This is a genomic window from Parasphingomonas halimpatiens, from assembly GCF_036663795.1.
Lineage (GTDB): Bacteria > Pseudomonadota > Alphaproteobacteria > Sphingomonadales > Sphingomonadaceae > Sphingomonas.
Genome location: NZ_JAXOJP010000016.1, coordinates 1 through 57,478 on the forward strand (window position 1 = coordinate 1; position 57,478 = coordinate 57,478).

Annotated in this window: 54 protein-coding genes and 1 pseudogene (1 of these 55 cut by a window edge); 15 read left to right on the forward strand and 40 right to left on the reverse strand. The window is 65.9% G+C overall.

The window, feature by feature from the left end; all coding sequences use genetic code 11:
* Positions 1–218: 218 nt before the first annotated feature.
* The 11 genes from U1839_RS15905 to U1839_RS15955 form a co-directional block, all read right to left on the reverse strand.
* Complete coding sequence (locus tag U1839_RS15905; protein ID WP_332804581.1) at positions 219–1,478, reverse strand: DUF3422 domain-containing protein; 1,260 nt, start codon at positions 1,476–1,478, stop codon at positions 219–221.
* An 89-nt stretch (positions 1,479–1,567) separates the two neighbouring features.
* Positions 1,568–2,707 (reverse strand): photosynthetic reaction center cytochrome PufC, encoded by a 1,140-nt coding sequence (pufC, locus tag U1839_RS15910; protein ID WP_332804582.1) that lies wholly within the window; start codon positions 2,705–2,707, stop codon positions 1,568–1,570.
* The gene (pufM, locus tag U1839_RS15915; protein ID WP_332804583.1) at positions 2,704–3,678 is read right to left on the reverse strand and encodes a photosynthetic reaction center subunit M; all 975 of its coding nucleotides are present in this window, start codon (positions 3,676–3,678) and stop codon (positions 2,704–2,706) included. The genes pufC and pufM overlap by 4 nt, the downstream gene beginning before the upstream one ends.
* A gap of 16 nt (positions 3,679–3,694) precedes the next feature.
* Positions 3,695–4,519: a photosynthetic reaction center subunit L gene (gene pufL / locus U1839_RS15920; RefSeq protein ID WP_332804584.1), complete on the reverse strand. Its 825-nt coding sequence runs from the start codon at positions 4,517–4,519 to the stop codon at positions 3,695–3,697.
* Positions 4,520–4,657: 138 nt separating this feature from the next.
* A complete protein-coding gene (gene pufA, locus U1839_RS15925) occupies positions 4,658–4,837 on the reverse strand; it encodes a light-harvesting antenna LH1, alpha subunit (RefSeq protein WP_281129217.1) in 180 nt (59 codons plus the stop codon).
* 51 nt (positions 4,838–4,888) lie between these two features.
* Positions 4,889–5,038: a light-harvesting antenna LH1, beta subunit gene (pufB, locus tag U1839_RS15930; protein WP_281129218.1), complete on the reverse strand. Its 150-nt coding sequence runs from the start codon at positions 5,036–5,038 to the stop codon at positions 4,889–4,891.
* Positions 5,039–5,165: 127 nt separating this feature from the next.
* The gene (bchZ, locus tag U1839_RS15935; RefSeq protein ID WP_332804585.1) at positions 5,166–6,611 is read right to left on the reverse strand and encodes a chlorophyllide a reductase subunit Z; all 1,446 of its coding nucleotides are present in this window, start codon (positions 6,609–6,611) and stop codon (positions 5,166–5,168) included.
* Positions 6,608–8,128: a chlorophyllide a reductase subunit Y gene (gene bchY / locus U1839_RS15940; RefSeq protein WP_332804586.1), complete on the reverse strand. Its 1,521-nt coding sequence runs from the start codon at positions 8,126–8,128 to the stop codon at positions 6,608–6,610. Before bchY ends, bchZ begins: the two co-directional genes overlap by 4 nt.
* Positions 8,129–8,132: 4 nt before the next feature.
* On the reverse strand, positions 8,133–9,116 hold the full coding sequence (locus U1839_RS15945; RefSeq protein ID WP_332804587.1) for a chlorophyllide a reductase iron protein subunit X: 984 nt from the start codon (positions 9,114–9,116) through the stop codon (positions 8,133–8,135).
* Positions 9,113–10,039 (reverse strand): chlorophyll synthesis pathway protein BchC, encoded by a 927-nt coding sequence (gene bchC, locus U1839_RS15950; protein ID WP_332804588.1) that lies wholly within the window; start codon positions 10,037–10,039, stop codon positions 9,113–9,115. Before bchC ends, U1839_RS15945 begins: the two co-directional genes overlap by 4 nt.
* A 105-nt stretch (positions 10,040–10,144) precedes the next feature.
* Complete coding sequence (locus U1839_RS15955; protein ID WP_332804589.1) at positions 10,145–11,263, reverse strand: methyltransferase; 1,119 nt, start codon at positions 11,261–11,263, stop codon at positions 10,145–10,147.
* 66 nt (positions 11,264–11,329) lie between these two features.
* On the opposite strand from U1839_RS15955, the gene crtD reads away from it, so the two are divergent.
* Both crtD and U1839_RS15965 read left to right on the forward strand, forming a co-directional pair.
* Positions 11,330–12,886, forward strand: coding sequence for a 1-hydroxycarotenoid 3,4-desaturase CrtD (crtD, locus tag U1839_RS15960; protein WP_332804590.1), 1,557 nt, complete (start codon positions 11,330–11,332; stop codon positions 12,884–12,886).
* Positions 12,817–13,719: a carotenoid 1,2-hydratase family protein gene (locus U1839_RS15965; RefSeq protein WP_332804591.1), complete on the forward strand. Its 903-nt coding sequence runs from the start codon at positions 12,817–12,819 to the stop codon at positions 13,717–13,719. The genes crtD and U1839_RS15965 overlap by 70 nt, the downstream gene beginning before the upstream one ends.
* Here the strand turns inward: U1839_RS15965 and U1839_RS15970 are convergent.
* Genes U1839_RS15970 through bchI form a run of 4 tightly spaced genes read right to left on the reverse strand, consistent with a single transcriptional unit; the run spans position 13,666 to position 17,439 of the window.
* Entirely contained in the window at positions 13,666–13,836 is a 171-nt protein-coding gene (locus U1839_RS15970; RefSeq protein WP_332804592.1) for a hypothetical protein, read from the reverse strand. The genes U1839_RS15965 and U1839_RS15970 overlap by 54 nt on opposite strands.
* Complete coding sequence (bchO, locus tag U1839_RS15975) at positions 13,812–14,732, reverse strand: alpha/beta fold hydrolase BchO (protein ID WP_332804593.1); 921 nt, start codon at positions 14,730–14,732, stop codon at positions 13,812–13,814. Before bchO ends, U1839_RS15970 begins: the two co-directional genes overlap by 25 nt.
* Positions 14,729–16,435, reverse strand: a complete 1,707-nt coding sequence (locus U1839_RS15980; RefSeq protein WP_332804594.1) for a magnesium chelatase subunit D — start codon at positions 16,433–16,435, stop codon at positions 14,729–14,731. Before U1839_RS15980 ends, bchO begins: the two co-directional genes overlap by 4 nt.
* Positions 16,432–17,439, reverse strand: a complete 1,008-nt coding sequence (bchI, locus tag U1839_RS15985; protein WP_332804595.1) for a magnesium chelatase ATPase subunit I — start codon at positions 17,437–17,439, stop codon at positions 16,432–16,434. Before bchI ends, U1839_RS15980 begins: the two co-directional genes overlap by 4 nt.
* 234 nt (positions 17,440–17,673) lie before the next feature.
* Between bchI and U1839_RS15990 the strand changes: the two genes are divergently transcribed.
* Positions 17,674–18,432 (forward strand): SapC family protein, encoded by a 759-nt coding sequence (locus U1839_RS15990; protein WP_332804596.1) that lies wholly within the window; start codon positions 17,674–17,676, stop codon positions 18,430–18,432.
* Positions 18,433–18,657: 225 nt separating this feature from the next.
* Here the strand turns inward: U1839_RS15990 and U1839_RS15995 are convergent.
* Positions 18,658–20,046, reverse strand: a pseudogene (locus U1839_RS15995) (TonB-dependent receptor); the annotation flags it as partial.
* Between the two features lie 766 nt (positions 20,047–20,812).
* On the opposite strand from U1839_RS15995, the gene U1839_RS16000 reads away from it, so the two are divergent.
* Positions 20,813–21,448 carry an NRAMP family divalent metal transporter gene (locus U1839_RS16000; protein ID WP_332804597.1) on the forward strand — a complete coding sequence of 212 codons (636 nt, stop codon included), beginning with the start codon at positions 20,813–20,815 and terminating at the stop codon, positions 21,446–21,448.
* A 134-nt stretch (positions 21,449–21,582) separates the two neighbouring features.
* On the opposite strand, the gene U1839_RS16005 is transcribed toward U1839_RS16000, so the two are convergent.
* A complete protein-coding gene (locus tag U1839_RS16005) occupies positions 21,583–22,632 on the reverse strand; it encodes a hypothetical protein (RefSeq protein ID WP_332804598.1) in 1,050 nt (349 codons plus the stop codon).
* Between the two features lie 860 nt (positions 22,633–23,492).
* The gene (locus U1839_RS16010; RefSeq protein WP_332804599.1) at positions 23,493–23,939 is read right to left on the reverse strand and encodes a hypothetical protein; all 447 of its coding nucleotides are present in this window, start codon (positions 23,937–23,939) and stop codon (positions 23,493–23,495) included.
* 644 nt (positions 23,940–24,583) lie between these two features.
* On the opposite strand from U1839_RS16010, the gene U1839_RS16015 reads away from it, so the two are divergent.
* Both U1839_RS16015 and U1839_RS16020 read left to right on the forward strand, forming a co-directional pair.
* Complete coding sequence (locus tag U1839_RS16015) at positions 24,584–25,300, forward strand: superoxide dismutase (RefSeq protein ID WP_332804600.1); 717 nt, start codon at positions 24,584–24,586, stop codon at positions 25,298–25,300.
* The gene (locus tag U1839_RS16020) at positions 25,297–26,301 is read left to right on the forward strand and encodes a YncE family protein (RefSeq protein ID WP_332804601.1); all 1,005 of its coding nucleotides are present in this window, start codon (positions 25,297–25,299) and stop codon (positions 26,299–26,301) included. The genes U1839_RS16015 and U1839_RS16020 overlap by 4 nt, the downstream gene beginning before the upstream one ends.
* 74 nt (positions 26,302–26,375) lie before the next feature.
* On the opposite strand, the gene U1839_RS16025 is transcribed toward U1839_RS16020, so the two are convergent.
* From U1839_RS16025 to U1839_RS16035, 3 genes are all read right to left on the reverse strand, one after another.
* Complete coding sequence (locus U1839_RS16025; RefSeq protein WP_443030630.1) at positions 26,376–28,325, reverse strand: FTR1 family protein; 1,950 nt, start codon at positions 28,323–28,325, stop codon at positions 26,376–26,378.
* A 174-nt stretch (positions 28,326–28,499) separates the two neighbouring features.
* Positions 28,500–29,186 (reverse strand): ZIP family metal transporter, encoded by a 687-nt coding sequence (locus U1839_RS16030; RefSeq protein WP_332804670.1) that lies wholly within the window; start codon positions 29,184–29,186, stop codon positions 28,500–28,502.
* A 92-nt stretch (positions 29,187–29,278) separates the two neighbouring features.
* Complete coding sequence (locus U1839_RS16035) at positions 29,279–29,944, reverse strand: cation efflux transmembrane domain-containing protein (RefSeq protein WP_332804602.1); 666 nt, start codon at positions 29,942–29,944, stop codon at positions 29,279–29,281.
* Positions 29,945–30,011: 67 nt separating this feature from the next.
* Between U1839_RS16035 and U1839_RS16040 the strand changes: the two genes are divergently transcribed.
* A complete protein-coding gene (locus U1839_RS16040; RefSeq protein WP_332804603.1) occupies positions 30,012–30,416 on the forward strand; it encodes a MerR family transcriptional regulator in 405 nt (134 codons plus the stop codon).
* A 314-nt stretch (positions 30,417–30,730) separates the two neighbouring features.
* Positions 30,731–31,378, forward strand: coding sequence for a class I SAM-dependent methyltransferase (locus U1839_RS16045; RefSeq protein WP_332804604.1), 648 nt, complete (start codon positions 30,731–30,733; stop codon positions 31,376–31,378).
* A gap of 153 nt (positions 31,379–31,531) precedes the next feature.
* Here U1839_RS16045 and U1839_RS16050 read toward each other — a convergent pair whose 3' ends face one another.
* The 7 genes from U1839_RS16050 to U1839_RS16080 form a co-directional block, all read right to left on the reverse strand.
* Entirely contained in the window at positions 31,532–31,900 is a 369-nt protein-coding gene (locus U1839_RS16050) for a copper-binding protein (protein ID WP_332804605.1), read from the reverse strand.
* Entirely contained in the window at positions 31,897–35,049 is a 3,153-nt protein-coding gene (locus tag U1839_RS16055) for an efflux RND transporter permease subunit (RefSeq protein ID WP_332804606.1), read from the reverse strand. Before U1839_RS16055 ends, U1839_RS16050 begins: the two co-directional genes overlap by 4 nt.
* Positions 35,046–36,293 carry an efflux RND transporter periplasmic adaptor subunit gene (locus tag U1839_RS16060; RefSeq protein WP_332804607.1) on the reverse strand — a complete coding sequence of 416 codons (1,248 nt, stop codon included), beginning with the start codon at positions 36,291–36,293 and terminating at the stop codon, positions 35,046–35,048. The genes U1839_RS16055 and U1839_RS16060 overlap by 4 nt, the downstream gene beginning before the upstream one ends.
* The gene (locus U1839_RS16065) at positions 36,293–37,528 is read right to left on the reverse strand and encodes a TolC family protein (protein ID WP_332804608.1); all 1,236 of its coding nucleotides are present in this window, start codon (positions 37,526–37,528) and stop codon (positions 36,293–36,295) included. Before U1839_RS16065 ends, U1839_RS16060 begins: the two co-directional genes overlap by 1 nt.
* 407 nt (positions 37,529–37,935) lie before the next feature.
* Positions 37,936–38,295 carry a hypothetical protein gene (locus U1839_RS16070; RefSeq protein WP_332804609.1) on the reverse strand — a complete coding sequence of 120 codons (360 nt, stop codon included), beginning with the start codon at positions 38,293–38,295 and terminating at the stop codon, positions 37,936–37,938.
* A gap of 136 nt (positions 38,296–38,431) precedes the next feature.
* Entirely contained in the window at positions 38,432–39,577 is a 1,146-nt protein-coding gene (locus U1839_RS16075; RefSeq protein WP_332804610.1) for a nickel/cobalt efflux transporter, read from the reverse strand.
* A gap of 11 nt (positions 39,578–39,588) precedes the next feature.
* Entirely contained in the window at positions 39,589–39,855 is a 267-nt protein-coding gene (locus U1839_RS16080; RefSeq protein ID WP_332804611.1) for a metal-sensing transcriptional repressor, read from the reverse strand.
* Between the two features lie 309 nt (positions 39,856–40,164).
* Here U1839_RS16080 and U1839_RS16085 point away from each other — a divergent pair, with 309 nt between their 5' ends.
* A complete protein-coding gene (locus tag U1839_RS16085; protein ID WP_332804612.1) occupies positions 40,165–40,413 on the forward strand; it encodes a hypothetical protein in 249 nt (82 codons plus the stop codon).
* A 240-nt stretch (positions 40,414–40,653) separates the two neighbouring features.
* Here the strand turns inward: U1839_RS16085 and U1839_RS16090 are convergent, their stop codons facing one another.
* The 11 genes from U1839_RS16090 to U1839_RS16140 form a co-directional block, all read right to left on the reverse strand.
* Positions 40,654–42,045, reverse strand: coding sequence for an ATP-grasp domain-containing protein (locus U1839_RS16090; RefSeq protein WP_332804613.1), 1,392 nt, complete (start codon positions 42,043–42,045; stop codon positions 40,654–40,656).
* A 98-nt stretch (positions 42,046–42,143) separates the two neighbouring features.
* Positions 42,144–42,914, reverse strand: coding sequence for a polyphosphate kinase 2 (gene ppk2 / locus U1839_RS16095; protein ID WP_332804614.1), 771 nt, complete (start codon positions 42,912–42,914; stop codon positions 42,144–42,146).
* Between the two features lie 93 nt (positions 42,915–43,007).
* Positions 43,008–44,246, reverse strand: a complete 1,239-nt coding sequence (locus U1839_RS16100; RefSeq protein ID WP_332804615.1) for an MFS transporter — start codon at positions 44,244–44,246, stop codon at positions 43,008–43,010.
* An 8-nt stretch (positions 44,247–44,254) separates the two neighbouring features.
* Positions 44,255–46,663, reverse strand: coding sequence for a heavy metal translocating P-type ATPase (locus U1839_RS16105; RefSeq protein ID WP_332804616.1), 2,409 nt, complete (start codon positions 46,661–46,663; stop codon positions 44,255–44,257).
* Between the two features lie 202 nt (positions 46,664–46,865).
* Complete coding sequence (locus tag U1839_RS16110) at positions 46,866–48,167, reverse strand: glycoside hydrolase family 130 protein (RefSeq protein ID WP_332804671.1); 1,302 nt, start codon at positions 48,165–48,167, stop codon at positions 46,866–46,868.
* A gap of 76 nt (positions 48,168–48,243) precedes the next feature.
* The gene (locus U1839_RS16115) at positions 48,244–48,513 is read right to left on the reverse strand and encodes an oleate hydratase (RefSeq protein WP_503653550.1); all 270 of its coding nucleotides are present in this window, start codon (positions 48,511–48,513) and stop codon (positions 48,244–48,246) included.
* Between the two features lie 53 nt (positions 48,514–48,566).
* Positions 48,567–49,229: a methyltransferase family protein gene (locus U1839_RS16120; protein WP_332804672.1), complete on the reverse strand. Its 663-nt coding sequence runs from the start codon at positions 49,227–49,229 to the stop codon at positions 48,567–48,569.
* A gap of 8 nt (positions 49,230–49,237) precedes the next feature.
* Positions 49,238–49,570, reverse strand: coding sequence for a DUF2933 domain-containing protein (locus tag U1839_RS26810; RefSeq protein ID WP_443030628.1), 333 nt, complete (start codon positions 49,568–49,570; stop codon positions 49,238–49,240).
* Positions 49,563–49,964, reverse strand: a complete 402-nt coding sequence (locus U1839_RS16130; protein WP_332804617.1) for a hypothetical protein — start codon at positions 49,962–49,964, stop codon at positions 49,563–49,565. Before U1839_RS16130 ends, U1839_RS26810 begins: the two co-directional genes overlap by 8 nt.
* 202 nt (positions 49,965–50,166) lie before the next feature.
* Positions 50,167–50,421 carry a hypothetical protein gene (locus U1839_RS16135; protein ID WP_332804618.1) on the reverse strand — a complete coding sequence of 85 codons (255 nt, stop codon included), beginning with the start codon at positions 50,419–50,421 and terminating at the stop codon, positions 50,167–50,169.
* Positions 50,422–50,658: 237 nt separating this feature from the next.
* Positions 50,659–51,267: a c-type cytochrome gene (locus tag U1839_RS16140; RefSeq protein WP_332804619.1), complete on the reverse strand. Its 609-nt coding sequence runs from the start codon at positions 51,265–51,267 to the stop codon at positions 50,659–50,661.
* 264 nt (positions 51,268–51,531) lie between these two features.
* Between U1839_RS16140 and U1839_RS16145 the strand changes: the two genes are divergently transcribed.
* The 6 genes from U1839_RS16145 (at position 51,532) to U1839_RS16170 (ending at position 56,481) form a co-directional block, all read left to right on the forward strand.
* Positions 51,532–51,810 (forward strand): hypothetical protein, encoded by a 279-nt coding sequence (locus U1839_RS16145; protein WP_281126578.1) that lies wholly within the window; start codon positions 51,532–51,534, stop codon positions 51,808–51,810.
* Positions 51,807–52,247: a periplasmic heavy metal sensor gene (locus tag U1839_RS16150; RefSeq protein ID WP_332804620.1), complete on the forward strand. Its 441-nt coding sequence runs from the start codon at positions 51,807–51,809 to the stop codon at positions 52,245–52,247. The genes U1839_RS16145 and U1839_RS16150 overlap by 4 nt, the downstream gene beginning before the upstream one ends.
* Positions 52,244–52,825 (forward strand): RNA polymerase sigma factor, encoded by a 582-nt coding sequence (locus tag U1839_RS16155; RefSeq protein ID WP_281126576.1) that lies wholly within the window; start codon positions 52,244–52,246, stop codon positions 52,823–52,825. The genes U1839_RS16150 and U1839_RS16155 overlap by 4 nt, the downstream gene beginning before the upstream one ends.
* A gap of 120 nt (positions 52,826–52,945) precedes the next feature.
* Entirely contained in the window at positions 52,946–54,799 is a 1,854-nt protein-coding gene (locus U1839_RS16160) for a copper resistance system multicopper oxidase (protein WP_332804621.1), read from the forward strand.
* Positions 54,796–55,968 (forward strand): copper resistance protein B, encoded by a 1,173-nt coding sequence (locus U1839_RS16165; protein WP_332804622.1) that lies wholly within the window; start codon positions 54,796–54,798, stop codon positions 55,966–55,968. The genes U1839_RS16160 and U1839_RS16165 overlap by 4 nt, the downstream gene beginning before the upstream one ends.
* 75 nt (positions 55,969–56,043) lie before the next feature.
* Positions 56,044–56,481, forward strand: a complete 438-nt coding sequence (locus U1839_RS16170; RefSeq protein ID WP_332804623.1) for a DUF411 domain-containing protein — start codon at positions 56,044–56,046, stop codon at positions 56,479–56,481.
* Positions 56,482–56,497: 16 nt separating this feature from the next.
* Here the strand turns inward: U1839_RS16170 and U1839_RS16175 are convergent, their stop codons facing one another.
* Positions 56,498–57,478 carry the 3' portion of a multicopper oxidase family protein gene (locus U1839_RS16175; RefSeq protein WP_332804624.1) on the reverse strand. The gene runs 516 nt beyond the window's last position, so only the last 981 of its 1,497 coding nucleotides appear in the window; its start codon lies off the right edge, out of view — the gene reads right to left on this strand; it ends in the stop codon at positions 56,498–56,500.

The following is a 57,478-nucleotide window of genomic DNA, read 5'->3' on the forward strand; positions in this document are numbered from 1 at the left end:
CGCCAACAAACGACCCAGGAGAAAGGCCCCCCTTTTTCCAGGCGCCGATCTCCAAATCGGCCCAGCGTCTGCTCCATCATGTCCTCCCGCTCTCAAGGACATCGAATCAGACCAAAAACCACATGGCAACCACGATGTGTGAATGCTGTAGCCCTAAAGGGGAGGGGCTTGAGACAGTCATACTCACTGGGATTTGGTATGACCCGGGCGGCAGGCGCCTATTCCTTCACCCCGCGCTTTATCCGCCACACCACGAACGCCACCGCTGCAATCACGACCGGCACGGCGGCTGCCATCGCGATTTCGTGTCGCAAGCCCGGTACCGCGCCGAGCACGTCGCCGATCAGCGCGACGAGATAATAGCTGATCGCGACGACCGAGAATCCCTCGACCGCTTGTTGCAGGCGTAGTTGCAGCTTGGTGCGCCGGTCCATCGAGGCAAGCAGATCGCGATTCTGCCGCGCCAGCGCGATGTCGATGCGCGTGCGCAGCAATTCGCTGGTCCAGGCGGCGCGCTGCGACAGGTCCTCGAGCCGCGCAGCGAAGGAATCGCAGGTGCGCACCGCCGGAACCAGGCGCCGCTCGGTAAAATCGCCGAGCGACTGGTAACCACGCACCGCGCTGATGCCGAGGCTGGTGAGCCGCTCGATGCTGAGCTGGGCATAGGCGCGCGTCGCGCTCATCCGGTAGCGCGTCTGCGCCATTAGTCGGGCGAGTTCGGCGGACACATAGGTCAGCTCGTCGAGCATCGCTTCGTCATCGCTGGCCCGCTCCGACACCTTGTGCGTCAGCGTCGACAACTGGCGCTCGAGGCCCGAGACCTCCGGGGTCAATTGCTGCGCAAGCGGCAGGCCGAGCAGCGCCATGTTGCGGTAATTGCCCAGCTCCTGCAGCCGCACGATCAGTTGTGCGGTCTCATCCCCCTCCAGACCCTTGTCGAGCACCAGCAGCCGGCCGAAGCCGTCGGCATGGAGCGTGAAATCCGACATGACGCGGGCACGCCCCTCGGCCACGTCGCAGGCGATCAGCGCCGATGCCTCGAACAACGCTTCGAGCGTCGCGCGACTGGGTTCGCGCGTGCGGCGGCGCTGGACCGCGATCTGCGTCGCGCGGATCAGCTCGCCGGGGAGCGCGGCAACGATCGCCGCGCAGGAGTCGAACGTCGCCGGATCGAACGGCGCGCCGAACGATCCTTCCCGGATGAAGGTGTAGCTGGCGAATTCGGTGTGCCCCTCCCAGACGAGCGCGACCCCGTCGAGCGGGAGCACGGCGTAGCGCGCGCCGGGTGGCAGCGCGACACCGCACCCGATCGCCAGCAGCTCGACATGCGCCCGGCTGGCCTGGGCGCCGCCTTCGCCGAGCAACGTCACAAGTTGCATCAGGCGGCACGGACTGGAGAAGCGCGGCAGGCGGCGGACATGCATTTCCGCCGAAAGCGAGGCGCGCAGCGCGTGGCTGCGGCCGGTGAGATCGATCATCGCGCCATTCCGATCGGCGAAAAAAGAAGCGCGCGACCCGGGGATCGCGCGCTTGAGAGCAGGCTGACCGCCTGCGGCGACACCGTGGACTACGGTGTCTTCGGCGTCGGCGATGCCGCCGGCGCCGGGGGTTTATCAGCAGCGGCAGCGGGCGCGGCGAGCTGGGACTGAACGGTGGCCGTGGCCGCCGCCTGCGCCGCGGTCGGCGCGACGACGGCAATCGGCTTGAGCGCGGGATTGTCCTTCAGCATGCTGACCCCGCCGAGCGGCTTGTTGAGCCCCTGGTGGCAGGTCAGGCAGTTCACCTTGTAGGGATCGCCCTGCGGCCCCTTGCGATAGGCGGGGAAAACGCCGGCAAGCGAGGTGATATACTCGTCGTTGATATCGCGCACCATGCGGATGCCGTAATAGGCCGTCACCCGCTGCGGCCGGCTTTCCGCCCAGGCACCCAGCGACTGGGTATTGTGGCAGAAGGTACAATTGACCCCGAGCGCCTTGGACAGATGCATCATCAGGCCATAGGTCGCCTCGGCATCCTTGATCGACGCGCCCGCCACGCCGGGCTGGTGCAGCGCGGTCTTGCCGGCGATGCGGATCTGCGCCGTGCCGCGCAGATAGGAGTCGAACGGATCATAAGGCAGTGAGGCGTAGGCGACGGTTTCGTTCGGGCTGTTCTGCCCGCGATGGTTGCCGACGATCGAATGCGGGTCGGGCGTCCCCTGGTCGAGCGCCCATTTATATTGCGGCACCGCATTGCCGCGATGGCAGGTGTAACAGGTGACGCCGGTCTGCTGGACGTGGCTGGCCCATTTGCCGTTGATGTTGAGCGTCATCTGCAACATCCGCCGCGCGACGACCTTGGTATATTTTTCGTCCGAGGCCATGTTCTCGGGGTTGTGGCAATAGTTGCACCCCTCGGCCGGCGGGGCGACCCACTGGCTGATCTGCGCCATGACGTGATCGAAGCGATCCTTGCTGACCCCGCCGAGCACCTTGACGTTCTGGTAGCTGGCGGCCGCGGTCGGCCCGCCATCGGCCGGCAATTCATAGGCCGGGGCCGGGATCGCCGCCTGTTTCGCCACATGGCTCAGATCGACGATCTGCTCCATGCCGGTGCCGCGATAGCCAGTCTGGGTCGACTGCTTCTTGCCGACCTCGCAGCCGCCGAGCGACAGCGCGGCAAGCCCGCCGATCATGGCGAGGGTGGTGTTTCTGGCCAAGCCGCTCATTTCACGCCTCCCGGCAGGGTGGAAGGATCGACCACGCCGGTGCCCGGATAACCGGGCGCATAGCCGTGCTGCACCGCCCACAGATACCAGTTGTCGACCACGGTGCCGGTCAGCAGGATGCCGATGCCACCGGTCAGCGGCGTCAGCACCGCGAACCACCATGCCCAGCGATGGATCGATTCCATCGTCGCGTTGAACCCCATCGTCCAGCGCCAGAACAGCGCCGCGCGCTCCGAGGCGGTGCCGCGATCGGTGATCTGCTCGAGCTCGCGCTCGCCGCCATACCGCCCGACCGCGAGGATCGTCGCGCCGTGCATCGCGAACAGGAGCGTCGATCCGTAAAGGAAGGCGATAGAGAGGCAGTGGAACGGGTTGTAGAACAGGTTGCCGTAGCGGATCGAAAAAGCCGCGGTCCAGTCGAGGTGCGGGAAGATGCCGAGCGGCACGCTTTCCGCCCAGCTGCCCATCAGCATCGGCCGGATGAAGCCGAGCACCACCATCAGCCAGATCGCCGAGGCGAACGCCCAGGAAACATGCGTCCCCATGCCGAGCGCGCGGGCGCGGGCATAGGTGCGTGCCCACCACAACAGCACCGAGGTCGTCATGCAGAAACCGGCGATCTGCCACCAACCGCCTTCGGCGAGCGGCACGAACAGCGTGAAGCCCCATTGCGGCCCTGGCGGCTCGAGCGCGAGCCAGGGCAATTGGCGAACGAGCTGGATGGGACTCCAGTTGACGCTGGCCAGCATGTTGAGGCCGGTGATCTCGAACGCGAGAAAGCCGAACAGGATCGACGCGATGCCGAGCCGGCCGAGATAGATCGGCCCCAGCTGGGCATTGCCGATCTTGCCCATCCAGTAGGAGAAGCTGCCCCGACCGATGCGCGGGAAGGTCCCGGGCTTCAGCGGTGGGCCCATTTCAGGTATCGCGCGAAGCTGTACCTGGGTGAAGATATTCTGATAGCCTGCCATGTTCGCCCCCTCTCGCTCAGTGCCAGATCGGCAGGTTGAGCCACCAGGTCCACCATTCCGGCCAGCCGCGTGTCCACAGCGGACCCGAGATGACGATGCACACCGCGCTCCAGAAGCCGGCGCTCAGCGCGAGGAACAGGCCCAGCCGGTGGATGCCGAGCGTGCCGATCGAATAACCGATCGTGTCGCGGAAAAAGGCGTCCTCATATTCCGGCGTCTTGACCTCGCCGCCATTGGGCGGGTTGACCGCCGAGAGGATAAGACCGCCGTGCAACGCCAGCGCGAGCGTCGTGGTGAAGAAGAAGCTCACCGCGATCATGTGCGCCGGGTTGTAGTGGAAGTGGAGATATTGGTAGCCGGTGTTCGACACCCAATCGAGATGGCTGAAGATCCCGTAGGGGAAACCGAACCCCCAGGCGCCGAGCAGCATCGGCCTGACCACGACCAGCGTGACATAGGCGAGGATCGCAAAGCCATAGGCGAAGGGGACGTGGTAGCCCATGCCGAGCTTGCGGCAGATCTCGACCTCGCGCAGCGCCCAGGACACGAACGCCCCGATCGCGCAGATGGTGATGATCTGCCAGAAGCCGCCTTCACGCAGCGGCGCCAGACCCAGCCCGTAGCTTATGTCGGGCGGCGCAATCGATATCAGCCAGGGATTCCATGTCGGGCCCAGCGAGGCGGCATAGAAGATCAGCGCGGTGCCGAGCGCCGCGCACAGCGCGGTCGTCACCCCGAAAAAGCCCACATAAAAGGGGCCGACCCAGAAATCGAAGAGATCGCCGCCGATCAGCGTGCCCCCACGGACTCGGTATTTTCTTTCGAAGCTCAGCAGCGCCATCGCATCTCTCCGTTCCCCGGGGCATCCCCGAAGATCGTTGCCGTTGGATCGGTATCGGGGAACGAGGCCGGACCGATCGTCCGGCCTCGTCCGCCCGAGTGCGCACGGATAATGCCCCGTGCGGCGGCATCGGCCCGGTCAGGGCGTCGTTGCAGCCGGAGCCGTAACGGCGGCAGGGGCCTTTCTCGGGCCATCGAGCCAATTGAACTTGTCAGTGCTCAGCAGGATGAAGTGAATCAGCAGTGCCAGCACGAACAGGAAGATGAAGAGGGCGACCAGCGCACGGCGCGGGTCGAAGATCATCCATATTCTCCACATGATGTGGTTCCTTCTCGTTATCGTATCGTCAGATGTCGGCGGTGACCCGCGTCAGAGCCAGGGACGCCAGAACCAGACGAGCACATGGGCGACCACGGCGACGGCCGTGAACCCCAGGAAGCTCGACATGAAGATCTTGTGGAATTCCTTGGCTTCCGCCTCGGTCAGGTAGGTACCGATACTTTCTCGATTGTCGCTCATCGTTCCTTCTCCAATTTGCCCGGAAGAAAAAGGGAGAGCGGCGAGCGCGCCCCCGGGCGGCATCCTGCGGGTATCGTCCCCCACGAGGATTTGTGTGGCCCCGTGCGGGGCGAAAGGTTGGTCGCGGTCATCCGCCGCGGCTCTCGGCAATGGCGAGCGCTAGGCGCTCGCGGCTGATCGAGTCCTCGCCGGCGCGGCGCGCGGCACGCTCAGCGGCGTCGCGGATGCGCTTGGCGGCGGAGATGCGCACGAGCACCGGCTCGCGCTCGATCACCGCGTCGAATTCGTCCTTCGCTGCATCGTCCCAGGCAAGCGCACGCTCATGCCGCGCCGGCGTCGGCTCGACCTTGTCGAGCTGACCGGCGAGCGGGAGGATGTGGAACAGCGCATCGAACAGCGCGTTGCACACTTCCTGGACGAGATAGGTCGCGCCGGCATAACCCATGAACGGCGTGCCGGTGTGGCGACGGATGACGGCGCCGGGGAAACTGGCCGGGATGTACATGCCGCGCGCGCCGCTCTCGGCCATGTACATGCGCTCGTTGAAGCTGCCGAACATCACCAGTGGCGGGTTGTCGCGGATCGCGGCCTGCACGGCGTCATTGTCGGGCTTGATGCCGGCCGAACGCTGGAAGGCGAAGGCGCAGGGGAGCCCGAGATCGCCCTCGAGGAAGTTGCGGATGCCGCGCGTATAGGTCTCGGTCGCGACGATCGCGAAGCTGGCGGTGCCGAAGAAATCCTGCGTCACCGAACGCCACAGATCCCAGAGCGGCTTGATCGTGGTGTGCTTCTCGCGCTCGATGAACGGCTCGGGGTCGAGCCCGGTCAGTTCGCCGAGCTTGCGCAGGAACAGCGTGGTGCTTTCGAGGCCGATCGGCGCCTGGAGATAAGGCCGCTCGAGCGTCTCGCACAGCCCGCGGCCGAACTCGCGATACAGGCAAACATTGACGGAGGCATCGGCGAGCTTGCGGACATCGGCGAGATGGCTGCCGAGCGGAAAGGCCATGTTGACCTCGGCGCCGATGCCTTCGATCAGCCGGCGGATCTCGGCGAGGTCCGACGGCATGTTGAAGGTGCCGTACATCGGCCCGATGATGTTGACCTTCGGCTTCTGCCCGTCCTTGAGCGGGCGCGGCGCGGGCACCTTTTTCGGGCCGAACTGCGTCCACAGCCAGGTCAGCGCGCGATCCGCCGCCTGCCACTGATCCTCGTCGATCGTGCGCGGTAGGAAGCGCTGGATATTGGTGCCTTCGGGCGTCACGCCGCCACCGATCATCTCGGCGATCGAGCCAGTGACGACGACGGCGGGCAGATCGGGGTCGAGCGTGCGCCACGCGCGCTTCATGGCGCCCTCGGTGCCGTCGCGACCCAGTTCCTGCTCACCCAGCCCGGTGACGACGATCGGCAATTCGTGCGGCGGCAGCGCATCGGTATAATGAAGCACCGAGGTAACCGGCAGATTCTCGCACCCGACCGGCCCGTCGATGATGACCTGCAGGCCCTTGATCGCGGTAAAGGCGTAGACCGCCCCCCAATAGCCCCCGGCGCGATCGTGATCGAGGATCAGCGTCATACCCCCACCGCCTCCTCGGCCTTGGCGGCGGCGATGCGCTTGGCGGCGAACTTGGCCTTGAATTCGGGCCGATCGACAGGCGTCTCTTCCCACACGCCGGCGGTGGCGTCCTTGCCGACGCCGTCGAAAAAGGCGGACATGCGGTCGAAGCGATCCTTGTTGGCCATGGCAGCGTTGACCACCATCGCCAGCGAGCCTGCACCGGCCGGGCCCATCAGCGGGCGCGCCGAGATGAGGTTGGTGAAATAGAGCGCGGGCAGCGCCTTGGCCTTGGCATGCTGCACGACGGGCGTGGTGCCGATGGCGAGATCGGGGCCGAATTCCTCGACCGCGGCGATGTCCTGTTCGAGGCTGGCGCGATATTGCACGCGGCAGCCCTTGGCCTCGAGCCATGCGCGATCGGCATCGGACCAGCGCGTGCGCGGGCAGGCGGTGCCGACATAGGGCACGTCGGCGCCACTCTCGATCAACAGCCGCGCGACGAGCAGTTCCGAGCCTTCATAGCCCGACACGGTGATCCGTCCCTTGATCGGCCGCGCGGCGAGCGCGCCGCGGATCGCCGGGATGAAGCGGTTCTTCGAGGCGTCGACCTTGTCCTGCGCGATGCCGCACGCCGCACCGATCGCGTCGAGCCAGGCGGCGGTGCCGTCGGCACCGACCGGTGCCGACCCGACCACGCCGCGCCCGGCGGCTTCGAATTCGCGCACGCTGGCGGTGTAGAAGGGGTGGATCGCGCCGACCACGGCACAGTCGAGCGCGGCATAAAGCTCGCGCCATTCACGGGTCGGAACGACCGGGCCGGCGGCAAGGCCGAGCGGCTCGAGCATCAAGCCGATACCGGGTGGATCGGCGGGGAACATTTCACCGAGCAGCGTGACGGTCGGCCGGTCGGCGCGATCCTTCGGCGCCGCAACGGGTCCGGCCTCGGCCTCGCGCCGGGCATAAGCGAGCATCGCGCCGGCCAGCACATCCTTGGCCTCGGCATGCGTCGGGACGCCGAAGCCCGGCACGTCGATGCCGATGACGCGCACGCCGTTGATCTGATCGGGCAGCAGTTGCAGCGGCACGCCCGACGCGGTCGGCACGCACAGATTGGTTACGACGATGGTGTCGTAGAGCGCCGGATCGGCCAGCCCCTCGACCGCTTCCTTGATGTCCTCGAACAACTTGCCGGTGACCAACGTCTCCGAACTGAACGGGACATAGCCGACGGTGCGGCGTGCGCCGTAGAAATGCGAGGTGAAGGTCAGCCCGTAGACGCAACAGGCCGACCCCGACAAAACCGTGGCGGTGCGCCGCATCCGCAAGCCCACGCGCAACGACCCGAAGGCCGGGCACATCGATTGCGGCTGATCGTGCGGGCCCTGCGGATAATCCGCGGCGTAGCGCGCCAGCACCTCGCTCTTGCCGGCCTTGTCCGCCGCGTCGCGCATCGTGTCCTTCGACGCACAGCCCCCCTCGACGGGCGTGGCGAGATCGATCCGATCGGCGTGACGCGGTGGGGTTTGGAGGTCCATCCGCTCAGACCGCGTCGTAGACGATTTCGAGGCTGGGCTTGGGCACGAAGGCCGCACCGCGCATGTCGGCCTGGCTGGCCGGTTTCAGCGTATAGTCGGCGCCGGTCACATCGGCGCTGAACAGGCCGAGCAGGCCATCCTGGTCGAGCGGGGTCGGGCGCAGCGGCGGTGCCTCGGCGACGTTGATCGCGAGTTCCTCGAACAGCGACGCCCATTGCCCGCCGGGTTTGCCGATGATCTGGTAATTGGCGGATTTCTTGCGAATGTCCTCATTGGCCGGGATCGCGCAGAGCGTCGGAATGCCGACCGCCTTGGCGAATGCCGCAGCCTCGCCGCTGCCGTCGTCCTTGTTGATGATCATGCCCGCAACGCCGACATTGCCGCCCATCTTGCGGAAATACTCGACCGCCTTGCAGACATTATTGGCGACGTAGAGCGACTGCAGGTCGTTCGAGCCGACGACGATGACCTTCTGGCACATGTCGCGCGCGATCGGCAGGCCGAAGCCGCCGCACACCACGTCGCCGAGGAAATCGAGCAGGACGTAGTCGAAGCCCCATTCATGGAAGCCGAGCTTTTCGAGCGTCTCGAAACCATGGATGATGCCGCGCCCGCCGCAACCGCGGCCGACCTCGGGCCCGCCCAGCTCCATCGCGAACACGCCGTCGCGCTGGAAGCAGACATCCTCGATGCCGATCTCCTCGCCGGCGAGCTTCTTGCGCGACGAGGTCTCGATGATCGTCGGGGTCGATTTGCCGCCGAACAACAGGCTGGTGGTGTCGGACTTGGGATCGCAGCCGATCAGCAGCACGCGCTTGCCCTGTTGCGCCATCATATAGCTGAGATTGGCGAGCGCGAACGACTTGCCCGAACCGCCCTTGCCGTAGATCGCGATGATCTGCGTTTCCTTGGTCACCGGACCGCTCGGCACGGGATCAGGCTCGTGGCTGGCTTCCTCGCGCAGCGGGCCTGGGTCGAGCATGCTCATAGGTTTCTCCAGTCGAGGACCATTTTCAGGCACGCGGGATCGGTAAAGGCCTGCGGATAGGCTTCGGTCGCTTCGGCGGCCGGGCGCGCGTGGCTGATCAGCCCGTCGAGCCGCAGCGTACCCGTGTCGATCAGCGCGATGGTTGCTGCGGTATCGGCCGGCGTGAACTCGGCCGAGATGCGCAGCCGCGCCTCGCGCATGAAGGCGGGCGGGAAAGCAAAGGACAGGCGATCGTAGAAGCCGGCCAGCACCAGCTCGCCACCCTTGGCGAGACACGGCATGACGGCGTCGATGATGTCGGCCGCGCCGCTGGCGTCGCAGATCGTGCGATAATCGCGTCGTGCGTCGCTCGCCGGATCGATGACGGCATAGCCGCTGGCGTCGCGTCGCGCGGCATTGGTTTCCCACACCGTCGGCGCCGGGGCGCCGCAGGCGATGGTCAGGCGCGCCAGCAGCCGGCCGAGAATGCCATGGCCGACGATCAGGTCGGGTGCAGCCCCGCCGACAATGGCATGATAAGCGGTGGCCGCGAGCGCGGTGAGAATCGAATCGCGCCCGAGCCGTTCGGGCACCGGTACCGCCCGCGCCGCGGGCAGGACGACCCGGCGTGCCGTGCCGCCAAACAAGCCGCGCGCGCCCTGGTAGCAATTGGCGCCGGGAACGAAGACCCATTCGCCGATCCGCGCGCGCGCGTCGATGCCGGCGTCGATCACGCGCCCGACCGATTCATAGCCCGGCACGAGCGGATAGCCCATGCCGGGAAAGTTCGGCATGCGGCCGGTCCACAGCAATTTCTCGGTGCCGGAAGAGATGCCGCTCCAGTCGATCTCGACGAGCACATCACCATCGGTGAGCGGGTTGAGGGCGAGCGCGCGCAACGACAGGCTTTCAGGTGCCTGTAATGTTACCGCGACCGCGTCCATTGCCGCGCTCCCCTGCTGCGAGAGGCCCGTCTTGGGTCTCTTCTTCGCATGTGTCACATTATCTAGACATTATTACATGTCAACCAGTCTAGACACTCGCCACTGTCAACGCGACGCGACAATCGCTTTGGTCGTCAGCGGCAGTGCGGTTCGGACATGTCGGGAAGTCGAGAATCCCGCCGCTTTCAGCATGTCGCGAATCTCGCGCGGGGTGCGTGGTCGGCCCGATCCCATCGCCCAGAGGTACATGCCGAAATAGCCGTCGCCGGCGGCTTCCGCGCCACGCGTGCCGGCCATCGGCTCGGCGATCAACAGCTTGCCACCGGCCGGCAATGCGGCGCGAATGCTGCGCAGCAAAGTCATGGCCGGCGCGTCGTCATGGTCGTGCAGCACGCGGATCAGGGTGATGAGGTCGTGACCTCCGGGCAGCGCGTCGGCGAGGAAATTGCCCCCGAAGATCGTCATTCGCGCGCCATGGCCGGCGGCGTCGAGTCGCGCCCGCGCACGTTCACCTACCGCCGGCAGATCGAACAGCGACAAAGCGAGATTCGGTGCACGCGCCGCCACCGCCGCCAGGAACGCGCCCTCGCCGCCGCCGATATCGAGCATGCGCCGGTGGCGATGGAACGGATAGGCATGGATCACCTGCCCCGCGATCAACGGCTGCGACGCCGCCATCAACTGCGAATAGGGCGCGACCTGCTCGGCATCGCCGCTGCCGCTGTCTTCGGCATAGTTCCAGTATCGCGACAAAGCGCCCCCCCCGCCACCGCCGCGCAGCAGCGCCACCGGATCGGCGAGATCGGCGTAAAGCGCACGGTGGTGCGCCACCATCGCGGTGATGCCGCGATTGCCGAGCAATGCCGCGCCGTCCTGCCCGAGCATCCAGCGCCCATCGCCGAGCGAATCGACGAGGCGCAGCGCAACGGCCGCCTTGAGCAATCGCTCCGCCCCGTCATGTGGCAGCGCGATTCGCGTCGCGATGTCGTCGAGCGACGCGGCACCGTCCGCCAGCGACTCCAGCAAGCGCGTCTCGACGCAAGCGGCCAGCACCTGTGAATAGGTGAAACCGGCGACCAGATCGAACAGCCGCTTCGCACGGACGCGCGCCACCGGGCGGGTCAGCACGAAGCTTGCGGCGAAGCGCTGAAAGCCAGGCGCGGCGAGCACATGGTTGCGCCAGCCGCGCCAGCGCTCGGCCCATCGCGACCTGTCTCGATTCATTGACAAACCATATGTCCAATTACTTGGACAGATGATAGCATCGCGTCAATCGAAACGAGGAAGCGCATGAGCGACACGCGCGTGGTGGTGATAGGAGCAGGCGTGGGCGGCCTTGTCGCTGCGGCGTTGCTCGCCGCGCGCGGCTGCGACGTGACGGTGGTCGAGGCGGCGGGTGGCCCGGGCGGGAAGCTACGCGCGCTCGATGTCGATGGCGCCGCGATCGACGCCGGGCCGACGGTGTTCACGCTGCGCGGGATTTTCGAGGAAATCTTCGCCGCGTGTGGCGACTCGCTCGATCGGCACCTGGTTGCCCGACCGGCCGCGACGCTGGCGCGTCACGCCTGGGGCGAGGCGCGACTCGACCTGTTCGCCGATCCGGCGGCGAGCGAGGCGGCGATCGGCGCCTTTGCCGGCGCGGCCGACGCGCGGGGTTATCGCGCGTTTCGCCAGGAGGCGGCGCGGATCTTCAACGCGCTCGACCGGCCTTTCCTGCGCGACACGCGCATCAACCCGCTCGGGCTGGGTTGGCGCATGGGCCTGGCCGGACTGCGCGATTATGCCACGCTGCGTCCCTATTCCTCGCTGTGGCGGGCGCTTGGCGGCTATTTTCGCGACCCGCGACTCCGGCAATTGTTCGGCCGCTATGCGACCTATTGCGGATCGTCGCCGTTCCGCGCGCCGGCCACGCTGATGCTGATCGCGCATGTCGAGGCTTCGGGCGTGTGGCTGATCGACGGCGGCATGCACACGCTCGCCCGCGCGCTCGAGACGCTCGCGCTGCGCCAGGGCGTGCGTTTCCGTTACGGCGCGGCGGCTAGCGAGATCGTCGTCACGCAAGGCCGTGCCGCCGGCGTAATTCTCGCATCGGGCGAGCACATCGTCGCCGACGCCGTGCTGTGCAATGCCGATCCGACGGCGATCGGTGCCGGCCGCTTCGGCGCGGCGGCGGCGCGGGCGCTGCGCGCCGTGCCGCTGCCACGCCGCTCGCTTGGCGCCATGGTGTGGCTCGCCACGAGCGCGACGCGCGGCTTCCCGCTGCTGCGCCACAATGTCTTTTTCGCGGGCGACTACGCCGCCGAATTCGCCGCGCTTGGCGCGGGCCGGCTGGCGGATTCGCCCAGCGTCTATCTCTGTGCGCAGGACCGCGGCGACACCGAAACCGCGCATGAAGGCGCCGAGCGTTTCCAGATCATCGTCAACGCCCCCGCCACCGGCGACGGCGCCCCCCTTTCAGCCATGGAGATCGACCGATGCACTCAGGCGATGCGCGCCACGCTTTCGCGGGCGGGACTTTCGATCGACCTGCCGCCGGCATCGACCCGGCTGCTCACGCCGCGCGACTTCGAGCGGCTGTGCCCGTCGACGGGTGGAGCCCTTTATGGACCGGCCTCGCACGGGTGGGCGGCCTCCTTCCGGCGCCAAGCCAGCCGGACGCGGATCCCTGGGCTTTATTGCGCGGGCGGGAGTACCCACCCCGGCGCCGGCCTGCCGATGGCCGCGCTCAGCGGACGGCTGGCCGTCGACTGCCTGCTCAGGGACCGCGCTTCGACGTCATGGTGGCACCGAACGGCTATGCCTGGTGGTATATCGACGCCTTCAGCGACGACCGCCGCTACGACCTGACGATCATCGCCTTTATCGGCAGCGTCTTCTCGCCTTATTACAAGCTGAGCGGGCGGCGCGACCCGGACAATCACTGCGCGATAAACGTCGCGATCAACGGCCCGCGCAGCAATGCCTGGGCGATGACCGAGCGCGGGCGCGGCGCGGTGTCGCGCGGCGCGGACCATTTCGCGGTCGGGCGCAGCGCACTGCATTATGACGGGGATTGCCTGATGATCGACCTCGACGAGATTTCCGCCCCACTGCCCTATCGCGTCCGCGGCACGGTGCGGGTGTGGCCGGAGATGATCGGCACCACCGCCTTCCAGCTCGACCCGGGCGGGCGGCACCGCTGGCATCCGGTGGCACCGCGCGCGCGCGTCGAGGTCGAGATGCGCGCGCCCGATGTGCGCTGGTCGGGCGACGGCTATTTTGATTCGAACTTCGGCGAGGAATCGCTCGAGGCGGGGTTTGCCGACTGGCACTGGTCGCGCGCGCATCTGCGCGACGACGTCGCGGTGCTGTACGAAGGGGTGCGGCGTGACGGTACGCCGTTCGATCTGGCGCTCAAATTCGATCGTCAGGGCCGCTGGCACGACGTGCCCGCGCCGCCCTCGTTCAAGCTGCCGCGCACCGGTTGGCTGATCGACCGCCGCACGCGCGCCGACGCCGGCAGCGCGGCGCAGGTCGCGCGGACATGGATCGATGCGCCCTTTTACGCGCGCTCGGCGATCGATACCCGACTGTTCGGCGAGGATGTCCGCGCGGTGCATGAAAGCCTGTCGCTGACGCGCTTCCGCTCACCGGTCATCCAGTCGATGCTCCCCTACCGGATGCCGCGCGCGATCTTCTGAATCGCGCTTGTCGCGGCCGATCTCGCGGTTGACCGAGACGAGCTGCCAGACGATGAAGGCGAGCACCACCGCGCCGGTGAAGCTCAGCTCGATCAGGCTGTAATATTTTTCGGGCATGGTTCGTCCTTTCCGATGATCCCCCGGTCACGCGCGAAATCCGCGATGATCGCGGCGACGTCGTGCGGCTGTTCCTCATGGGCGAGATGGCCGAGACCGGGCAATTCGACCACGCGCGCGCCATCGATCATCGTTGCCGCCTCATGCGCGTTGCTCACCGCCACCGCCGTGTCGCCCGCGCCATGTACGAGCAGCATCGGTACGCGGACGCGCGGCAGATCGCGTTTCAGGCCTTCAAGGTCCCAGTCGGCCATCATCGTGATCGCGCCGGAACATTGCGCGGGGGTGGCGAACAATCGACCGTACAGGTCGATCCCGAGCGCATCGATCCGCGAGCCGGTGCTGCGCGGCAGAAAACGACCGACTTCGCCGGGCGTGCGCGCGATGCGCGAGAAGATCAGCGGCGCGAACGGATTGACGAACAGCATCCGCGCCAGTGTCGGGAACAGTCGGGAAGCGAGGCCGGGAAAGGGCAGCAGCGCGGCGCCCAGGCCAACCACCGCGCGCGGCGCGGCAATGCCGTCGAGCACCATGCGCAACGCGATCGCCGCCCCGGCGGAATGACCGACGATGATGGCGGGGTGCAGGTCGAGCGTCCGCAGCAGTTCACCCAGCGCACGCGCCATCGCCGACATCGACAGCCCGCCGGCCGGACGCCCCGTGGTGAAGCCATGGCCGGGCAGATCGGGCATCACCAGCGTGAAATGCGCTGCGAGTAACGGCGCCAGATCGCGCCAGCTATGCGTCGCGGCACCGGTGCCGTGGATCAGCAGCAACACCGGCCCGCTCCCCATCATCTGGACGTGCCAGCGGATCCGCGCCGTTTCGACAAAGCGGCTCGCGGCACGGTTGGGCCAGTCATGGCCCTCGCTCTCCCAATGTGGACGCTCGCTCATGCTGTGCGCGCGGCGCTGACGGCGGCATGCATCGCGGCGGCGTCGGCGCGCGGCAGCGGCAGATAATGCGCGCCCATTGCCGCCGCGATCCGCGCGCCCTCGGGGCGCGGCCGTGCCGAAATGTCGACGAACGCCGCGGCGATGCCGGCGCGGCGCAAAGCCCGTGCCGCCTCATCCGCGTCTTCCTCGGCCGAAGTCCGCACGGCACCACCATCGAGCGCGATATTGGCGCGCCCGTCGGTCAGCACGACGACGAACGGCGTGCGACCGCGCGCGGCGGCGCCCTCGGCGAGCTCGCGCGCCGCGACCAGCCCGGCGGCGAGCGGCGTCCCCCCGCCGCCGGGCAGCTCGGCCAGCGAACGCCGCGCGCGCGTCAGCGAGCGCGTCGGCGGCAGCAGGATCTCGGCCGTCGTGCCGCGAAACGCGATCAGCGCGACCTGCGCGCGCTTCACATAGGCCTCGGCGAGCAGCAGCTCGACCGCGCCCTTGGCCTCGGCGAGCCGTGCCACCGCCGACGAACCCGATGCATCGACGACGAAGATCGTCACCGCCTCGGCGCGGGTCTCGAAGCGGCGGATGCGAAGGTCGTCGCGGCGCACGCGCACCCGCGCGCCGTCGCGCCCGCGCAGCCTTTGCCATGGCGCCGCCGCGCGGAGCGTATCGATGAGGCTGAGCCGCAACCCGCCGCGCGGCACCCCAGCGCGCACGCCGACCGGGCGTCCGCGCGTTGGGGAGCGCCGTCGCTCGCCCGCGCCGCGTCCGCGCGTGACCGGACCGCGCCGGGCTAGACCGGACGCAATCCGGTCGAGCACGTCGCGCGGCAGCGCTGCGAGCGCGGCGGCGAGGACGACGTCGTCCAGCGCCTTGGTCTCGCCCTGCTCCTGATCGCGACTGTCACCTTCCTGCGGCTCGGGCGGGGGTGGCGGTGCTTCCTCTTCCGGCGCGTCCTGCTCGCTCGCGGGATAGCGCGTCGCGCGCGGGGCGAGCACCAAGCGCGCGGCCAGCATGACGTCGGCCTCTTCGATGGTGGCGCGACCGGCGAACCGCGCCGAGGCGCGCGCGGCGCGCAGCGCAAACAGCGTCGCGCGGGCTGAATCGATGCCGAGCGCCAGGGCAGTCGCCGCGAGCGCTTCGAGGACGGTAACGTCGACCTCGCCGCTCCCGTCGACCGCGCCCTCGACAAGCGCTGGCGCTAGTGGCGCGGTGGCCCCCGGAACGGATCCGGGGTGACGGACGGCCTGTAGATCGATCCAGAAGGCCAGCCGTTCGGCGAGCGCGACCGGCGCGCGCTCTTCCGGCTCCAGACCGTCATCGAGCGCCACCGTCACGAAGCGCGCGCCGCCGTCGATCGCCGCTGCGATGCGCGCCGCGGTGCCGTCGGCCATGCGCTCGGCCATCGGCACGACGATCACGCCGCCCTCGGCTTCGGTCAGCAGGCCCGTGCTCTTCACGACGCGACCGGATGATAGCGTCGCGCCGAGATCGAGCCCGCCAAGCAAGCGTTCGTCGTCGACATGGACCGGAACCCGGCGCAGCGGCGCATCCTGCGGGAGCGCGGCCTTCATTGCGTCGATCACCGCATCGCGCATCTCGCCGCCGCCGCGTAGGATCAGCCCACCAAGGCCAGGATCGAGCGCGCACAATCGCGCGGCGAGCACTGCATCGTCAAAGGCATCGGGCGTGGCGTCGCCCGGCGCGCTCATGCGGCGAACAATTCGTCCATCGCCCGCTCGATCCGCGCGGTCGAGCCGGTTTCGTCGAGCACATTGCGACGCAGCCGGTGGCGGAGCGCCAGCGGGGCGACGCGCACGAGATGCGCCTCGCCGACCACCGCCTTGCCGTCGAGCGCGGCGAGCGCCCGCGCCGCGCGCATCAAGGTCAGTTCACCGCGCAGGCCATCGGCGCCCACCGCCAGGCATAGTTCGGAGGCACGGGTAAGCACCGCGTCGGGCATTTCGACATCGCCGAGATGGTCGCGACCACGCGCGATCTTCTTCAAGGTTTTGCGCTCGACCTTGTCCCATTGTTCGGCGAACGCGGCCGGATCGCGTTCGAACGCATCGCAGCGCCGCAATATCTCGACGCGCTGCGCCAGATCCCGCGGCGTGCGGACCTCGACCGACAGGCCGAAGCGATCGAGCAATTGCGGGCGCAATTCGCCCTCTTCCGGATTGCCACTGCCGACCAGCACGAAGCGCGCGGCATGGCGCACGCTCAGCCCCTCGCGCTCGACGACATTCTCCCCCGAGGCGGCGACGTCGAGCAGCAGGTCGACGATATGATCCTCGAGCAGATTGATCTCGTCGATATAGAGAAAGCCGCGATGCGCACGGGCGAGCAGGCCGGGTTCGAAGGCCTTTTCGCCGGCGCCCAGCGCGCGCTCCAGATCGAGCGCACCGAGCACGCGATCCTCGGTGGCGCCGAGCGGAAGATCGACGAACGGCACCGATATGCTCGCCTTGCCGGCGCGGTGGAGTTCGGGTGACGGACAGGACGCCGCACCCGGCAGGCAATGATAGCGACACCCCGCGACGACCGGGATCGGCGGCAACAATCCTGCCAACGCGCGAACGGCCGTCGACTTGCCCGTTCCGCGATCGCCGAACACCATCACGCCGCCGATCCGCGCATCGACCGCGGCAAGCAACAGGGCGAGCTTCATTTCGTCCTGGCCGACGATCGCGGAGAAGGGAAAAGGGAGCGACATTGGCCATGTGTAACATGGCTTGGACACGCCGCAAGGTGGCGCAAGGTTGACAGCTCGATGCACCATTTGCGGCCCCGAGCGGGGGAGAGCCTTGCGGAGACCGGCCGCGTCCATTTCGAATGCGCGGTTCTTCCGCTCTTGCGGCGCACAAGGTAGGTGGCGTTCCCTCCCGAGGTCGCTATTCGTCTGGCGTTACTCTTGCGGATGCAAGGGTGTGCGGGAGGGACAAATCGAATGAAACAAGGTGCAGTAGGCCCATCCGTAAAGGGAACGCTGCCACTTTATCGCTCGCTCGCACCATTGTCTGTCGAGGAACACGGGCAGCTTGCGCTGCGCAGGTCGGGCAACGCCTACGGCTTTGCGCGCAAGGCGTCGCTGGTCCCGATTACCATCGATGAGTTCGAACATGCGATGCTCGCATATCCGATCGTCCTGCTCGGACCGGACAGGCAAGCCGCGATCGTCGTCGGGCTGGAACCGGAGCGAAATCTGTTCGTGTCGGAGCAGGGCAGCTATGCGCCCGGCATTTACGTGCCGGCGTATCTCCGGTGCCATCCATTTGCATTGGCCCAGAGCGAAACCGGCGAGGCTCTCGTTTGCATTGACGAAAGTTCGGACCGCCTGGTGCCACTTGGCAGCGATCAATCCGACCCCCTGTTCGTCGATGGTCAACCGAGCGAAACGGCGCAAGCCGCCATCGCCCTTTGCCGCGCCTATGGTGAAGCCGAGCGGCGCACCGCGACGTTTGTCCAGTTGACCGAGCGCTATGGGCTGCTCGAGCAACACAAGGCGCATTTCACACGGCCCCGGGCGGACGGAACACCGGGAGTGCCCGAGTTGCTCCTTGATTACGCCACCGTTTCGCGGGAGCGGCTGCACGAACTGGCGCCATCCGGGCTAGCTGCAATCCGCGATGCGGGTGCGCTCGCCCCCGCTTACGCGCAGATATTTTCAGCGGTTAATTGGGACGTGCTGACGCTTTGGGCAGTCTGATCAGTTCGACAACGGCGTGTCGGGCGACACAACGTGTGTCCGGTTCTCGCGAGCTGTTGACGTGACCCCCAACGTTCATCCAGCCAAAACTAGAGTCCGTTCGTGGTTGTCGCGCGAGAGCGCGGGTGAAGCAATGGCCTGCACGCGTGCAGGCCATTGCTTTTCGATGCCGGCGGCGAATGCCGCCGGGGTGGCGTAACCGAGCGACGAGTGCGGCCGCTCGTCGCGCGTGTAGCGCAAGCCGAGCGTCAGCCGCGTGCCCGGGGTGAGCGAATAGGTACCCTCGGCATAGGCCGCATAGGACCGGGTCTTGGGCAGGCCGGTGGTCAGCGTCGGCACCGGTGAGGCAACGCAGGTGCCCGCGACGCACATCGGCGTGACGCCATTTCCGACCAGCGTGTTGTCGTGCAGGTAATAGAGGCCGGCGATCCAGCTGAACGGGGAACCGCTCGCCCCCTTGGAGCTGAGCTGGAATTCCTGGCTGAAGGTAGCGCTATGCCCGGTCAGCACGGAATAGGTTGCCGCCTGTCCGGACACCAGGGTGCCGGGGTCGCCGGTGAGGTTGGGGCTGGATGTCGCCTCGCTGTGGATATAGCCGGTCATGCTGACGAAATTGGCGAAGCCGAGATCCTGCTCGATCTTCATGCCGAGCAGATACAGCGTCGAGATCGAATTCCCGTCCCGCCGGTCCGCATTGCGGTAGCGGCCGAGATAGGGCGTGCCGTCCGTGCCCAGCGCACCCGGCGGAATCGCATCCACCAGACCCTGGTCGCTGCTGATATGGGTGAACATGCCCTCGAAGGTGATCTTCGTCCCGGCCGACGGGGTCCACTTGATCTTGCCCTGCAGCCCGGTTTCCTCGAACTTCATGTTCTCGTTGCCGGTGACGGTGTTCAACCCCCAGCCGTCGCTCTGCTTGGTGTGGGTGACCGCGATACCCGCCGAGACCGTGTCGCCGAGCGGGGTGGCCGCATAAAGGTTCAGCGAGAGGGTGTTGTAATTGGCATAACCGACCGACGCATCGACACGCGACTGTTGCGACGGATCGCGGGTGATGACGTTGACGAGACCGCCAGTGGCGTTGCGACCGTACAGCGTGCCCTGCGGCCCCTTGAGGACCTCGACCCGCTCGATATTGTTGAACGAGAACAGCGTCGATGCCGTGTTCGGCATGTAGAAGCCGTCGATATAGGTCGCGATCGGCGCCTCGGTGTTGAACCCGGAGCTGGAGGTGCCGATGCCACGCAGATAGATGTTCGTGCTCGCGCTGCCGCGCGTCGTCGACAGACCCGGCACGAGCCGCGGAAGATCGGCGACGGTTTTCAGGCCCTGGGTCGTGAGCGAATCGGCCTGAATTGCGGTGACAGACAAAGGCACCGTCTGCAAATTGGCCGAGCGTCGGGTCGCGGTGACGATGACGTCCTGCACGCCGCTTTGGGTGGTGTCGTTGGCGTCATTGGCCTGCGGGCTCGCTGGTGACGGCGCATTGACGGAGGGGCTCGGCGCCTGCCCGCCGTTGCCCGCCGACGACACGCCCGACTGTGCGAGTGCGGCAGCCGGCAAAACGATGAGCGACGTCGTCGTCAGCAACCCGGCGATCCTTGAACAGCGCATTACATCCCCTCCATATTATATTTTTCAATGGGTTACCGAGGAGATTTGGCCTCCCGCCACCTTATGGCAATCGTCTAACACCTCCTTTCGCGGGGCGAAGATATCAAGTTTGTCGGGGTGATAACGGGACGGGGGCGAAGGCCTGGATATCAGGAAATAGAATACAGGTTCCAAAGTCAGACTGGGCCAAGCGAGGCACGTCAAGCGACAGAGATCCTCCGCATTGACCCTGTTCTGCGCCGCGATGATGTTCGGCCTGTAGATCGCCGGTTAGTCTTCGGAGCAGGCGCAGGCGTTTGATGACTCGCTCCGGAAAACACGAATGCTGAACGCGCCGAATCAGCTCGGTGCTAGGTCACGCGAACTTCGACAATTTCGGCGCGGTGCGTGAGCAGTCCGTGATGGAGGTTGATACCGCCGAGCGGCGCGGGCAGCTATCCGCAACGCCATCGCCCGGTACGATAGGTCAAGGAAGTAAGCGACAATGCACGCGACGCGGCCTGGACGCGAGTTACGGCGGCGGCGAGAAGCAAGGCGTGGAGGTCACGGAGAAAAGCTGGCGCGAGCTCGGCAAAGGCTGAGGGTCGCGACCACGCGCAAAGGCGGCGGACGTCCGGCGCGCCGGAACCAGCTGCACCCACCCTCGTTACGGCCCTGAACCAACGCCGGGAGAGCGAGGATGGGAACAGGTGCGTGTTTTAGCTGCGTTGCGTGCCGATCATGGTGATCATAGTCCTCGATCTCCTCTCCAATCAATGGACGGACGGTGCCGGTGGGGCTGGAGGGACTGGGCCCCTGTGATTGGCGCGAGGCCCGGCCGATGAGTATCGGCGAAAGGGCGCGCAGGGCCGGGCTGATAGAGCAGCTGGGTCCAGGCCTCGTCACCGGCGCGGCCGATGACGACCCAAGCGGCATCGCCACCTATTCCCAGGCCGGCGCGCAGTTCGGCAACGGCTTGCTGTGGACCATGGTCCTGACCTATCCGCTGATGTGCGCGGTCCAGCTGGTCAGCGCCCATATCGGCCGCGTCACGGGCCAGGGCCTGGCGCGCAACATGGGCAAGATCCTGCTGCGCTGGATCGTCACCATCATTGTCGCGTTGCTGTTCGCCGCCAATACGATCAATATCGGCGCCGATCTCGCCGCGATGGGCGATGCGGCCGAGCTCGTGATCGGCACCGGCGCGCACGTCTTCACGTTTGGCTTTGCCGTCATCTCGCTGCTGCTCCAGATGTTCATTCCCCACAGGCGCTACTCGAACATCCTCAAATGGCTGACGCTGGTGCTGCTGTCCTATGTCGCACTGCTGTTCATGGTGAAGGTCGACTGGTCGGCGGCCGGCGGCGTCATTCTCCCAGTCCGGCATTCAAGTTTCGATTCCGTTGGCCTCCATCGACCTTAAGCTGCAGGATAGCCGATCTGCTCGACGGCCGCGCCAAGACGATCCGATCGGTTACGCAATCCCTGGCGGCATAAGACAGAGGCGAGCCCTTGATGCATCCGCGGCACCCGGCGCGCCCCAGGCGCATGAGATGCTCACATGACGTGGCCCTCGTTTGTCGTGAACTTGACGCGCACGAAGAGTTTAAACCCTCCTGGGTCGGAGCCATATTCGGGCTTGAATGCCAGCGGTATGAAGTCTCTGGTGTATGAGCCCCCAACGCGCAACGAGAGGCCATGCTGATCAAGCAGGGTCCGCTCGTATCCAAGGGTAAGTGCCTTCACCCATCTGGGATCCGTCTGACCGCCAATCGTCCCGGCCTCAAGCTGCTGAGGCGTGATCTGCAAGATCTCGGCCCTGCCGAAAAATGCGTTCATTCCTCGCTGATAGACTGCTTCTGCAAGAAGGCTGGTTTGCGAGACGCTGTTGCCATCTCGCCCTCTTGCCCAGACAAGTGAAGATCGCAACGTGCCCTGTCCGATCCTGTACGACGTTGCCAGCCACGCTGATATGAACTGGCTGTGTTTTTCAACTCCCGCATCATCCGGCGAAAGCACGTCACCGTAGGACGCTCCGACCTTGACGTGATCGTCAATGTCCTGGGTGAGGCGGAAGGCGAAGGAATCCGGGCCGTGCAGAGGCAGCGGCCAGCTCACCGCGGCACCGCTGAACGCCGTCGCCTCAATTGTGGTTCGCGCAAAATGATATCCGACGCCAAGCACGGTCGAAGCGTCATGGAACCCATCCTGCAGCCCGTGGCCCAGCGGCGCATCTGGGTTTCCCTCTGCGGACTGACGATGCATGAACGGGACGGGGCCAATCGCAGCAGCCCCGCGGGGAGCAAACAGAAAAGTCAGTTGCTGGTCGCCGCCTGAACCAAGCGCGATAACATCCCGGACCTCCAGAGCCATGAGCGTGTCATGGGCATGCATATTATCGATATTTTCGGTTTGCAGGAGTTGCGGCGTCCCCCTGTCGCCGACCGTCAATTGCTCGGGCGACCCCATCAAGCTGACGCTCAAGTGATTATCCGGTGTCAGGTCGTGGTCGTACATCAGCATCCAGCTGCCAGGGCCAGTCAGGCGTGACTGACCGCGCGCGCCAGTTGTGTGCGAATAGACCGCAAATTGATTGACCTGCAGCATGAACGAGGATGCGGGCTTTCCCCGATCAGTCATGTCCATGCCTGCGCTGGACATTGGTGGACGATCGGCAGCGCGCGGTGACGACCCGGCCGCGGGGCTTGCGTCTGGAGCCGTTGTCGGTCCTTGATTGGGCTGTGGATCGCCGACAATGGTTCCCGGAGCTGCCTGCCTGTTGGGCATGCACATCTTCATATCGGGATTCCAGCGTTCGCTCGGCGAACACTTCGACTGAGCGGCGTTGGAAGGGGTACCCAACAGGATCGTTGCTGCAAAAAAGCCCAGAGCCAGGGGCCGCGCAAGAGATACCCTTGCCACCCCCGCAAGAGGCGTCAAAGTCAGGGCATCGTGCATATGGAATTCTCAATGATCAGAGGGGACCGCGATGAAATCAAAACCCTCGACTCTGGCGCGAAGATTCACAGTCAATAATTCGGCGCTCGGCGTAATGTTTCACATGGCTGAGATGCAAAGCAGGCTAGACCTGTTCTAGGGGCGGCTTCGCTTCGTTGACGCCATTTTCAGTCCTTTCGTTCGGACATCAAATATTTGATCAATGCGGCGATCCCCAGAACCGCCAAGATCAGCACCACCCAGCCGACCCCGCCCATTCCCCATCCCATGCCATACATCATGTCGGCCTCCTCCCGTGAACGTCAGAAAAACAATCACTTCATCGGCACATGCTGGCACTTCAGCCGGCTCCTCCGCGGCGCTGCGGGCAGGCGGCCCGTTTCGCCATGTTGACCCATTGTTCGCGACAACCGGATCCCAACGAACTGGTCTGCGGATGCCGCGAACGCGGAAGTGAACAACGACAGTGCGACGGCAACAGAGACAACCCCGGTTAATAGGCGCCGATGTTACTGGTTTGGGTGATGAACTGAGTGATCTTCAGGTGCGGGAGACGGCGCAACCGACGGTGTGCTGCCCTCGCTCGGTCCACCCTGCATCATCGCGCCACCCATCATGCCGCCCATTTTCTGCATGTTGGCCATCATCCCGGCCATCTGACCATGCATCTTTTGCATTCGCGCTTTCATCGACGGATCGCTGGTGCTGTTCATCATGGCGCTCATATCCGTCATCATCGCGCTCATATCCCTCTGCATGCCGCCCATGCTCCGCGCGCGGCCGGCGCACGGCGCAGCCGTTGCCGAGTGCCGATGGACATGGCTTGGCTTCGCATGCGTTGAGTGCCGGTGCGCTGACCGCCCGCCCGAGTGGTGATCCGGTGCGGGCTGGGCGATTGCGGCGGAGGCGGCCACCAGGGAAACGGCGGTCAGTGCGGCGACGATGGTCGTCTTCATTGCTTCACTCCTCTGAGGTATCGCAACCTATACGCGGCTGTCGCCTTCACCCCTCGAAACCAGTCGCGAAGGCCAAAATAACGGGCATTCGAACGTGTCTCTGCCGCCCATGAGGTCGGCATGGGTGGCCGCGGGGAGGAGCGTTTCACCGGCCGCGACATGATCGCTACCGGATAGCGGCTCGAGGGCGCGATTTTGCGATGCCGAGCGGTGAGGACCGGCGCTGAAAAGAGTCCCGCCCCGACAACGCCTGCCGAATTGATCTGTAAATCCAAAACATTGAGACGAGGAAGGGGGCCCATCGATCGACGGTCCTCGCCCGGGCCGGTACCGCCGGACTGCTTGGAACAGGTATCCGTATTGGACTCTGCGCCGCGAGCGGGTTCCTCGCGGCCGGCGCCTTCTGATGAGCATTCGCCCGGTACCACGTCTGGATCCGGCCCGCGTGTTCGCGTCATAGCGACGAGATCGATTCAAGCGACCGCCATGCGGAAGCGCCATCGGTCAACCCGGCCTGCACCGATCCTCATGCAGGGCTTCGCGCTCGTCGCGCTGCTGCTATTGTGCGCTCCTCCCGGCTTGGGAGCCGCGAGGCGCTAACATGTCGATCGCGGAGAATTGCCGGGGCCTTAAGGAGACAGAAGATGAGCGATAACGGAATTGATCGCAGAAGCTTGCTGGCCACCGGCGCCACCATTGGCGCAGCGGCGATTACTGGTCTGGCTGGCGGAGGGGCATCCGCAAACACGGCGCCGCCTGCGCTTGCTCCAGGCTTCGCGCCGCAACCGCTTCCCTTTGATCCGGCGTCGATCACCGGCCTGTCGGCCAAGCTGCTGACCAGCCACCACGACAATAACTATGTCGGTGCGGTGAAGCGGCTCGGCGCGATCACGACCGAGTTCGGAAAGCTCGATCCCGCCACCGCGCCCGGCTTCGTCCTCAATGGCTTGAAGCGCGAGGAACTGATCGCCTGGAACTCGATGATCCTGCACGAACTCTATTTCGCCGGCCTCGGCGCGCCGACCCGTCCGGGCACCGCGCTCGCCGCCGCGATCGAGCGCGATTTCGGTAGTGACGCGCGCTGGCGCAGCGAGTTCGCCAGCATGGGCAAGGCGCTCGGCGGCGGATCGGGCTGGGTCCTGTTGACCTACAGCCACCGCGACAACCGTCTGGTCAACCAATGGGCAGCCGATCACAGCATGACCCTGGCCGGCGCCACCCCGCTGCTCGCCCTCGATATGTATGAGCACGCCTATGCGATCGATTACGGCGCGAAAGCTGCGGCTTATGTCGACGCCTTCATGGGTGCGGTGAACTGGACTTCGGCCGATACGCGCTTCAAGGCCGCGGCCGGCCGATGAGGCGCGTCGCAGTCATCGGCAGGATCGTGGTCGCGATTGTTGGGCTCGTTTCATCGGCGGGCTGCCATGCCGGGCCGCGCAGCGTCTCGCCGAACGACCCGGCATCGCCGCTCCGGCTGGAGCGGACGATCGCGCTGACCGATGTGAAGGGTCGGATCGACCATCTCGCGCTCGATCTCGCCGACCGCGTCCTGTTCGTCGCCGAATATGGCAATGGCAGCGTCGATCGCGTCGATCTTGCGAGCGGCAGAGTCACCGGGCGCATCGCCGGACTGCACGAACCCCAAGGCGTCGCGTACCTGGCCGCCGCACGACGGCTGGTAGTGGCGAGCGGCGACGGCAGCGTGCGTTTCTACGCCGGAGACGACCTGCACGAAGTGGCGCGACTGGAACTCGGCGACGACGCCGACAATATCCGGATCGATCCGCGCAACGGCCATGTCGTGGTGGGCTATGGCAGTGGCGGACTGGCAGTGATCGATCCGGATACGCCGCGCGTGATCGGCCGGCTGCCCCTCCCCGGTCATCCCGAGGGATTTCGGATGATCGGGGCGCGAGTGCTGATCAATGTGCCCGATCGCGGCGTCATCGTTGCGGGCGATATCGACAGCGGCCGCGTGACCGTCCGCTGGCCGACCGGTACGCATCGGCTGAACTTCCCCTTATCGGTCGAGTCCAACGGCGGCTGGTTCGCGGTCGCCTATCGCCTGCCGGCGGCGCTGGCGCGCTACGACGCGGCGAGTGGTGCCCAGCTGTCCATGCAGGGCGTCTGCGGCGACTCCGACGATCTTTTCGTCGACGACACGCGAATATATGTGGTGTGCGGCGCGGGTCACGTCGATGTCGTGCCGGTCACCCCTGCCAAGTTTGCCATGGTGCGCGTGACCACCGCGAGCGGTGCGCGCACCGGTTTGTTCGCACCGGAACTGCACAGGTTGTTCGTCGCGGCCCCGGCGCGCGGCGAGGTGGCCGCCTCGATCTCGGTGCTAGTTACCCGGTAACGCAGATCAGGAGGCCCGGCGCGGCTACGGCAACACCGCTACCGGAGCGCGGTCTCCTGACAGCCTTTGCCTTTTCAGGCGGGAGTCTGCGGCACAGGCCGGCCGTTCCATGCGAAGCCCATGGCGATGGCGACAAGCATCAGGAGTTGCGCCAGCACCGACTGCAAGGTGGGATAGATGCCGAGCATCGAGATCCTGGGCACGCTGGCGATTGGCGCGATATCGATGATGCCGGCCTCCTGGAGCGCTGCAACGCCCTTTCCGGCGAGGACGACGGTGAGAACCGCCATCAACCAGGCGCTGTAGCGAAAGAACTGCGCGATCGGCAGAGTCCGGCTGTAACGCAACATGGCCCACGCGATCGCCGCCAGCACCAGGCAGGCCGATCCAGCGCCCGCGAGGAGCACACCGCCATTGCCCTGGGTCCATAGCGCGGCATAGAACAGGATCGTCTCGAACACCTCGCGGTAGACGACCACGAACGCCAGCCCGAACAGGAACCAGCCCGAGTCGCCGGGGATCGCGCGCGCCATCTTCTCGCGGATGTATCGCTGCCACCGGTCCGCCTGCGACTTGCCGTGCATCCAGATGCCGACCGAGAGCAGAACGACCGCTGCGAACAGCGACCCGAACCCTTCGGTCAGCTCGCGGCTGGCGCCGCTGATGCCGATCGCGAAGGTCGCGACCGCCCAGGTCAGCGCGCCCGCGAGAAGCGCACCCACCCACCCCGCATGAACATAGGGCAGGTCGGCGCTGCGTTCGGCCTTCCGGAGGAAAGCAATCATGGCGACCACGATCAGCAGCGCCTCCAGACCCTCACGCAGTAGAATAGTGAACGCGCCGAAGAAGGTCGATGCGCTGCTCGACGCTGACGGCTCCAGCGCCGCCTCAGCATCGTCGAACAGACCGCCAAGGACCTGGATGCGGATTGCGAGGTCGCTCGCCGGCGCGCCATGATCTACCGCAGCGCGATACTCGCCCATCGCACCTTCGATCCGGTTCATCAGCGTCGCATCGCGCGCGGTCAGTGTCGGTTCGATCGGTTCGAACCCGTCCAGATACGCGGAAAGGGCGAGCTCGCGAGCCTGTTTGCGGTCGCCCGTCCGATAGGCTGCGAAGCTTGCGGCGAGCTTGTGACGCGCGACGAGCAGGGACCCCGGCGCCTGCTGAACCACTGCGTCCGGGTGCCGGCGCAAATAGGCGATCACCGCATCGGCTTTCGCTTCGCCAATTCGGGCGGCGAGGGTGGCCGGGGTCAGGGAGGTCAGCGTCTTCAGATCCGGAATAGCGGGGCGAAGGGCGGTATCGCTTTTCCAAAGTCGTTCGCCTTCCCTTGCCTGCGCCTCTGTGAAGGCGAACCCGCCTGCGCGAAAGGCGAGCGCCCAGCGGTCCTGGTCAGGCAGGCCGGCGAAGCTCTGCATGGCTGTACCGTCGAGGCCCTGGGTGATGACCTGATAAAGCGCGAAAGGGCTGCGCTGCCGCGCCCGACCGAGATCGGTGAACGCAATGGGCGGTGTCGTGAGCTTCGCTGCGTTCGGGCCGTGGCCGTCGCCCGCCGCGCCGTGGCAGGCGGCGCAATTCGTCGCGAACAGCGCGTCGCCGCGCGCCACGTCGGGCGCGCTATTCGGCGCGAGCGGCACAGGATAGGCAATGAGCAAATCGGCGGCGATGCCATGAGCCAGTCGGGCGATCTCCGCCGGCTGCGTCTTGCGCGCAACGGCCTGCTGCAGGTTCTTCGCCGCTTCGATCAGCCCGGCACGTTTCGGGCCCGGCGCGAGCGCGGACATTCGGGACGTCACCGACGCCGCGAATTCGGTCATCTCCGCATATTCGGAAGCGCTCTTGATTTTGCCGTCGGCGACTGCGCCGCCATAGTCGACAGCCATATAGTCGAGCAGGCGCCAGGCTGTCTGGACGTCAGCCGCCTGCGCGCTGGCGGGCGCGACAGCCCCGAACAGCGCAAGGAGCAGGGCAAAGAGCGCCATCGCGATAGTGGCGGTGCCGCGAGCGCGCGGCCGCCCCATCGCCCCGGTGGAACTGGCGCCCGGCGTTGCACGCGGGTGAAAGACCATGATCATGTGCGGTGCGATACAGTCTCTAGCGACTATAGGGTCAAGCGGTTTCTCGCTATGGATTCGCATTAGCGTGTGCAGCCGCCTTCGGCACCAACTGTTCGTCGGTTGGCAGGCCCGCAACGATCAGGCGATAACCTCCTCGAGCAGCAGCAAGGAAAGGAAACCAACAAAGAACATGGCGCTGATGAGCGGGCTGTCCGGCTTTTCGTGCGCTTCGACCAGCAGTTCCTCGGTAACCAGATAGAGAAGCGCGATCAGGCCGAAACTGAGAAACCCCGTAATCACGACCGGCGGAAACAGCGCAACCGGCGTAGCCAGTAACGCACCCAGCGGCATCAGAAGTCCGATTGCCGTGGTGATCGCGACGACCTTCACCTTCGATCGCACCGTCTCGCCAAGGCCCTCGGTGACGGTCACGCCGAGGAACAGCACTTCAAACGTGAGCGCGATCGTTAGCAGGAGCCCGGCCTTGGCGCCGGCGATGAACGCGAGACCGAGTACCAGCCCGTCGATCAGGATATCGGTACCAACCGCCCCGAGCATTCCGAGCGGCCCACCAATGCGGCCCTCGATCGACTTGAGCGAGAGCATGGCGACGACGCCAAGCGCGCCACCGACGAGCGTCGCCAGCGGCGAGGCGCCGTGCATCTCCTGCGGCAATATCTCGACGGCGGCAGCCGCGAACACGACCCCGGCGGCGAGGTGCTGAATGGCGCTGGTGAGCGCCGGCCCGGGCTTGCGCAGCACTGCGACGACAGCGCCGATGAAGACGGCCATCACCGGCATGATCGTATAGGGAAGTGCCGTCATCATGATGTGCTGCCGATCGCGTTGCTGATCGAAGGAATACTCTACCCATCATCGCCAGCGCCACGGAGCGATGTCCGGCAAAAACCGCCGCCTCAGTTTATAAGGCTCGTGACTTCCGGAAGCGATACTTCTGGCCTGACAGCATTTCGCTGCCCCAATTCCCCCAGCGCGTGGCGAAGAATCTGGCTCCCACCAACGATGCCAAGCGAAGCCATGATTCCCGCGACGATGAGATCGGGCCACTGGGTGCCCGTCCCGACCACTCCGACGGCGGCGGCGAGGACCGCGAGATTGCCGATCGCATCGTTGCGCGAGCAGATCCACACCGATCGCATGTTGGCGTCGCCGCTGCGATAGCGGTAGAGCATCAAGGCAACGCCGCCATTCGCGAGGAGGGCGAGGAGGCCAACGGCGCCCATGGTTCCCGCACGGGGCACGCCATCGCCGAGTGCGGCGATCAAGGTCGTGATCAGCACGTAGATGCCGAAGAGAAGGATCGTCCCGCCCTTCAGCACCGCCGCGCGAGATCGCCACTGAAGCGCCATGCCCGCGACGCCGAGGCTGATCGCGTAATTCGCTGCGTCGCCCAGAAAATCGAGCGCGTCCGCCTGAAGCGACCGTGAGCCCGAAGCGACCCCGGCGACAATCTCGCCAGCGAACATCGCCAGGTTGATCGCAAGCGCAATCCACAGGACGCGCCGCCACCTTTTGTCGGCCAGGGAATCGATAGTGTCGGAGGCGCAGCTGCTGCAAACCACGAAATCACCTCGACTTATAGCGCTCGCCCCCCATATGGACCCTGAAGCCACTACAGGGTCAAGGCCGATGGAAACACTGACGATCGGACGACTGGCCCGCGCCGCCGGCACCACCCCGGAAACCGTTCGCTGGTATGAACATGACGGCCTGATGGCTGCGCCGGCACGCAGCAGCGGCAACTACCGCGTCTATGGTTCGGACGATCTCGCCCGGTTGAAGTTCATCCGTCGTGCGCGCGAACTCGGCTTCACGCTCGACCGGGTCAGGGCGCTGCTCGACATTGCCTCGAACCGCAGCGGGAACTGCGCCTCGGTGGACGCGGTCACCAAGGACCATCTGGCCGAAATTGATCGCAAGATCGCCGATCTGAAGGTGCTTCGGGGCGAACTGGCCAGTCTGGTCGCAAGCTGCCAAGGCGGCACGATCGACGACTGCCGGATCGTCGAGGCTCTCGGCACCCGCTCCAATTGATCGCACGCTTCGGCGTCGCGGGTACGTCGGCGCAACCGGTGACTCCCTGCTCGGTCAAGCGGTCAGGTGTTCGAACAGGATGGCGCTCCCGATCGCGGCGGATGCCATGTGAGCCGGGACATCCCCGCCATCATCGCCGCGGGAGGATTCGGGATCGATATACTGGAGACCGCGTATCTGGCCGGCACGCCGAATTGGTCGGGCTTCAACTATTGGGGGTTCGGAGAAAGCGAGGCAGCAAGGCCGCAGCCGCGGGGAAAACGGGTGCAAACCGATGGCTCGGCGCCTATCTCGAAGCTCGGAGGAGCATGCCAATGGCCGACCAGCACTGGGGCGAGGTATATCGCTGCAAGGCGCCGGACAGCGTCAGCTGGTATCAGCCCTCCCCGGAGCCGTCGCTTGAGGCACTGGACCGGTTCCATGTGCCAAACACCGCGTCGCTGATCGATATCGGCGGGGGCGCGTCGAGCCTTGTCGATTGTCTGGTCGACCGTGGATGGAGCGACCTGTCAGTGCTCGACATCGCGGGGTCGGCGCTCGAGGTGGTAAAAACTCGGCTCGGACCATCGGCCGACAGGGTCCGGTGGGAAGTGGCCGACATTACCGGCTGGCTCCCGGACCGCACCTACGACGTCTGGCATGATCGGGCCGTGTTCCACTTCCTCACTAACGCCGAACATCGCGACGGCTATCGCCGCGCGATGGCTGGGGGTGTTGCCCGCAACGGCCTCGTCGTCATGGCCACCTTTGCGCTCGACGGTCCCGACCGGTGCAGCGGCTTGCCGGTTCAGCGCTATGATGCGTCGGGCCTGCTGGCGGAGATGGGTCCAGGCTACCAGCTGCTGGAAAACTGGCGTGAGCAGCACACGACGCCAGGCGGCGGGAAACAGGCGTTCAACTGGTGTGTCTTCAGACGAATCCCCTGGTCCGACCCCGCGAAGGAAGCATTGCCGTCGGCGTAGCGCGCGAATCACGCACCACTGCACCGTTCCATTCAGGATTGCCGGTCGCGCCCGAAGGAACGACTGCCCGACCCGGAGCCGGGTCAAGGCCTTCAACCGGACCGGGCCGGCGCGCAAGCGCGCCAGCCCTCACCAGATCGCTGCTCGCGACCGCTACCGCGCGCGAATGTCGGTGATCTCACCTCCGGCACCACTGAGCCTCAGATCGAATGCGGCCGATTCGCCAACCCTGGCCTTCGCGACGATCGATGGAGCGGCCTTGAACGCCATGGTCATTGCCGGCCAGCCGGCGTCGGGAATCGCGTGATGCTTGAGGGTGATTTTCCCGCCGGCCGCGTCGATCGCGGTGACGACCCCGAGGCCGTGGACGATCTTGCCGGTCTGGTCGGCTGCCCCGCCCGCCGGCATCGCCATGGACTGGGCGGTTGCCGCCGTACTGGGCGCGTTGCTGCCGGTCTTGGATCCGCAGCCGGCGAGCATGAGGGTACCAGCGAGGATCGTTGTGACGATAGGCAGTTTCATCGAGCTTCTCCTTCCAGATTAAAATCATTCGCGGTCGCGGGCCGGCGCCGGAGCAAGAGGTAAGCGGCGGGCACGACGAGCATCGACAGCAAAGGCGCGGTAAGCGTTCCGCCGATCATGGGTGCCGCAATCCGGCTCATCACCTCGGCACCTACGCCGTGGCCGACCAGGATCGGGAACAGCCCGGCGAGAATTACAGCCACCGTCATCGCCTTGGGGCGCACGCGGAGCAGGGCACCCTCGCGGATGGCCTGCTCGGTCTCGAGTCCTGACGGCGCCGATCCGCGCGCGGCCAGCGCCTGCTTCAGATAGATCAGCATCACCACGCCGAACTCGGCCGATACCCCCGCAAGCGCGATGAACCCCACGCCCGTCGCGACCGATTGGTTGTAGCCCAGCAGGTACAGCGTCCAGATGCCGCCGGTCAGGGCGAAGGGCAGCGTGCCCATGATCAGCGCCGCCTCATCGAGCCGGCGGAACGTCGCGTAGAGCAGCAGGAAGATGATCAGCAGCGTCGCCGGGATGACCAGCTTCAGCCGCTCGGCCGCGCGCTCGAGATATTCGAACTGGCCGGTATAGGCGATGCTGACCCCGGGGGAGAGCTTCACGTCCTTCGCGACGGCCCGCTGTATGTCGCCGACGACCGTGGACAGCGCCCGCCCGCGGGTATCGACATAGACCCAGGTGGTCGGCCGCCCGTTCTCGCTGCGGAGCATCGGCGGTCCTTCGGTCACCCGGATATCGGCGACGGTGCCGAGCGTGATCTGCTGAAGCGACGGGGTCAGCACCGGCAGGTTGCGCAAACCATTGACGCTGTCGCGCAGCTCGCGCGGGTACCGCACGCTGATCGGGTAGCGGGCGAGGCCCTCGACCGTCTGGCCGACCGTTTCGCCGCCGATCGCCCCCGACACCACACTTTGCACGTCGGCGATGTTGAGCCCGTAGCGGCCGGCCGCCGCGCGATCGATGGTCACATCGATATAGCGCCCGCCGGTCAGCCGCTCGGCGAAGGCCGAACTGACCCCGGGGACTGTCTTCGCCACCCGTTCGACGTCGCGCGCCACGCGGTCGAGCTCGGCCAGGTCGGACCCCGATACCTTGACCCCGATCGGGCTCTTGATGCCGGTCGCGAGCATGTCGATCCGGTTGCGGATCGGCGGCACCCAGACATTGGCGATCCCCGGCAGTTTCACTGTCCGGTCGAGTTGCTCGACCAGCTTCGCCGGCGTCATGCCCGGACGCCACTGGTCACGCGGCTTGAAGCGGATCGTCGTCTCGAACATCTCGAGCGGCGCGGGATCGGTCGCCGTCTCCGCGCGGCCGGCCTTGCCGAACACCGTCTCGACCTCGGGCACTGTCTTGATCAGCCGGTCGGTCTGCTGGAGCAGCCGCGACGCCTGAGCGGTCGAGATACCGGGCAGCGTCGAGGGCATGTAGAGCAGATCGCCCTCGTCCATCTGCGGCATGAACTCGCCGCCAAGCTGGCTGAGCGGCCAGGCCGTGGTCGCGAAGATCAGCGCCGCGATCACCAGGGTCGCCTTGGGCCGCCGCATCACCCAGTCGAGCGCGGGCCGGTAGATCGCCGTCAGCCAGCGATTGATCGGATTGGCGCTCTCGGCCGGGATGCGCCCCCGGATCAACCAGCCCATCAGCACGGGCACAAGCGTCACCGACAACAGCGCCGCGCCCGCCATCGCATAGGTCTTGGTGAAGGCAAGCGGTGCGAATAGCCGGCCCTCCTGACCCTGCAGGCTGAACACCGGAATGAACGAGAAAGTGATGATGAGCAGGCTGAGGAACAGCGCCGGTCCGACCTCGCTCGCCGCCGTTGTGATCACGCGCCAGCGTTCCTCGCCCGCCAGCGTTTCGCCCGGATGATCGTGCGCCCAGCGTTCGAGATGCTTGTGGGCATTCTCGATCATCACGACCGCCGCATCGACCATCGCGCCGATCGCGATCGCGATCCCGCCCAATGACATGATGTTGGCGTTCACCCCCTGGAACCGCATCACGAGGAACGCGATCAGCACGCCGATCGGGAGCGTCAGGATCGCGACCAGCGCCGAGCGCGCGTGCCACAGGAACAATGCGCAGACGATCGCAACGACGAGGAACTCTTCGAGCAATTTGCCCTGAAGATTCTCGACCGCCGCGTCGATCAATGCCGAGCGGTCATAGGTCGTTACCACCTCAACGCCGGCCGGCAGGCTGTGTTGCAGCTCGGCGAGCTTCGCCTTGACCGCGCCGATCGTCTCCCGCGCATTCTTGCCCGATCGCAATATCACCACCCCGCCCGCGACCTCACCATGGCCGTTCAGTTCGGCGACGCCGCGCCGCATCTCCGGTCCGATCTGGATCGTCGCGACATCGCCCAGCGTGACCGGCACGCCGCCCGCGGCGGTCTTCAGCGGCACGCTCCGGAAATCGTCGAGCGTCTTCAGATAGCCGCTGGCGCGAACGGTATATTCCGCCTCGCCCATCTCGACGACCGAGCCGCCGGCTTCCTGATTGGCGCGTTTGAGCGCATCGACGACAACGGATTGCGGGATGCCGTAGGAGACCAGCTTCGCCGGATCGAGCACGACCTGATATTCCCGGACCATCCCGCCGATCGCCGCGACCTCGGCGACGCCCGGCACACTTTTCAGTTCATAGCGCAAGAACCAGTCCTGGATCGAACGAAGCTGTGACAAGTCATGCCGACCGGTCTTGTCGACCAGCGCATATTCATAGACCCAGCCGACGCCGGTCGCATCGGGCCCGAGTAATGCGGTCGCACCGGCCGGCAGGCGACCCTGAATCTGCGACAGATATTCGAGCACGCGACTGCGTGCCCAATAGAGATCGGTGCCGTCCTCAAACAGGACGTAGACATAGCTGTCGCCGGTGAATGAGTAGCCCCGCACCACGCGGGCGCCCGGCACCGACAGCATCGTCGTGGCCAGCGGATAGGTGATCTGGTTCTCGACCAGCTGCGGCGCCTGACCGGGATAACTGGTGCGGATGATGACCTGCACGTCGGACAGGTCGGGCAAGGCATCGATCGGTGTCGAGCGCACCGCGAGCACGCCCGCGACGACCAGCACCAGCGACGCGACCAGGACGAGCACGCGGGCCCGGACCGACATGCGAATGACGGCGGCGATCATCGCCGCTGATCCGCAGGCGTCATCGGGGCGCCCTCCAGAGGCTTCGCATCGATGCCGCCGAGGCTCGCCTCGGAATCGAGCAGGAACTGGCCCGAGGCGACCACCTTCTGGCCCTCGGCGAGCCCCGCCAGAATTTCGGTCCTCCCCCCTCCTTCCCGGCCAAGCCTGACCTCGACCGGCCGGTAGCGGCCACCCGGGCCGGCGATCATCACGAGGTCGCGCTTGCCGGTCCGGATCACCGCCTCGCTCGGAACGAGCAGCCCCGACCCGCCTTCGCCGCCGAGATGGACGGTCGCGAACATACCCGGCCGCAGCCGGCCGCCACGATTGGGAAGCTCGATCCGCACCGTAAGCGTGCGGCTCTCGGCCTGAGCGGTCGGCAGGATCGCGACCACTCTGCCAGTGATGGTCTCGCCCGGCAGCGCGGTAAGCTCCGCGCGCACCGGCCGGCCGACCCGAACCAGCGCTGCCTGCGCCTCTGGCACGGCGGCATTGAGCCACACCGTCCCGAGCCCCGACACCTGTGCCAGCGTCTGGCCCGCCGAGAGTGTCATGCCGGCACGCACGTCGAGCGTCTGGATCACGCCACCGATCGGGCTTCGGATCGTCGTCATGCCCCCACCGCCGGCGCCGCGCGCGCCGAGCAGGCGCAGTCGCTCGCGCGACGCGGCGATCAGCGCGGGATCGCCGGTGCGGGTGACGGCACGCAACTCGGCCTGGGCACCGCCCCATTCGGGAACAAGGACATCGGCCAGCGGCGCGCCGGCACCGATCACGTCGCCCGGCGCACGCGCATAGACACGCTGGACGAACCCGGCCGCCCGCGCCTGCACGACTGCCATGTCGCGCTGGTTGAAGTCGATCGCGCCGGTGACCGTCAGGTCTGACGCGAGCGACCCGCGTTCGACGGCCACGAGCCTGACGCCGAGCGACTGGACTGCCGCCGGATCTACCCTGACCCCGGTATCGGCAGGAGCGGCGCCAATTCCCGTATCGGCATATTTGGGGATCGTCTTCATCCCCATCGACGACAGGCCCGGCCCATCATGATGCTCGGCCGGAATCATCGGGTCGTACCAATAGAGGATACTGCGTTCGCCGGGCATGGCGCCGCCTGTTGCCGGCGTGGGTGCCGACGGCGCCGTCAGCCGCGCGGCGCCGAAGCCGATCGCGCCGCCGGCCAGGATCGCGACAAGCGCGACGCGCGACACGACGCCGCGGGGAGTGAGATCGCGCGGGGTCATCAGGATATGCTCCGATAGGTAAGCGCAAGACGCGCACCGTCGATCGCGACCAGGGCTTCCCGGTCGAGTGTCGCGAGGGTCGCGTCGACCAGCGCAAGATGCGCGTCGACGACATCGACCAGGCTTGCGCGGCCAGCGCCGTAGCTGGCGGTTTCGAGATCGACACGCTGGCGCGCCAGTGGTTCGAGCGTGTCGCGTGAACGCATCCACTGCGCGTGATGCATCGCATGGTCGGCGAGACCGCCATCGAGCGACGCCGCCAGCCCCCGAGCCGCATCCTCACGCTCGGCACGGGCTCGCGCGGCCTCGGCCTGCCGCGCGGCGATCATCGGTTCCTGCCGGTGGCGCTTGAACAGCGGCAGTCCGATGGTCACGCCGGCCGAGACATAGTCGCCGAACCGCGGGTCGCGGCGCTGATAGCTGAGATCGATCCCGAAATCGGGCCGGCGCTCGGCCTCTGCGAGCCGCACATCGGCCTCGGCCTGACCGACCCGCGCCGCGATCGCAGCCAGCGAGGGATTGGCATCGAGCGCCCTGTGCAGCCGCGCAGCATCGATCGGGAAATCGGGCACCGGCCCCGCCACCGTCGGAGCTATGTCACCCGTCCAGCGCACCAGGTCGGCACGCGCGCGACCAACCGCGGACACGAGTTCGTCCCGCCGATCGTCGAGTGCCGCCAGCGCCTGCCTGCCCGCCAGTACCTGACCGGGGCGAGCACCGCCCGACGCGACCGCACCGGGTGTGGTGCCCACCAGCCGGTCGAGCCCAGCGCGCGCCGCGTCGAGCGCGGCAAGACGCCGCTCGGCATAAGCGAGCGTGATCCAGGCAATGGCGGTCTCGACCTCGACAGTGCGCGACTCGGCGCGAATGTCGGCATCGGCCGCCGTAATGTCCGAATCGGCCCGCGCCTGTTGCGCATGGCGCTTGGCGAGATTGGGAAACTCCTGCGACACGCCGATACGCGCCATGGTGAAATTGTCGCGTGACGGCGCGAACGCCAGCGGTCCGGAGACGGGGAAACTCTCGACGCCGAGCGAGAGTTTCGGATCGGGCAACGTGCCCGCGGCGCCGCGCGCCGCCCGGCTGGCATCGGCGCCGAGCTGCCGGGCATGGAGGGACGGCGCGTTTGTGCGAGCATGCGCCAGCGCTTCATCGAACGTTAGCGGACCGGCCAGGGCGGGTGCCGCAAGGCAGGCGGACGCCAGCAGCGCGGCGCAGAATATGGATCTTATCATATGGGGTTCCCCGATCGCGGCCGCGCGAGCGGCCGGTTGACCGGCGGGGACGCGCCCCGCCGGCCGGTCGTCATCACGTTCGGGCGATCACGATTTCCGGGAGGTCCGCATCATCGCGCAGGCGCACGACGCCATGGCTTTCGTGTCTGGGTCGGAGCCGACCCAGACACGATGCGGCGGGGTCAGGGGAGTGCGGGGTCCTGCCTGCGCGCTGGCGCGCCATTCGGAATGACCCTGCGCGGGAGCCGCGGACTGCGGCGTCGATGCTAAAGCAGGCGCGGCAACGAGAAGTGCGGCGACGCCAAGTGCGGCCGCAACGAGACGATTCGACATAATGATATCCTTGATCTGAGCTTGGTGATCGACCGCGCGCTCACGTTGAGCGGCGAATCGACGGATTCCGGCTGTCAGATCAGGAAACTGGGAGGATCGGGCTCGGGACCGTAGGAGCGGCCGGCAAGACGGGTGACATCCCGCGCGGCGGGAGCGATGCAAACGGTCGCACGCACGTCCATCGCGACGATCGCGGGTTCAAGCGCGCTTGCCGTGAGACAGCCCATTGCGGCGATGCACTGCCAGGTGAGCTTCTTGCACGGCGCATCGTCCGAGGACGGTGTCGTCCCCATGTCCTTGCAGTCCATCCCCGCCATCGCCGCCTGCACGGGCGCCGGGCTCGCCATCACGGGCGCCATCGCCATCGCCGTCGACTGGCCGGCAAGGCCGACCATGGCGAACATCAACAGGAGGAGGCGCAGGAAGCGGGTCACGACGGCGCCAAACTAGGGCTGCGCCGCGACAAGTCAATTCGCCTAGAACCAGCGAAGAGCCTGATCGTCCCTGACGGGTGCGGACACCTTCCCCTGTAATCGGCGGTTCGGACTTCGCGGCCAGGCATCGTTCGGCTCAGATCTGGGGCAGATGCCCACCACTCAGGCCAATCCAGCCCGAAATGCCCATGTAGAGCGCGATCACCACCATGAGCCCGCCCGACGCATAGGGCGCCCGGCGCGCGAACGTGCTGAACCCGGACCAGCGCTTGCTGATATGCTTGACGCTGAGCGAGGCAAGGACGCCCGCGCTCACCATCGTCACTGCGAGCCCGACGCTGAAGAACAGCACGAGGATCACGCCAAGGCTGATCTGCTTGAGCTGAAGACACAGCAGCAGCACCGTGATGGCGGCGGGGCATGGGATCAGGCCGCCGGTCAACCCGAACAGGAGAATCTGGCCAGTGGTGACGTTGCGCCCGCCGAATCGACGCGTGATATCGTCTGCATGGGCACGTTCGTGCGCGTCCATGAAGGCGCCGTCACGCCCCAGCGTCAGGCCCGTCTCGGCTTCGTCTTCATGATCGTGACCGTGCTCGGCGAAGTGCAGCTCATAGTCATGCGTATGACCGCCAAGTCCGAGGCTCAGGCGCGCGGTGAATATGTGCGGCTCCGGAATCTCGTCGATGCTTTCGAGATAGTCGCCGCGGTCGACAAAGGCGAACGCCTGACGCGCCTCGTCGGGCCTCTCGGTAACCACCATGACATCGCCGTCCGGCCACGTCTGGCCACGCTCAGAGCGCAACCGCCAGCGCGGCGGCACACCGTCCTCGAACACTTCGAGCGCGACGACACCGTGCCCGGTATCGATCCGACGCACCTCGTCGCCATGATGATGTCCGTGATCGTGAGAATGATCATGCCCATGACTCGCCTCGAGCACCTGATCACGCCGGGTGCGCCAGATCATCCAGGCGCCGACGCCGAGCACGATGACGGCAGAGGCCAACTGAAGATAGGGCTCGCTCGTCGTGGCATCGAGATTACGGCCGAGATATTGCCCGCCGAGCGCAATCACCCATACCACCAGCGAATGCGAGATCGCCGCCGACAGGCCGAGCAGGATCGCTTGCCCCACGGTGCCGCGAATGGCGATGATGAACGCCGCCATCATCGTCTTGGAATGGCCCGGCTCGAGCCCGTGCAGCGCGCCGAGCAGGATCGCGGTCGGAATGAAGAGCCACGCATTGCCGTGCGCGAGCAGGTCGGGGAGAGACTGCATCGATGTTACTTTCAGAGATATTTGGTGAGCGACTTGAGCTCGCGCAGCGCCTGGTCGGCACTCAGGCCCCCATCGGCGACGGCATCGGCGATGCAATGCTCCATATGATCATGGATCAGCGCGCGCTTCACCGTCCGGATCGTGCTCTCGACCGCCTGCAGTTGCTGGGCAAGATCGAGGCAGGATCGACCGTCGGTCAGCATCGTCAGGATCGAGGCGAGGTGTCCCTGCGCCTGGGCGAGGCCGCGACGGACCTCCGGATCTGATGCGTGCGACATCGACACCCCCTACCCCCTAGGGGGGAGGGGTACAAGAACCGAATGGCGTCTGTCACGAGCGAGCAGGGTAGCGGCGCCCCGGGGCACAAGCACAAGCGGGACGTGCCGCGCAAACAAACGGCTTCCGCAGAAGGACAAAGGCGCAGTCATGCGGCTGCGCCTCCATGCCTGCCATCTCGATGTCCAATTGCTTTGGTTCGGGCTTCGTCTGTCCGCCGCCCGCTTCGATCGGGCGGCGGGGCTGGCCGATCGTCAGTAGCCGTAAGGGCCGTAGCCGTAAGGGCGGTAGCCGTAGTTCCCATATGCGCGGTGACGGCGACGCCACTCCTCGCGCTGGTGCTCGCGTCGATGCTGGAGCTGCATCCGGTAATCGGCTTCCTCGTGCTGATATTGCAGGTCACGATGGAGCTGGGCATGCCCCCAGGGAGACAAGCCCTGCTCATGGGCCTCGTCATGCTCTTCGTCGAGCTGATCGTGGACATCGTCGTGCCGCTGGTCGAGCCGGTCGTGCTGCCAGTCATGACGGCCCTGCCAGTCCTGCGCCATCGCTGGCGCTGAAAAGCCGAGAACCGCTACCGCACTGGCTGCAGCAAGTATGATTTTACGCATGTCACTCTCCTACACTGGCCACCCTCCCGTAAGTGACATGGTCTGAACGCCCCCTGATCGCACTTCGCAGCCGTGGTTCAGGTAGATGGCTCACAGTTAATCCAGCAGGCAGAAGCGGTGCCCGATCCTGCGAGAGGTCCGCGTTCCTGGCCACCGCACTGAGCGGCCCGGCGCCGGCTCGAATGGCTTTCATGTCGCGTGTATGGCGCACATTCCGCAGTCCGCCGATGGATCATCGCCGGCCGTCAGCAGTACCGGTGCGAAACCGCCACCAGCAGTACGCATGTTGGTGGTCTGACCCTGATATAGTCGCGCAGCGGCGAGGAGGACCTGTCCGTCATAGGTGTAGAGGCGCAGGTCGATCTTGCGTTTGACTGCCTCTCCATCAAGCAGGATGACACGTTCGCTGGGCGGCACATATGCCTGGGCGACATAGTCGCTCCCGAGGATTTCGGCCCACACCGATTTCGTCAGCTTCTCGCCACGGTAGGCCGCCTTGCTGGCATACCCCCGGGAAGGCTTGAAGAAGAATTGCCGGCGGTCGGCCCAGAGCCGCTCGGCGGAAGCTCGCGTGACGCGCTCCGTTGCCGGAATGCCTTTGGTCAGCGTCTCGACGAGAGCCTGGTCGAAACCCCAATCGCCCAGCAGGGCCGCGTCGGACAGCAGGGTGAGATTGCGCTTGTCGGCGAATATGGCGTGGACGTGAGGGTTGGGCGTCACGACCGCGGAGCCGTCGAGATAGGCCGCTCGCAATGCCGCATGCTCGGGTCGATCGAGCGAAAAATCGACCAGCCGGTTGTAGACCAGATCGACGCGCTCGCCCCCATATTGGAGTTCGCCGGAAACATATTCCAGCTTCGACGGATCGGCGATCCAGACACGATGGCCGGCGCGCTCCAGCAATCGGCGGGTCAGCAGGAATTCGGGATAGAGATATTGCGCCTCGGGTTCGTCGTCGACGATGGCGATCGACGCCGCTTCGCCACTGCCGCGCTGGTAGCGCCATTCCTTCGCGAACATGGCCGCCACCGCGCCCTCGAACGCCTCGGGCAGGACAAGGTTTGACGGCTGGGAGGAACAGCAGGCGCGTTGCGCGCGCGCGAGAACGGCGTTCAACATGGCGCCGCCCGCATTGCTATTTATCTCGATCAGCGCCGGTCCATTTTCGCCCAGATGGAAGTCATAGCCCATGAATACGCCGCGCGGACCAAAGTCCCGACAGGCACTCGCAGGCGCCCAGTCCAGTACCGCTGCGCGATAGCGAGGATCGGATGCGACCGTCTCGATGGCCATGATGACGCGGCGCATCTGGGCGAGTTGCGACGCGCTGATGAAGACCGCCACATCGGAGAAAAGATTCGGGCGCGCCTCCAGCAGCGATGCCGCGAAGGCGGGCTCCTCAGTCTCGCCGATGATCGCATCTCGCAGGGCACCGCGATCAAGGGTGAGGCAGATGCACTCCTGATTGACCAGCAGAAGCTGCGACTCGAGGGCTTCATCAAAGGTCGGCACCGGGTTGAATTCCTTTGAATCGCGACGTGGAAAGAGGCTCGGAACTGCTGTGCAGGCCACCGGGATCATGGCGGCCGGCTTCCCGCCTTTCACGATTTTCCGGCAAAACGGCGAGCGCTTCGCAAATGCTCAACGCCCGATGATTGAATTCGCTTCGCGCGGATCCTTCACGGGGCGATCAATCCCTGTTCCGCGGCGGCGGCGTCGTACAGGAAGGCGGCATTGGGATCAGGGAGACCGTAGCGCTCGTGATCCTCTTCGCCGAGGCGGGTCAGGAGGTTCCGGATAAGGGCGAGGCGGGCATGGCGCTTGTCGTCCGCGCGGACCACGGTCCAAGGTGCCGCAACGCTGTGCGTACGTGCCAGCATCTCATCGCGCGCCTTGCTATAGGCCTTCCACCGCCTGGTCGCCTCGCTGTCGATGGGGCTGATCTTCCACTGCTTGAGCGGATCCTCGCGACGGGCCGTCAGGCGCTTCTTCTGCTCCGCCTTCGAGACGTCCAGATAATATTTGACGAGGGTGATCCCGCAATGTTCGAGCAGCTGCTCGAACATCGGCGCGGTCGTCATGAACTCCTCATATTCCTTGTCGCTGCAGAAACCCATCACGCGCTCGACGCCGGCGCGGTTGTACCAGCTGCGATTGAACAGGACGATCTCGCCCGCGGCGGGGAGATGGGGTGTCCAGCGCTGAAAATACCAGGAGCGGCGATCGCGATCCGAGGGCGGCCCGAGTGCCACCACGCGTGTGTCCCGCGGGCTTAGATGCTCAACGATCCGCTTGATCGCGCCGTCCTTGCCCGCGGCGTCGCGGCCTTCGACGATGACCAGCAGCTTGCGGCCATCCTCGATGATCCGGTGCTGCAACGCGGTAAGCCCGATCTGGAGCGAGCGAAGCTGTTTGGCGTAGCCGGGCTGGTTCTTCACTTTCTTGGCCATCTTGGTCTTCTCCGGTTTGCGATCAAGGCCGCGTGACACTGCGGCCGAGTGAAGCGATCCGTCTTCCGTGGAACGCGGCACGTTGCCCTATTATTATCCCTTCAAAGCTCGTGATCGTCCGGGTGACGGACGATGCGCCTTTGCCGGCGCGAGAAGCGCGAGCCGACCCGGCAGCCGCAACGCCAGGCAACCAGCGCCACCGGCCGCTATCGCTGCCACGACGAATGCCCCATCGGGGAAGGCCGACAGGCCGAACAGCAGGCCCCCCAGCGCCGATCCGAGCGCCTGGCCAAGGCTCGAAGCCGCGGTCTGGCGACCAAGCGCGCGGCCATGGGCAGCGCCCGAGGCCAGTGACACCCAAAAGACGAGGATCGGCGAGACGATGCCGGCGCTCGCCGCGACGAGCCCGACCGCGACGAACATCCCGACCGCGCTGGTCATCAGGGGCACCAGCGCCAGGGCGAGCGCGAGCGATCCCAACGCCGGCGCAATCATCCATCTTGTCGCACGCGCGGGGACCAGGGGATTGAAGACCATGGCCTGGACGACGAGCATGACCAGGCTGCATTCGGTAAACATGAGCCCGATCTCGGCGGGACCGAGGCCCAGGCGCTGTTGGGCGCGCAGGGCGAGGCCGACTTCGAAAGCACCAATGCCGGCAGACACGATCGCCGCGAGCAGAAGCATCGTCGACACCAGCCGGGGCGAGCCTTTCGCACTCCGCCGCATCGGGGCGGGGCCCGTTTTCGGCCGCGCGGCCTCTGGAACGGCCAGCCACACGCCGATCGAACCGACTGCCGCGGCTGCCGCGGACACGAGGAAGGGCAATCCGGATGGAGGCATGCCGCTGCGCCACATCTGCGCGACGCCGCCCCCGATGGTCGGGCCGAGCAGGAAGCCGCTTACCCCGGCGATGGTCAGCCAGGCGAAGCGGTGCGCGCGCCAGTCCTCATCGGGTGCCCAATCGCTGATCAATGCCAGCGACACTGGAATGACCGCGGCCGAGAAGGCGCCGGTCAGGAAGCGACCCAGATAGAGCGCGACCAGGCTGTCGATGAACGCGAACAGCAGGAGGCTGGAGGTGAAGCCGCTCATCCCGATCAGGATGACGGTGCGGCGCGGCCACCGATCCGAGATGCGTCCCCAGAGCGGCGCGAACAGGAACAGCGCGAGGGTGTAGGTACCGGTCAGCAGGCCGGTGTGCCAGGCGACGTCGGCGCCCGGTCCGAGCCGGCGTTCGAGCAGATAGGGCAGTACCGGCAGGGCGATGCCATAGGCCAGGGAAACGGTGAACGCCGCCACGAACAGGGCGGCGAGCGCCGGAAGCGGCAATGCAGGTTTCAATGGCTCGCCCCGGCGGCCATGGATCGCGCCGCCGGTGCGGGGCTCATGCCGCTCCGGCTGATGCCGGCCAGCCGGGTGCGCTTCAGCAGCAATGCGTTGATCGCGACAAGTGCGGAACTGCCCGACATCGCCAGCGCAGCGACCTCCGGGCTGAGCAGCACGGGATAGAGCACGCCCGCGGCCAGCGGAAAGGCGATCACATTATATCCGACCGCCCACCACAGATTCTGATGCATCTTGCGAAGCGTAGCCCGGGAAAGCGCGATCGCCCCGACAATGTCATAGGGATCGCTCTTCATGAGGACGACATCGGCACTTTCCATCGCGACATCGGTGCCCGCCCCGATTGCGAAGCCCACATCTGCCTGGGTGAGCGCCGGCGCATCGTTGACCCCGTCACCGACCATGCCGACGCGCTGGCCCTGGGCCTGCAGCTCCCTGACCTTCTCCGCCTTCTGCCCGGGGAGTACATCGGCAAGGACGATATCGATGCCGAGCTCATCGGCGATACGCTTGGCCGTGCCGGCATTGTCGCCGGTGATCATCGCGACCTTGACGCCGCGCTCCCGAAGCGCCTCGACGGTCGCCCTGGCGGTTGGACGCGCCGCATCGGCAATGGCGATCAGCCCGAGGATCTCGCCGCCACGCGCAACATGGACGACGGTGCGCCCAGCCCCTTTCAGGCGTTCGGCAGGTTCAGCGAGAGCACCCAGCGCAACCTTTCCCTCATCCATGAGGCGCCGGTTACCGAGCAGCACGGTCGCGCCTTCGACCTCGGCGCTGGCGCCCTTCCCTTCGATATCGGTAAAGTTGCGCGTGTCGGGAAGCGTCACGCCCGATGCGCCCTCCAGGATCGCGAGCGCAAGCGGATGATCGGAGTTGCGTTCAATCGCACCCGCCATGCGGAACACCTCGTCGCTGGTGATACCTTCCGCCGCGACGACTTCTACGACCTTGGGCTGGCCCATGGTGAGCGTCCCCGTCTTGTCGAAGACGATGACGTCGAGCTTGGTCGCATCCTCGAGCGCGCTGGCATTCTTGAACAGGATGCCGTTCATCGCGCCAAGGCCGGTACCGACCATGATCGCCATCGGCGTGGCAAGCCCGAGGGCGTCGGGACAGGCGATCACGAACACCGTTATGGTCATGGTCAGCGCAAAAAGCAGCGTCGCACCCAGAATCCAGTACCATATGGCAAAGGTCGCGAGGCCGATCAGAATTGCCGCGAGCACCAGCCACTGCGATGCCCGATCGGCGAGCAACTGCGCCGGCGCCTTTGAATTCTGCGCCTCCTGGACGAGCTTGACGATCTGGGCGAGCGCGGTGTCGGCTCCGACCTTGGTTGCGCGATAGCGGAAACTACCGCTGCGGTTGATCGTCGCGCCGATCACGGTGTCCCCGGGCGCCTTCGACACCGGCATCGATTCGCCGGTGAGCATCGACTCGTCGACCTCCGATTTGCCCTCGAGGATTTCGCCGTCGACGGGAATCTTGTTGCCCGGCCGGATCAGGACGACATCGCCGGCCAGCACCTCGGCCGTCGGCACTTCGACGTCCTTACCGTCGCGCTGCACCGTCGCCATGGGCGGCGCCAGATCCATGAGCGCGCGGATCGCCTGGGACGCGCCGGCGCGGGCGCGCATCTCGAGCCAATGGCCGAGCAGGATGAAGATGAGCAGGACGGCGGAGGCCTCGTAGAATTGCTGGCCCTTGAACAGGAATGTCGACCCGACGCTGAACAGATAGCCGGTGCCGACGCTCAGCAGGACGAGCACCGCCATGTTGAGGACACCGTTGCGAAGCGCGCGGATCGCGGCGACGACGAAGGGCCAGACGGGATAGAGGATCGCCGCGCTGGCAAGCAGGAACAGGGTGAGGTCGAGACTGAGCCCGAACACCGGCTTCAGCAGGGGGTGGTCAAGACCCATCGGCGACAGGGCGAAGATCGGCAGGCCGAAAACGAGGCTGACGATGAACCGGTTGCGCATGTCGCGCGCCATGGCCGCCATGTCCATGCCGTCGCCATGGCCCATTTCGTGCGCCATCGCGTCGTGTTCGGCCGCGACCGGGGTGCGATCGGGCGCGGCCTTTGCGGGTGCGGACGGGACGCCAGCGTGATCATGAGGATGGGCCATGGCCGCGGCAGCGGCCGAAAGGGTTGTAGTTCCAAGGGCGCACACATGGCGCGGAACAAGACGGCCGCCGCAATGGAACCCGCAATCCGTGATCACGCGCTGGAGATCGGCTTCACTGGTGCGGGCCTCGTCATAGCTGACGGTGACACTGTCGGAGGCCGTGTTCGCGGTGGCGCTGGCAACGCCGGGTGTGCGCCGCAGCTGCTTTTCGGCGCCAAGATGATCGAGCGGCTCGAAGGAGCCACGCAGTTCGAACGTAACGGTCTTCATGGCGAGACTCCGAAATCATGGCAACGCGCCGACAAGTGATCGGCACGGACTGTCGGGCGACCCGTCATAGCATGGGTCGGGTCGAAGGGCCGCTTCTTGCACCGCACCCCGACGGGTCAGGTCGTCAGGCCCGATAGGGTAGCGCGGCTTACATAGCCGCCGGCGCACGTGCGCTGGATCCAGGCGGACTGTCCGCAACTCTCTAGGCCATGTCGGCCAGCAACCGGTCGAGCGACACGGTTGCGAAGGTCGTGAAGCTGTCGGCGAGCGCATAGGGCAGCAGTAGGGTCCGTCCGTGCACCAGTGCGCCGCAGGTGTAGGCAATGTTCGGGACATAGCCGTATCGTTCATCGGCACTTGGCCTGAGCAGCGGATAAGTCGTGCGCGCCAGCAGTTTCGTCGGATCGTCCCGGTCGAGCAGACAGACTCCGATGCAGTAGTTGCGTACCGCGCCGACGCCGTGGGTAATCACCAGCCACCCCTCGTCTATCTCGATCGGCGAACCGCAATTGCCGATCTGCACGAACTCCCAGTCCCAGCGCGGCGAGACTGCCTTTGCCCCGCCGTGCCAGTCGTAAGGATCGTCCGAGGTCAGAAGCCAGATATTCTCGTGATCAAGGCGTCCGAGCATGGCGTAGCGACCGTCGATCCGCCGCGGGAAAAGGGCCATCCCCTTGTTGCCGGCCGTATCGCCGCGAACGGCGTTGAGGTCGAACGTCAGGAAATCGGTGGTGCGCAGCATTTCCTGCCGGATCGCTTCGCCGCTAAAGGCGGTATATGTTCCGAAATAGGTGACGCTGGCGTCGTCGTCGACGAACCGAACAAGCCGCACATCCTCTATGCCGTGCCGCTGGGCCAGGGTCATCGGAAACATCACGACCTCGGACAGATCGCGGCTGCCTTCGCAGAACAGCCGCAGCCCCGGGTCGTCCGGCACACCGCTGGGGATGGTCTCGATCCTGGGCGCGACCGCCTGCAGGCCGGGCTCGTCAACGGTGACGGTGCCGTCCGCCTCGCAGATCCCGGTGCGGAACGTCACCGTAGAAATATGACCTTCACCGACGCCGCGCAGCGACAGAACGAATCGCACTGCACCGCCTGGCACGCCCGACTGATCCGGGTGGGGAACGATGCTCGGATTGAGCAGCGCCGCAGCCTCGAACGCATATTCCTCGCTGAAATAGGCCCCGATCAGCAGCGCCTGCCTGTCCTCGATCGAGCAATGATCGATCAGCAGCCCGTTCACTTCGTGGAACCGGCGCCGAAACACGCGGTTCACGTCGCGGTGGCGCTCCGTCAGTCCCGCCGTAACCCGCGCGAAATCGGTCCTGACATCGGCATGGCTGAGCGCCAGGACGCGGTCGGCGATCCGCTGGGCGCGTGTACGATCCTTTTCCGCGACGTCGGGCGGGTCTTCGGCAGGCGTGAAAGTTCGGATCACGACTCGTCGCGGATCGGGCCGCAGCAGGATCGGCAGACGGGTCGCAAGATCGTCGTTCAGCATAGATACCTTGGTCCTGTTGCCGGGCAGCGGCTGGTTCCCTGAAGACAGGGATATGCCCGGCTCGATGCCGCCGACTTCATACTGTCGCGGCGTCCGGCGCGGCGTCCACATCATGCGGAGCTCTGAACGCCCTGTAGAGCACTCGCGGTCTGAACTGGCCCCTGGACACTGCGGACGTGGTTCGGCGCAGTTCGAGCAATTCATAGACTGCAACCTGAGCGGACCGGACCGAATATTCGACCGTGAAGACGTCGTCTTCGGGAAGCCCACAATAATGACCAGGGAATGCCAGATTGGTCGCCCGGTTGGGCACGACCGGCGGGAGACCGCCGCTGACGCGCGACAGGAACTGGCTCCGGCTCCGTCGCCGTCAAGATCTCCTGGTGCTGCACCCTGGGCTCACCGCTGATCTGCGCCTGCGGCGGGCGTCACGCCGACCAGGCGCGCGAGGCGAGGCACGAACGGCGGTACGGTTTCCATATAGCGGCGATACACATCACCAAATTCGGTGATCGCCTCACGCTCCTCGGTCCTAGCCAGCCGCAGATACATGAAGACAAGCACCGGAAACATCGCGAGCGTGAGGATGGTCGGCCACTGCAGCAGAAATCCGAACATCACCAGGATAAACCCGACATATTGCGGGTGCCGCACATAGGAATAGATGCCGGTCGTTGAGAGCTGGTGGCGCTTCTGGGCGTCGTAGAGCGCCTTCCAGCCGGTCGAGATCAGCACGAAGCCGCCGCCGATGAGGAAGAAGCTCGCGATATGGAAGGGGCCGGCATGGGGATTGGTCCGCCAGCCGAACATCATTTCGAGCAGGTGGCCGGCATCATGGGAGAACCAGTCGATATTAGGATAGCGGCTCTGCAACCAGCCGGACAGGATATAGATGGTCAGCGGGAAGCCGTACATTTCGACGAACAGCGCAACCAGAAACGCGCTGAAGGCGCTGAAACTGCGCCAATCCCGCGTGGTTCGCGGCTTGAAGAAGCTGTAGGCGAACAGGATGAAGACGCCCGCGTTGACGACTACCAGGCCCCATAGCCCGTAGGCCTGCATGTGGTCGTTCACTGGCTTTGCTCCTCGACGGAAGCGTGATCAGCCCCAGGCTGTGCCGCCGCCCCTTGAGGATGATGCCCGTGCCCGTGATGCATGAAGAGGTGCATCAGCGGACAGGACAGCAGGAACAGCCAAGGAAGCGCGCCGAGCACATGCGCGCGGTGTTCGGTGAACAGCAGCACGAAGCCGATCGCCAGAAATCCCATCATCACGACGCCTGCCCGTGACGTCAGGAAGCGCCCCTGTCGCGGATGCTCCGGATAGTCCTCAACCATCGTCACGCTCCCTCCAGGCATCAAGGCCTTGCTGACATTACTGCCCGCTCGGATGATGCTAGTCATGTCCTGCATCCGGCGCGGGGGTGGCTGGCGGAACCGCCGGGCCGGCGGGCGGAGGCGGGGGCTGCATCATCTGGCATTTCGCCATCATGCCCTTTTCCATCATCCCGCCCTGCGGCATCACGCCACCCTGCGGCATCGGCTTGTCCTGCGGCATCATTCCGCCCCTAGGCATCATTCCGCCCTGGGGCATCGCGCCACCCGGCGTGGCGCCGGCACCGCCTTCCTTCATCATCGGGCATTTCATCGCGTCGTCCGGGTTATCAGGCTTGGCGGGCAGCTGGGCCGCCGGAGAAGCCGCAGCTGGATGGTGAGCGGTGTGGTCGGTCGTCGTCTGCGCAATGGCAGGCACAGCAACCGCAGCGGCAAGAGCTGCGGCGAGGATAATCGATTTCATCTCGGTCTCCGTTGATCTGATGAACAGGTAAGACTTTGCCTGTTTGCGACGTGCCCCGGTGCGTCGGGATCGGCGTCGACCGTACAGCCCGGCATCATCGCGCCGTGGAAGAACTGACGCGTCACTTTTGCGAACATTACGCTACCGTCGCGAGCACCTCGCTGGCGGGGGCGCAGCGGCAGCCGGAGGCCCAGGGACGCCATCAACGGCCGAACAAGTTGTAGAAGATCGCGAACAGCGCTCCGACGACCGCCCCGAAGATAATCGACCAGCACAGTCCTGCCGCAAGCGCGATAAACGACCCCGGTAAAGCGGGCGTGAACATCGTCATATACATGTGAGACGCCATCGGGCCGAACAAAGCCGCAGCGATCCAGCACAAAACAAAGATTGCAAAAAGAACGGCGGCACCGGTTGCGGCGCACCGAACGATGCTTAGCTTGCCTGTTACGCTCATGTTTGCTTTCTTTATCAGGGATTAGTCTGAGACGCGTCGATGATCTATACCATACGTATTTCGCCTAATCTTCGTCCTGGCCACCATTTACTGCCGGGAACCGGAGCCTGCCAATTCTGGCGCCGGATCCCGTCGACGCTTCCTCCGATCCGAACGGATCGACCCCGGCAGGTTCGGCGCTCGCGTCCTGATCCGCGAGTCCTCTCCACAGCGCCCGCCTGCAATTCTGGAGCGACCTCATCCGGCGGGGCCCCTTCGCCCTTTCATCATGCCCGGCATATCTTTCATGATTTCATCATGATCGGCCGGAGCAGACGCGACGATTGCCTTGTACTGCGCCGGAGTCAGGGACGGGAGTTTCCCGATAAAAGCGACCATATCCCAGATTAGCTGATCGTCATGGGTGCGCCCCCACGCCGGCATCGCGGTCAATTTGACCCCGTGCTTGATCATCCAGAATTGCTGGGCAGGCGAGTGAGCAAGCCCGTGACTGAGCTCCGGGGCCTGCGGATACAGCCCCTGGCTGATCTCGGTCTTTTCCATGCCCGGCGCCAGATGGCAGCCGCTGCACATCTCGGCGTAAAGACCTGCGCCGACGGCGATCCGGCTCGGGCTATTCAGATCGGCCGGCGGTTTGATATCGCGCGCACGGACGGCAATCGAGCGGTCTCGAACCCCATCGATCAGCCAATAGACCGCCTTGCTGTGCGGGGCGTCCGCGCCGACATTATAGACACCCACATAGATCACCACAGCCGCAAACGCCGTGATGACAACCACAGCGAGTGCGACGAACGATAAGCTGGGCAGGTGTCGACTGACGTTGAAGGTCTTGAACGTGGCCATTCCGGACGTCTCCCTTGTGACCGCGGCGGATCAGTGAACCCGAGGTGCGTGTCCATAATACGCGCCATGCCGGCGCATCCCTCGTTATTGTCGAGCGGTCACCGCCAGCGAAGGCAACGGGTCGAAACGGGCTCGGTCCGAGGCTGGACGTCGTCGCCCGAAACCGTCACCGCAACGGCACACCGGCGGGGGGCTCGCACTATCGAGTTGCGAGGGGTAGCTGCGACTGAGACGTATTCCATGAAGAAGGGGCGGAGACGGACCATGAATGACGAACTCGATCGGATGCTCGCGGGGTTGGCGACAGTGCCGACGCCGGGACGACTGGCGAATATGGACGGTCTCGTCCTGTCGCGGCTGAGCATCGAAGCGGTCGAGGCCCGCGCCGGCGCGAGGATCGGAGCGGGCGCGGCGGTCGGAGCACTCGTCATGGGCCTCATCTTTTCTTCGGCGCTTTCCGCGCCCTCGCCCGGTGCATCGCTTTCCGCGTTCGGCAGTTCGGCGGCGCTGGCTCCTTCGACGCTCCTGGAAGGCGGCCGGTGACGACTCGGATTCGGGTACTTGGCATCGTCGGTGCCGCGTTCCTCGCGGCGATCCTGGGTGTCGTCGTCGGCGGAGAATTGGTCGCGCATCGCCCTATGCCGGATACTGAGCTTCACCATGTGCTGCACAACCGGCTTGACCTGGACGAGGGACAGAAGGTGCGGCTTGACGCTCTGGAACGCCGGTTTGCCGTTCGCCGGAAGGCGATCGAACTCGAACTGCGTGCCGACAACGCAATGCTGGCCGAGGCGATCGAGACCGAACACGGCTATGGTCCGAAGGTCGCGGCGGCGGTCGACCGGTCGCACGAGGTGATGGGGCGGCTCCAGAAGGAGACGCTCGCCCATGTATTCTCGATGCGGCAACTGCTGAGGCCGGACCAGGCGGCGACGTTCGACCGGGCGGTGACGAAGGCGCTGACCGACGAAGGGCGGTGAGCCTCGATCTTGCCACCCTCGCCGACGGCGAGCTCGCCACACTCAGCCTCGCCGGTCGAGACGGCGCTTTCGCGGAGATCGTCCGGCGCCACCGCGACGCGCTGTATCGCGTCGCGCTCGCAAGTCTGGGCGATCGCGAAGACGCGCTGGACGCGGTACAGGAGACCTTCATCGCCGCGCACCGGGCGCTTCGACGCTTCGACACCGCCCGCACCATGCGACCTTGGCTCGCCAGAATCACCCTCAATCGGTGTCGGGATAGTCTTCGCCGACGCCGGGTCCGCAGGATATTGCGGCCGTTCGCTGGCGCCGACGATCCCGTCGCGTCCGTGCCGGACGATCGGCCGGGCCAGGATGTCGAGGCCGCCGACCGCGAGGAACTGGTGCGGACGATGCGCGCCATCTCGAGACTCCCGGCGGCAATCCGCGAACCGATCGTGCTGCGAACGATCGAAGGTCTCAGCCAGTCAGAAACCGCACTCGCACTCGGCATCACCGAAAAGGCGGTAGAGACGAGACTGCGGCGCGCGCGTGAACGGCTCAGGATGACCCTTGGGATGGTCGAACCAGGATCATAGGCGGGGCGTTGGTCGATCGTTGCGCGCGTTGCCCCGGAAAAAGGTCGGGACGACGAGGGATAGCTGAAGGCCGCGCGTAGAGACGGGGAAGGCCGGCAATCAGGCGGCATCGGAGCAGCAATGAACGATCGTATCGACCGCCGTCAGCTTCTACGCGGGGCTTCCCTTGCCGGAACCGGCATCGCGCTCGCCGCGTGGATGCCGGCATGGGCGCAAAGCCTTTCGGCAGGGATGACAGCCCCGCTGCCAAGCGTATCCGGCGAGGACATCACGTTGCGGATTGCACGCCAGACGATGATGATCGACGGCCGGCCAAGCCGAGCGATCGGCGTGAACGGGACTGTGCCGGCACCGTTGATCAGGCTCCGGCAGGGGCAGAATGTCCGCCTTCGCGTCGTCAACGAGCTCGATGAGGACAGCTCGATCCACTGGCATGGGCTGCTCGTACCGCCGCAGTTCGACGGGGTGCCGGGGGTTTCCTTTCCCGGGATCAAGCCGCGCTCGACCTATCTCTACGAATTCCCGATCAGGCAGGCCGGCACCTACTGGTATCACAGCCACTCGGGCGGGCAGGAGCAGCTGGGCCTGTACGGTCCGCTCATCATCGATCCGGCCGGCGCCGACCCCATCCAGTCCGACCGTGAGCATGTGATCGTGCTGTCCGACCACAGCCAGATGTCCCCGGAGGCGATCTACGCGAAGCTCAAGCAGATGCCGGGTTACTTCAACTATCAGAAGCAGACGCTCTCCGGGTTGCTGGCGGGAAGGGATCAGCCGCTCAAGGACCGGATCACGTGGGGCAGGATGCGGATGGACCCCACCGATGTCTCCGACGTCAACGGTTCCACCTATACCTTCCTGGTCAACGGCCACGGGCCGGAGGACAATTGGACGGCCCTGTTCACGCCGGGCGAGCGCGTGCGCCTCAGGATCATCAACGCATCGTCGATGACCACGTTCAATGTCCGCATTCCCGGATTGACGCTGACGGTCGTGCAGGGCGACGGGCAGAATGTCCGTCCGGTCGCGGTCGACGAGTTCCAGATCGGCGTGGCCGAGACATATGACGTCATCGTGAGCCCCACAGACGATCGCGCCTACACGCTGGTCGGCGAGAGCATCGATCGCTCGGGCCTGGCGCGCGCCACCCTCGCCCCGCGCGCGGGCATGGCCGCCGAGATTCCGCCCCTGCGCAAGCGCCCCCTCGCCACCATGACGGACATGGGCATGGGCGGAGCGCAGGGCGCGGACGGCAAAGCGGGCATGGCTGCCGGCAGCGACGGCGCAATGGCCGCTATGGATCATGTCAGGACGGACAGCGACATGGCCGCGATGCCGGGCATGGCGAGCCAGCATAGCGCTTCGATGCCGGGGACTGCTCCGGCGGCCGGCGAGATGCAGGGCATGGACATGAGCGGCATGAACATGCGCGACTTCTCGAACGCGCCAAAGGTCGACCGCAATCCCGGTGTTCAGACCATCTCGATGTCACCGATGGATCGTACCGGCGAGCCCGGCCAGGGGCTCGAGAATGTCGGCCACCGCGTGCTCGTATATCGTGACCTGATGGCACTTGAGCCCAATCCCGACATACGTGCGCCCGAGCGCTCGCTCGACATCCATCTCACCGGCAACATGGAGCGCTTCATGTGGGCGCTGGACGGCGTGAAGATGTCCGACACGATGGAGCCGTTCCCGTTTGTCCAGAACGAACGGGTCCGCGTGAACCTGATCAACGACACGATGATGGGGCACCCGATTCATCTTCACGGTCACTTTTTCGAGCTTGTGACGGGTCATGGCGACCATGCACCGAGGAAGCACACGGTGATCGTCCAGCCCGGCAGCAAGGTGACGTTCGACCTCACCGCGGACGCGGTCGGCGACTGGGCGTTCCACTGCCATCTGCTCTATCACATGATGGCCGGGATGATGCGCATCGTGACCGTGCGCCCGCGGGGAGAAGCGGCATGAAGCGGCTCATGGTCGCCGTCGCGACGTTTCCGATCGCCCTCCTGTCCGCGCCGGCATCGGCGCAGGACATGAAAGGCATGAAGATGCCCGGCATGACGATGCCGGCACCCCCCGCCAAGAAGCCGGTCGTGCCAAAGGCCGCCAGAAAGAAGCCGGCGGCGGCGACGTCGACGGCCCGCGCGCCAGGCAAGCCGAAGCCCGTTGCGCGCGCCCCGGCGCAGAAGAGCAATGGCGCTGCGACGCCCGCGGCGACCGGACCCAGTGGCGAGCCAGTGTCCGGCATGGACGGAATGAAGGGCATGGTAATGCCCGGCGATGCGCCGGTGCCGCCGCAGCCGATGCCGGGAATGCCGATGTCGCCCGCGCAGGCCGGTGCCCCGGAAATGCCCGGCATGCCGGGCATGACGACGTCGGGAACCGCGCTGCCGGCAGGAAACGCGCCTGCCCCGGCGCCGCCGGCCGATCACTATGCGGATCGCGCCTTTCCGCAGCGCGAGATGAATGCGGCGCGCACCTCCATGATGAAGGAGAGCGGCCGACAGAATTTTCATCAGGTCTTCTTCAACCTCGCCGAATACCAGTTCCATGAAGGCAAGGACGGCTATCGCTGGGACGGACAGGCATGGTTCGGCGGCGATATCAACCGTCTGACGGTGAAGACCGAGGGTGAAGGCACGTTTCGTGAAGGTGTCGATTCAGCCGAGGTCCAGGCGCTCTACAGCCGTGCGATCGGGCCATATTTCAACCTGCAGGCCGGCGTCCGCCATGATTTCCAGCCCTCGCCCACTCGTAGCTATGCGACGGTCGGCGTGGAGGGGCTCGCGCCCTATATGTTCGAAACCGAGGCCGCCCTGTTCCTGTCGGAAAAGGGCGATGTGCTCGGTCGCCTGGCGGGCTGGTACGACCAGCGCATCACCCAGCGGCTGATCCTGCAGCCACGTGTGGAACTGAATCTCGCAGCGCAGGACGTGCCCGAGACGCGCATCGGCGCCGGGCTGAGCAATGCCGAGCTCGGCCTCAGGCTGCGCTACGAGATTGCACGCGAGTTCGCACCCTATGTCGGTATCTCCTACGACGCGAAGACCGGGCGCACTGCCGACTATGCTCGCGCCGACGGCAGGAATCCGACGACGACCAGCTTCATCGCCGGGGTCCGGTTCTGGTTCTGAAGCTTTTGGGCGCGCAACGCGCTCGGCCATGAGCCCGGGCAGCTTTCCCGACCATGATGAAGACGGAGCAACGCGATGACGATCAAGACCCTGGCCGCCACCCTGGCGCTGTTGACCTCGACCGCCGCGCTGGCGTCGGACATTATCGTGCACCGCGATCCGGCCTGCGGGTGTTGCGGGAAGTGGGCTGCGCTCGTGAAGGCCGGGCTCGGTCTTCCCGTTACGATCGTCGACGATCCCGCCCGGGCCGCGTTCGATGATCGCCTTGGCGTGCCGAAAGACCTGCGATCCTGCCACACAGCCATAATCGATGGCATGGTGTTCGAGGGACATGTGCCGGCTGCGGACATGAAAAGGCTGCTTGCGACCCGGCCGAAGGGCATAACCGGGCTCGCCGTGCCCGGCATGCCGATGGGATCGCCCGGCATGGAAGTCGCCGGGATGCGGGCGCAGGGCTATGACGTCATCGCGTTCGGGCCCGGCGGACGCCGCGTGTTCACTCATCACGGCTGATCCTGCCCCGGGTCGATCACGTCACGGCGAACTGCCCCATCATGCCGCCATCCTCATGTTCGAGGATGTGGCAATGATACATGAACGGCGCGCTCGCAGCAGGCTGGTCGAACCGGATCAGCAGTTCGACCGGCTCCTTCACCAGGATGGTATCGCGCGGGCCCTGATCGAGGACGTCGGGGTTGCCGCCGTTACGGCGCAGCACGTCGAAATGTACGCCGTGGATATGAAACGGGTGATTCATCGTTTCACCCGAGACCTCCCAGATCTCGACATCGCCGAGGCGGACCCTCTCGTCGATGCGATCCGGATCGAACGGCTTGTCGTTGATCGTGAGCCCCGCTTCGCCCCCCATCATGCCGCCCATCGCCATGTTGAGAACCAGACGGCGGCGACGGACGGCCCTTGCGGAATCGGGTGGCGTGCGTGTGACCAGAAGGGTCGGCGCAGAGGCTGCGGCGCCCGCTTTGGTCATCGGGCGAGGTTCGAACCACAATATTGTCGAGCTTGCCGCACTGTCGGCGCCGCCGGAACTGCCACCCCCCATCATTCCCATGCCTCCCATCGCCGACGCGTTGGCATCCGGACCGGTGACGAGTGAGACGGGTTTGCCATCCACGAAACTCACCAGAATCTCCGCCCGCTGACCCGGCGCCAGGGTTAGGGCCTGCAATTCCACCGACCGCTCGAGAAGGCCGCCCTCGGTGCCGATCCAGTAGAAGCTGCGGTCATCGCTGAACGAAAGCTCATAGATGCGGGCGTTCGACCCATTGACGAGTCGTAGCCGAACCAGGCGGTTGGGAACGGCAGCTCGCGGATTTGGCGCGCCGTTGACCATGATCGTGTCGCCCCGCCGGCCTTGCATCGCAACCATCATGCCGGTCGGCATCACCAGACGACCATTCTCGAATTGCCTGTCCTGGATCAGCACCGGCAGATCGTCGACGCCATAGTCGGAAGGCAGACCGAGGCCCTGCTCTTCCTCGTCGGTGACGAG

Coding starts and splice junctions, on each gene's coding strand:
- bchI (WP_332804595.1), bottom strand. CDS start 17,439: ATGTCGCTCCCTTTTCCCTTCTCCGCGATCGTCGGCCAGGACGAAATG.
- U1839_RS15980 (WP_332804594.1), bottom strand. CDS start 16,435: ATGAGCGCGCCGGGCGACGCCACGCCCGATGCCTTTGACGATGCAGTG.
- U1839_RS16080 (WP_332804611.1), bottom strand. CDS start 39,855: ATGTCGCACGCATCAGATCCGGAGGTCCGTCGCGGCCTCGCCCAGGCG.
- pufC (WP_332804582.1), bottom strand. CDS start 2,707: ATGAGCGGCTTGGCCAGAAACACCACCCTCGCCATGATCGGCGGGCTT.
- U1839_RS15990 (WP_332804596.1), top strand. CDS start 17,674: ATGAAACAAGGTGCAGTAGGCCCATCCGTAAAGGGAACGCTGCCACTT.
- U1839_RS16045 (WP_332804604.1), top strand. CDS start 30,731: ATGGCCGACCAGCACTGGGGCGAGGTATATCGCTGCAAGGCGCCGGAC.
- U1839_RS16160 (WP_332804621.1), top strand. CDS start 52,946: ATGAACGATCGTATCGACCGCCGTCAGCTTCTACGCGGGGCTTCCCTT.
- U1839_RS16055 (WP_332804606.1), bottom strand. CDS start 35,049: ATGATCGCCGCCGTCATTCGCATGTCGGTCCGGGCCCGCGTGCTCGTC.
- U1839_RS16090 (WP_332804613.1), bottom strand. CDS start 42,045: ATGATCCCGGTGGCCTGCACAGCAGTTCCGAGCCTCTTTCCACGTCGC.
- pufL (WP_332804584.1), bottom strand. CDS start 4,519: ATGGCGCTGCTGAGCTTCGAAAGAAAATACCGAGTCCGTGGGGGCACG.
- crtD (WP_332804590.1), top strand. CDS start 11,330: ATGAGCGACACGCGCGTGGTGGTGATAGGAGCAGGCGTGGGCGGCCTT.
- U1839_RS15955 (WP_332804589.1), bottom strand. CDS start 11,263: ATGAATCGAGACAGGTCGCGATGGGCCGAGCGCTGGCGCGGCTGGCGC.
- U1839_RS16110 (WP_332804671.1), bottom strand. CDS start 48,167: ATGCTGAACGACGATCTTGCGACCCGTCTGCCGATCCTGCTGCGGCCC.
- U1839_RS16140 (WP_332804619.1), bottom strand. CDS start 51,267: ATGGCCACGTTCAAGACCTTCAACGTCAGTCGACACCTGCCCAGCTTA.
- U1839_RS15905 (WP_332804581.1), bottom strand. CDS start 1,478: ATGATCGATCTCACCGGCCGCAGCCACGCGCTGCGCGCCTCGCTTTCG.
- U1839_RS26810 (WP_443030628.1), bottom strand. CDS start 49,570: ATGACTAGCATCATCCGAGCGGGCAGTAATGTCAGCAAGGCCTTGATG.
- U1839_RS16120 (WP_332804672.1), bottom strand. CDS start 49,229: ATGCAGGCCTACGGGCTATGGGGCCTGGTAGTCGTCAACGCGGGCGTC.
- U1839_RS16060 (WP_332804607.1), bottom strand. CDS start 36,293: ATGACCCCGCGCGATCTCACTCCCCGCGGCGTCGTGTCGCGCGTCGCG.
- U1839_RS16075 (WP_332804610.1), bottom strand. CDS start 39,577: ATGCAGTCTCTCCCCGACCTGCTCGCGCACGGCAATGCGTGGCTCTTC.
- bchY (WP_332804586.1), bottom strand. CDS start 8,128: ATGGACCTCCAAACCCCACCGCGTCACGCCGATCGGATCGATCTCGCC.
- pufM (WP_332804583.1), bottom strand. CDS start 3,678: ATGGCAGGCTATCAGAATATCTTCACCCAGGTACAGCTTCGCGCGATA.
- bchZ (WP_332804585.1), bottom strand. CDS start 6,611: ATGACGCTGATCCTCGATCACGATCGCGCCGGGGGCTATTGGGGGGCG.
- U1839_RS15970 (WP_332804592.1), bottom strand. CDS start 13,836: ATGCCCGAAAAATATTACAGCCTGATCGAGCTGAGCTTCACCGGCGCG.
- U1839_RS16105 (WP_332804616.1), bottom strand. CDS start 46,663: ATGAAGACCGTTACGTTCGAACTGCGTGGCTCCTTCGAGCCGCTCGAT.
- U1839_RS15945 (WP_332804587.1), bottom strand. CDS start 9,116: ATGAGCATGCTCGACCCAGGCCCGCTGCGCGAGGAAGCCAGCCACGAG.
- bchO (WP_332804593.1), bottom strand. CDS start 14,732: ATGAGCGAGCGTCCACATTGGGAGAGCGAGGGCCATGACTGGCCCAAC.
- U1839_RS16050 (WP_332804605.1), bottom strand. CDS start 31,900: ATGAAACTGCCTATCGTCACAACGATCCTCGCTGGTACCCTCATGCTC.
- U1839_RS16130 (WP_332804617.1), bottom strand. CDS start 49,964: ATGAAATCGATTATCCTCGCCGCAGCTCTTGCCGCTGCGGTTGCTGTG.
- U1839_RS16145 (WP_281126578.1), top strand. CDS start 51,532: ATGAATGACGAACTCGATCGGATGCTCGCGGGGTTGGCGACAGTGCCG.
- ppk2 (WP_332804614.1), bottom strand. CDS start 42,914: ATGGCCAAGAAAGTGAAGAACCAGCCCGGCTACGCCAAACAGCTTCGC.
- U1839_RS15965 (WP_332804591.1), top strand. CDS start 12,817: ATGGTGGCACCGAACGGCTATGCCTGGTGGTATATCGACGCCTTCAGC.
- U1839_RS16020 (WP_332804601.1), top strand. CDS start 25,297: ATGAGGCGCGTCGCAGTCATCGGCAGGATCGTGGTCGCGATTGTTGGG.
- U1839_RS16170 (WP_332804623.1), top strand. CDS start 56,044: ATGACGATCAAGACCCTGGCCGCCACCCTGGCGCTGTTGACCTCGACC.
- U1839_RS16040 (WP_332804603.1), top strand. CDS start 30,012: ATGGAAACACTGACGATCGGACGACTGGCCCGCGCCGCCGGCACCACC.
- U1839_RS16005 (WP_332804598.1), bottom strand. CDS start 22,632: ATGCTGCAGGTCAATCAATTTGCGGTCTATTCGCACACAACTGGCGCG.
- U1839_RS16165 (WP_332804622.1), top strand. CDS start 54,796: ATGAAGCGGCTCATGGTCGCCGTCGCGACGTTTCCGATCGCCCTCCTG.
- pufB (WP_281129218.1), bottom strand. CDS start 5,038: ATGAGCGACAATCGAGAAAGTATCGGTACCTACCTGACCGAGGCGGAA.
- U1839_RS16025 (WP_443030630.1), bottom strand. CDS start 28,325: ATGGGGCGGCCGCGCGCTCGCGGCACCGCCACTATCGCGATGGCGCTC.
- U1839_RS16135 (WP_332804618.1), bottom strand. CDS start 50,421: ATGAGCGTAACAGGCAAGCTAAGCATCGTTCGGTGCGCCGCAACCGGT.
- U1839_RS16015 (WP_332804600.1), top strand. CDS start 24,584: ATGAGCGATAACGGAATTGATCGCAGAAGCTTGCTGGCCACCGGCGCC.
- bchC (WP_332804588.1), bottom strand. CDS start 10,039: ATGGACGCGGTCGCGGTAACATTACAGGCACCTGAAAGCCTGTCGTTG.
- U1839_RS16010 (WP_332804599.1), bottom strand. CDS start 23,939: ATGAAGACGACCATCGTCGCCGCACTGACCGCCGTTTCCCTGGTGGCC.
- pufA (WP_281129217.1), bottom strand. CDS start 4,837: ATGTGGAGAATATGGATGATCTTCGACCCGCGCCGTGCGCTGGTCGCC.
- U1839_RS16065 (WP_332804608.1), bottom strand. CDS start 37,528: ATGATAAGATCCATATTCTGCGCCGCGCTGCTGGCGTCCGCCTGCCTT.
- U1839_RS16030 (WP_332804670.1), bottom strand. CDS start 29,186: ATGACGGCACTTCCCTATACGATCATGCCGGTGATGGCCGTCTTCATC.